The following is a 57,671-nucleotide window of genomic DNA, read 5'->3' as shown; positions in this document are numbered from 1 at the left end:
TCGGCCAGCTGAGCGGCCCGCTTCGCCAGATCGGCGCGCGCCGCATCCACCTGCAAGCTGTCATTGAAGCGGTAATACGCGTCATTGCCATAGTGGGAGATGAAGCGCGTGGTGGCCTGACGCGTGGTCATCTCGGCCAGCAGCACCAGCATCTCGCGGTCGCCCATACACGCGTCCACGAACGCGAACACGTGGTCCATCTGCGCGCTCGCCGCATCCACCGCCGGTTGCACCTTCGCTACCTCTGCCCCGTACGCCTGCTGTATGGTGGAGAACGCTGACTCGCCCTCCGGCGTTTTCCGCAGCACGCACTCCGCCAAGAACGCCTTCAACAGCCCCAAGGCCAGTCGATCGCTGCGCACCTGCGCGGCAGATGCGGTACCGGCCTCTTCGCGGCGCGCCAGATCGGCCTCGAGTTGGGCCGCGCGCTGCCCTACCGCCACCTCGGCCGCGGCGCCCGCCAGAAGCTCGGGCTTCGCCTCGCGCAGCACATCACGCAGGCGCATGCACACCTCTTCGGTCTGGAGCACCTCGGCGCACGCGGTGCCCAGCGCGTCCAGCAGCAGCCCCAGCAGCGCCACGCGCTCGTCGAAGGCCGCATCGCGCGCCCGCTGGCAAATGGCGTCGCTGGCATGTCCCGCCAAAATGGTATCCACCTGATAATCCGAACGATACTTCTGGAACAGCGTGTAATACACGCTGAACTGGTCGCATATCTCGTCGTCGCGCAGAAACTGCCCGAACAGCGCGCGGTCCACCGGCTTGCCCAGCCGCTCGTACAGCGCGATCACCTCCGCCAGATCCTCCCAGCCGCGCGCCGTGACGAACGCCTTGCCACCGCCGGGCTTGCTCTCCACCTTGTAGAAGCAGTCCTTCTTCGCCTCCAAAAACGTGGTGACGGCCGGATGCAGCCCCGCTGCCAGCGCATACGCGCGCCATGCGGCGTAGTCAGGCTGCACGTCTATCTCGCGCAGGCGGTCAAGCGTCACGATGTCGAACTCGTGCACGCTGCGGTTGTACTCGGGCGGATTGCCCGCGCACACCACCACCCAGCCCGCTGGCACCTTGTGCTTGCCGAACGTCTTGAACTGCAAGAACTGCAGCATGCTGGGGTACAGCGTCTCGGACACGCAGTTGATCTCGTCCAGGAACAGGATGCCCTGGCGCAGCCCGGTGCGCTCCATGTAGTCATAGACCGCAGCCACGATCTCGCTCATGGTGTACTCGGACGCATCGAAGGCCACGCCGTCGAATTCGCGATGCTCGATGCGTGGCAGGCCCAGCGCGCTCTGACGCGTGTGATGCGTCATGGAATACGACACCAGCCCAATGTTGAGCTCACGCGCCACCTGTTCCATGATGGCCGTCTTGCCAATGCCGGGCGCCCCCAACAAGAACACCGGGCGCTGATGCACGGGTGCGATGGCGAACACGCCCGCTTCGTCGCGTTGCAGGTACGCCTCCACCGTGTCTTTGACCTGCTGTTTCGCCTGGTTGATGTTCATAGGTCCTCCTCTGCGACCGTCAGTTTGATAGCCCACGGGGGCACCGGGGGCGTCTCGCGCGCCTCGTCTTCCACGAACACGAAAGCGGCGTCGAAATCGGGGGCAGCCTCGGGAAAGGTGCCCATACCATCCGTGAAATAGATGAGCCCGCGCAAGTCGGGCAGCTTGCCGTCCTCCCGCATGCCGCGCACATAGTCGAACACGGGGCGGAAATCGGTGCCGCCGAACCCGCGCACGGTGAATCCGTCCATCAGGGCGTCCACATCCGCCAGATCGCGAATGACCAGGTCGTGCTGCAAGCGCGAGTCGCACTGCACCACGTGGATGTTCACGTCGCGCGCGAAATCCTGCGTGCTCTTCAAGATGTCGAAAGTGCGTTCCACGAAGCGCCGCACCAGCGCCCCGCTGACCGACTCCGAGGTGTCGATGGCGATCACCAGATCGCGCACGCGCTCGGTCTCCTTGTATTCGAGCGGCTCTACCAGCGGCATATTGCCATAGAGCTCCATCCCGTAGGTGTAGTACACGTAGTCGAACTCGTCCAGGTTGACCAGCATCTGCTCGCTGCGCACCATGAACTGCCGCAGGAAATCGCCGTAATCGTAGCGCGGACGGTTGGCCAGCGCTAGGTTCTGCATGAGCGCGGTGGATTCCTCGCCCCATTCGCGGCTGAACGTGCTCAGGTTCATCTCGATCTGCTTGCCAATGTCCTCCCAGTCGCGCTCGTCGGCGGCATGCTGATCATCGGAGGACTCGGTGGCGTGCTCGTCGTTGTCATGGAAGCGGCCCAGCGGGTCGGCGCCGTGCTGCTCATGGTGCGCATCGTCGCCCTGCGCCGTCTGCGCATCGTCTTCGCCGCCACCTTCGGTGCCCGTGCCCTCGTCGGCGTCGTTTTCACGCTCCATCTGCTCGCGCATGCTCTCGGGCAACTGCTGCGCATCGAGCACCTCGTCGCGCGCCGGAGACGCTTGGCCTTCCGCCCCGCCCTCCGCAGATTCTTCCGGCGCGTATCCCTCGGGAAGCCCCTCGTCGCCTTGGTCGCTGCCGTCCACCATGGCAGGCCACGCCGCATGCTCGTCACGCTCGAACAGCGCATGCCACTCGTTCAGCACGCTGCGGCCCATGCCGCGATACTGCTGACCATCCGGCGTTTCCACCAGGCCGTGCAAGAACCCATACACCTTGCCCGGCAGCAGCGTGCCCGCATGCAAGCGTATGGTGTCCAGCGCTTCGCGGCGAGCGGCATCATCGGCGCTGGCGAATCGCCCCGCGCACAGATCCATCGCCACGCTCTCAACGATGACATCGCAGGTCAGGCTCCATGCCTCGCGGTCCCTGCGATCGCGCGCATACGGATGCCGAAAGATGCAGTGCAGCACCAGATGCAGATAATCGCGCACCGCCTCATCCATCGATTCGCGAAAACGCGCCATCACCCGCGGCGGATCCATGGCCACGATGCGCCCGTTGGTGGCCAACGGGTACGCAGCACCCGCGCGCACCGGCTCCAGATCCATGCGCCACAGCGCCAGATCAAGGAAGCGGAACTTGAGCATCAGCTGCACCCGGCATTCCTCGATCACATCAACGGCCAGCGCATCCTCTTCAAGGCGACGCCGCAGCTTTTCATCCATCACCTCGGCCATGGCTTCCTCCTACAACGTGAAATCCAGCGCCGCATGCCCGAAGGCGCGCCGCCGCACTTCCAGCAGATAGCCGGTCATGGCGGCATCCTGCACCGCGCCCACCCGGTCGATCAGGGCGTCGATGTTGTCCGCGCGCACGAAGCCCAGCTCCACGAGCGCATCCACCGCCGCACGGTCATCGCGTTTCGCCACGGCCACGCACACCTCATCCAAGTGCTGGCGCAGCACGCGCTCAAGGATCTGGCGATTGACCTCCGTGAGGAACACCGGGTCGCGCAGCCGCTCCAAAATGCGCACCGCCTGATCGTACAAGTCGAGCGCCACGCCGCCCAACACGGCATCGAAGCTGCTCGCGTTGGCGATGGCGTTATCGTAGTGTTCCAGCAGGTCCTGCACGCTGACCGCGGTCTGCGTGGTGAAGGCCACGAACTGCTGGTGTTGGCCGCGGTCGGTGGCGGGGAAGCGCAGCTCGAACACATCGTGGCCCGCCAACGGCTCTTCCATCTCGATGCGCACCGTTTCCACCAAGCGGTCCACGGCGAGCGCGCGAATGCCAATGTCTGCCAGGCCGCTGCTCAGGCACAAGCTGCGCAACGCCTGCGCACCGCTGAACGCATACGGCGCCATCGAGGCCACGTCTGCCGGAATGCGCACCGCAGGTTCGCGATTCAGATAATGCACCACGCGGCGCTGCCCAGACGCCTCGATCTCCAGCAGCATGCCGCCTTCCACGCAGAACCGCTCGTTGGCGCCCTCTATGCTGATCTCTTTCAGACTGGTGGCAGCCCGACCGGTATGCGCGCCGTGCGTGACCAGCGCCATGGTTCCAATATGCTCAAGCTGGGCAGGCAAAACGAGCGCTTCCAGTTCGGTATCCAGGAATGCCTCCGCGCCAATGCGCCGCACGCCGCGTCCTAGCTGCACGCGGCGCAGGTTGCGGCAACCCTTGAAGGCGGCCTCCCCGATCTCAACAACGCTCTCGGCAAGTTCCACTACTTCGATGCCCTGATGGTTCAACAGCGCCCGCGCGTCAATGTGCGTCACCCCGTCGGGCACGCGCAGCACGCACGCCGCCGGGTCGATCATCCACTCCAGATGCAGCCCGTCCTCGCAGCAGCGCAGCAACGCGCCCTGATCGTCGATGCGTAGGCTGCCGCCTTCCTCGATCACCAGCGTGCGATCGGCCCCCGCATAGCGAAGCGGCGCATCGGCCGCCACGGGATGCCCCACGCGCTCGATCGACGAGGGCAGCGCCAGCTGCTTCACGGCCGTGCGCGTGAACGCATGCTCGCCGATGCTGGTGAGCCCCGCGTTGAGATGCACTTCGCTCAGGACCGCACAATCGAAAAACGCACGCTCTCGAATGGATTCAAGCTGCGTCGGAGCCGTGAAAGAGCGCAGCGACGTGTGCGCGAAGGCGTGCTCTCCAATGGTCGTCACACCCTCAGGAAGCGTGATGCGCTCCAGCTCTTCCATGCCGTTCGCGGCCTTCCGCCCCAAAGCGGTGCACTCCGGGGCCACCTCATACGTCGCCACCCGAACCGCGAGTGCCATCAGGCCCGCGCGGCCCTTCGTGTACACGGCGATGCCATCCGTTTCCAAAAATGGGTTCGCCGGATCAACCTCGATGGTGCACAGATGCCCCCTGCCGAAGGTGCCCGGATAGATATCGCGCATGTTCGCGCCAATGCGCAGACGGTGCAGGTTCGGCGTGTCGAAGACGCTCGGCATCAGCCGCTCAAGCTGCCCGGGTAACTCCAATTCTTCCAGCGCAGTGCAGTTGCGGAACCAATCCGAGTCGTACTCGGTCACATCGCGCGGCAGCACGGCGCGCCGCAGCGACGAGCAGTTGCGGAACACGCAGTATCCAAGAGAGAGCACCGAATCGGGGACCTCCACCGACAGCACCTGCGGCGCATGAGCGCAGGCATCATCCGCCAGCGCCACCACCGGCAAACCATCAAGTTCTGCGGGAATAGTCAGATGCTCACAGGCGGGTTCGCATTCCTCGATGCGAACTTCCATGCCATCAAGCACCACGTAGCGCCAGCGGTTCCCGTGCGCATCTACCACCTCATGCGGCTCAGAGGCGCGCGCGGCCTCAATGGCTGCAGTGCGTTCGAGCACGAGCCGTCGCTGACGCAAACGCTCTTCGGATTCCTGAGCCTTATCAAGCGCCTGCATGATATCGCCCATCAGAGTAGGCGAGAAGCCGCCGAAACAGACATCCAGCCCACTGAGATCAACGCCTAAGCTGACACCCATCTCTTGCCTTCTGTCGGGTTGAGGGATAGTTCTGCGGCATGTGCACGAAGGGCTGCATATGCCGAAGGTCGCACACTGAAGCCACGTACGTCAGAGCCACACGCACCACGCACGGGAGACCACGCACGCCATGGTCACACACGAGAGACCACAAGCACCATGGCCACGCACGCCGCAGTCGCGGTGCACCGCTGTGTGCGCACCAAGACGGCGTGCGTCGTATCCTGGTGCTAGTTGTTGACCGGCGTGCCCCCCCACGGAGCGCCTGCCGGATTCAGCTTGCGGCGCGGCGAGAGTTCGTCCTGATGAATGATGCAGTAGCGAATTCCTTTGAGCGTCACATACAGACAAGCGATCTCGTGCTTCGTACCATGATTGAACACTTCGTAGGTCAGGTATTCGCGATCGATCATGGGCTGATAGACCGGGCTGTCCACTACTTTCTCAAGCAGCATGTTCGTTGACTCGCGGCCCAGCTCGTCCTGCTTCAAAGTGATATTGTACAGAATATCCTCTTGCTCGGGGGTAAGGCGTCCCAGCTCTTCTATCTCAGCGAGGATCTCTGCTTCAGTTGCCATTGCGCACCTCCATATCGGCGTGTTGTTTGCTGCGATTATACCAGCCAGACGCAGGGGTTGGCCCCGCACATGCAAATTGCGTAAACGCCTGGATGCACGGACAAAGATCGCGCAGACGCCTAGATGCGCGATCAAAAGAAAAGCCCGAATGCCGAAGCACCCGGGCTCAGTAGCTTTCAATGCGTGAAAAGCTTACACGCCCTGATAGCCCTTGGACGGATCGCTGTCACCAACGCCGATGCCGGTGTCGCCAGCCTCGTTGCCAGTACGCTTCGTGGAGGTGTAGCCACCCCATGCGCGAGCGATGTACTTGTCCTTCACCCAGAAGATCTGAGCCTTCATCAGGTCAGGAGCGCTCACGCTGCACTCAGCCAGAGCCTCATCCTTGGACTTGCCAGCTGCGATAAGCTCGTTCAGCTTGTCGGCGGCCTCGTTTGCGGGCATCGCCAAAAACTCTTCTTTGGTCATCTTGACCTCCTACGGTCTTCAATGCGGTACCTTCGGCTTCAGATTATATTTCAATATCGGCCGAAGGTACCAGTCAATGCCTAGAGAACTTTAGAGCTGGAACAGGACCATCGGGCGGTCGAACTCCGCCATCTTGGCCTGCATCTCCTCAAGAGTGCCGTAGTACATAGAGGCAGACTCTTCAACCTGAACAGCCAGAGGACGCTGACCGGCCTTGTCGCCGTTGGTTCCCCAGTGCTCAGAGAAGATGGACGTCGGGCAGGGGATGTAGAACCATTCCCAAGCGTCGCCGTCGTTGCCGTCACCCTTCTTGAAGGGGCCGACCTGCACCTCTTTGATACCCCACTGCTCGAGAGGAAGGCCGAGCTCTTCCTTGCAGGCGATCTCAGCCGCATGGTTGCCAGAGAAGTACGTGTAATCAACCAGCAATGCGTATTTCTGTGCCATTTAATTTCACTTCCTTTCGAAGGGTTAGTCCTGGTCGAGGCTGCGAACACGGCGAGCATTGCACATAACGCCCTTGTACGGAGCGCCAAAGCCCAGTTTGCCGATGTTCATATGCGGAACCAGGCTGTTGAAGTTGGACTTCCAAACGCCGAACAGGTTGGGCTCTTCGCCGTCCTGCTCGGGGAACCACCAACCGTGAGCGCAGTTCAGGATGCCAGGCTTGATGATCGGGGTGATCTCCGCCTTGAAGCGGGCCTCGCCGAACATGTTGTAAACCTCGACCCAGTCGCCCTCGGTGATGCCATACTCCTGAGCGGTCTCGGGATGGATCTGGACCCACGGCCACGGATCGATCTGACGCAGAGACGGCACATGACGATGCTCGGAGTGGAACGAGCTGTAGCGACGAGAACCAGACGTGGTGATCAGAGGATACTTCTCCTTCTCCTCGTCCGTGCGCAGCTCGCTGTACGGAGAGTAGTTGGGCTCTTCGTAGTACGGCAGCGGATCTTCGCCCCAGGATTCGTACAGGATGGAGTAAGCCTCGATCTGACCCGTAATGGTGTTGAAGCCAGGCTCGCCGTCGAAGCGCAGCATGCCCTTCTCGTACTTCTCGTACTCGAAGCCATGAGCGCCAGGCTGGTAGATGCCCAGTTCCTGGAAGCTGTTCCAGTCGTAGCCGAGCTCCTTCAGCTGATCGCTGTAGAAGTCCTGAGTGGCCTGCTCCAGCAGATCCCAGTCAACATGATGCTCGTCAGCCGGCTTGTACCACGGATACCACTCGGGGTTCAGGCGCTGGCCGAACAGCAGGCAGATCTGAACGTCAGACACGCACTCGCCAACCTGCAGAGCCTTGTTCATGGGGCCCATGAACACGGTGTTGCGGCCGTAGTGGGTCAAAACGATGCCGGTGTGCTCTGCCCAGGTAGCCATAGGCAGGAAGTAGTCACCAACAGCCATGGCCGTCGGGGTCATGGTGATGTCCTGAATAACCACGAACTCGAGCTTCTGCAGAGCCTTGTGCCAACGCTTCGGCTGAGCGGAGCAGGTCGGGGTCAGGAAGTTGGAGCTGTTGAACCAACCCATCTTCAGAGCATAGGGCTCGTCGGATTCCATGGTGTTCAGCGTCTCGTCAGGCTGCGTGGTAGCCATACCAGTGGACAGGCCCGGCCATGCGGCAGCGCCGATGCGCTTCTCCCACACGGAGTCGTCCATAGCGCCACGCTGGTTCATGCGCCACTTGCCGAGCAGTGCCGACGGGGGACCCAGGGTCAGGCCGCCGGGACGGTCAATGGAGCCAGCCAGAGCGGCCAGGATGATGAACGCCTGAGACAGCTGCACGCCGTTCTTGTTCTGGTCGAATGCCAGACCCCATGCCCAACCGATCGGACGCTCGGTGCCGATGATGTGAGCAGCGCGCTTGATGTCCTCAGCCGGAACGGTGGTGATAGCAGCAACCTTGTCGACCGGGTACTCAGCTGCACGAGCCTTGACCTCGTCCAGACCATAGATCCACTTCTCAGCGAATTCCTTGTCGTACTCGTCGTTCTCGAACATGAGGTTCATGATGCCCAGAGCCAGAGCGGTGTCGGTCTGAGGACGAACCTGCAGGTTGATGTTGCCATCATGAGCGCCGACCCAGGTGATACGGGGGTCGATGGAGATGATCTTGGTGCCGAGCTTCATCATGTCGACCAGGCAGTGGCCGAAGAAACCGTCGCCGTTGGAGGGCAGCGGCTCCTTGCCCCACACTACAACCCACTTGGACAGGGTGTAGGCCGGGTCATGGTAGCTGCCGGGCAGATGACCGGCGTAGTCCAGCTCGGGGTAGCCAGCGCCGAGCACGTAGTCGGCGATGGAGCAACGGGGGCCATAGCAGGACCAACCGGACTGCGTGTAGCAGCAGTTGGGGGACTGCAGGACCGAGAACGTCAGAGCATAGTAGAAGATGCAAGCCTCACGGCCGGTGCCGCCGAAGCAGACGATGGACTCGGGGCCATAGGTGTTCTGGAAGTAGCGGACCTTCTCGCAGATGGTGTCGATAGCCTCATCCCACGTGGTCTGCTCCCACTTGTCCCTGCCGCGGTCTTCCTTGGCACGACGCATAGGATGAATGATGCGCGACGGCGCATAGGTGTACTCACGCAGCGCCAGATTCATAGCGTTCACGCGGCCCGTGGTGATCGGGTTGTCGTCGTCACCCTCGATGCGAATGAGGTTCGCATCCATGCCCTCGCCGTCCGTGATCACCTTGACGCCGTACCCTACCGGGTGAGACCCCGGAGGCGACCAGGTGTTGGAGCGGGTAGCGACGGTGCCGTCAGAACGCTTGACACGCCATTCTTTACCGTATGCCATTCTTTCCTTCTTTCTCACGTCTCCATTACTTAATGGAACCTAACAACAAGCATGCCGCAGGAGCAGTGGTCTTTGCCCTCCAACATTCAACGCGCCCCATCCCTAGCTGAGACGCGCTTGCTTGAAGCCGAAAATAAACGTCGCGTCAACGACGTGGTAATAAGTTAATGTACGACGAAAGGTATGACGTCGTATCTTAGGTTTGTTTTCTTACCGAAAAGCATCAACCCCTCAGGTTGATTTTGAAATTGCGCAAAACTATAATCCCTGTTCAGACGGTTTTTTCCTTGAATCAACCTCATGGGCGAAAGAAACAATGCGAAGGGGATCGGTTTGCCGCATCTCACACTTAGTTTCGGGCGCGAGAACACGGGCGTCAGCACCTTAGGCAATTTGTCTGAGCTCTGTTTGGGCCTCGCCTGTTTCGTGGCGTGGGCGCTCTCAGGGGGCATCGGCATGCCTACGCTTATCGGCAATGCTGCCGCATCAGGAGGCGGCGTTGGCGTGGCGCTCAGTTTCGCGATGCATGTTTCCTTTGGCATGGCGGCCTTCGCCACCATGCTCTTCATCGGCTGCACCGATCAGCGACATCTGAGGTTTTACGTGGGGAAGAACGTCCTGGCGCTTGCGGGAGGATTTGGCGTAGTGGGAACCGCTTGCGCAGCGCTGGGCGTGATGGGCGGCATGCCCGCTTGGGTGCTCGGCTGCGGCGGTGCTGCCCTTTCAGGTGTGAGCGCGGGCATTCTTTTCCCCCTGTGGGGCACCGCCTTCGCGCGCGACGAGTTCACCACAATCACCTTGAACTCGGCGGCTGCGGTAGCGATAGGCATCGTGCTGAGCGTGCTCTTGGTCGAGTGGGCGCCCTTTCCGGCCTCGATCGCCTTCGAGGTACTGCTCGTGTGCCTCTCGGCGCTTCTGCTGCTGCGCACGACGCCTATTCCGTATTATCGGCGACGCGCCATGCCGGTCTTTCACGCGTTGCGCGTGAGCCGCGTGCGCTTCCTCGTGCATCTGGGCATTCCGGTGGTGCTGTTCGGCATGACCTTAGGAGTGCTCGAGGCCATGTGCGTTATGGGGGCGTTTTGCACGGGCATCATCGCCAACGATCTTTTGGTGGGTGCGTCCTGTGCGCTCTGCCTGATCATCTTCATCGTGGATGTTGCGCTCATGAAAGACGAGGCGCACTGGGACACGCTGTTTCGTTACATGTTACCCGCGGTTGGCCTGGGGCTGATCGGCATACCGCTGTTCTGCGGCGCCTACCAGCTGGGGGCGGTGTTCTTGCTGACGGCGGGTCTGGCCATCCTGGTGGTGCTCTTGTGGGTCATGCTCAGCGATATGTGCCAAGAGTTCCGCCTGTCTCCGCTGTTCGTGTTCGGCATTGGCGGGGCGCTGCTGGTGGCCGGTGTGCTTGCCGGGACGCTGCTGGTGCCTCCGACGATAGAGTGGCAGACCATGAGTCCGGTGCGCTGGACCGGGCTTGCCATGGGCGCCACCGTGCTTTTAATGCTGGCTGGGTCGATCAATCCGCGCAAGCGCGATGTGGTGAAGATGCTGGCTGAGAAGCATCCCGTGGTGGAGATGACACAGATCAACCAAATGATGGTGGACGAAGCGGCTAAGCGCGGTGAAACGCTTACCGCTGAACAGCGCGATGCAGCGGTGCCGCGGTCCATGCCGGAAAGCGGCCCCGAGCATGCCGGTGGTATGGGCGCTGGCGGTGTTGGCGCTGGTGGCAGCGGTAGTGCGTGCGCGAATGCGGATGCGAGCACCAAGCGCGCTGCTGCAAACGCCGCAAGGGACGCTGATGCGCCCGTAAGCGCTGACCGCGCGGCTGCTGCGGCGGCCTTCGCGGAAAACGCACGGCTTATCATGGGCACGATGACCCCACAAACGCGCTCGGAAGAGAATCGCACGAGCGCCGAAGTGCTTTCCGAAGATACCCGCATGACAAAGGCGAGTGCGGCACCTCACTGTGATGACGTGCTCGTTGGCGCCGATGTTGGCACTGGCACTGCTGCTGATGTTGCCCGCAACGCCGCTGGCGCTACTCCCGGAGGCGCCCATGCTGGCGCTGATACCGCATCAGGCGCCGGTACGCCCGATGCGTTCGAGCCCAAGCAAAAGGGCAGCTTCTACCGACGCTGCGAAGAGATAGCTGATCAGTATCTACTGAGCCGCCGCGAGACCGAAGTGTTCTTCCTCCTGGCCAAAGGCCATAAAGCTGGCTTCATCGAGGACAAGCTGTGCGTCAGCCGCAGCACGGCAAAGACGCACATCAATCACATTTACAAGAAGATGGACATCCATACGCAGCAAGAACTGCTCAACATGGTGGAGGATCGGCCACACCTCAGCGACGCGCCCGATACCCCGCCGCTCCACCACGGATTCTAAGGCGCGCTTTCGCCACACCGCGATCCCACACGATATGCGGATATGCGATTGCGCTTCGTCGTTACAGGTTCACGCAGTGAACCTTGGTGCCGTCGTTCAGGTAATCCATGACTTCCTGCACAGCCATGACCGCGCAGTTGTCCTCGGCCTCGGCAGTAGAGGCGCCCAGATGCGGCAACACGATGGCACGCTCCATCTGCACGACCGCCGGATTGGCAAAATCGGTCACATATCGGCTGATCTTGCCCGACTCAAGCGCCGTCGCCATAGCGGTATCGTCCACCAGTGAATCGCGAGAGAAATTTAAAAACACCGCGCCATCTTTCATGATCGCAATGGCATCGGCGTCGATCATACCCTTGGTATCAGCGGTAGCTGGCACATGAATGGTAACGAAATCAGATGCGGCCAGTAACTCGTTCAAGTCAGCGGTGAAGCGCATATCTGTCGAGATGGCGGCCGCTTTCTGCGCATCCATGAACGGATCGTAGCCCACCACATGCATGCCGAGTGCCTCGGCTGCCTCCACCACCAGCTTCCCGATGGCGCCCAGACCGATCACGCCCAGCATTTTGCCCGCAATTTCGCCACCAGCGAACGCCTTCTTGGCTTTTTCGGCAGCCTTGCTAACCTCGGGGTCATCCGCGTTCTGGCGCACCCAGCTGATACCGCCAACCAGATCGCGACTGGCCAGCAACATGCCTGCCAACACCAACTCCTTGACCGCGTTCGCGTTGGCGCCCGGCGTATTGAAGACCGGAATGCCAGCCTCGGCCAGCGCTTCGAGTGGAATGTTGTTCACACCGGCACCGGCGCGCGCCACCGCCTTCAACGTGGCGGGCAGTTCCATATCATGCATGTTCGCCGATCGCACAAGGAAAACATCTGCCTGCGACGGATCGTCAACCAGCTCGTATTCGTCAGTCAAAAGGTCCAAGCCCTTCGCAGAGATGTTATTCAAGCAATGCACTTTGTACATGGGGTTCCTTTCGTCGCGATTCTGCGTGTTACCACTACCAATGTACACGGAAACGGCGAAATCGCGCCCTTTGTGGGAAAAATAGCCGCTAATGAGAGCCTGTAAGGTCGAAATTGGGCTTTTATCGGAAGGGCCTTCTGTATTATGCCAGGTCAGGCGTGTGTGCCCGAAAGCAATTTCGGGCTAAGTCGGCCGATGCGCTCGCATTATCGGCTCTTTTTCCCATTTTGAGCCATTTTTTGGAAAAAATTAAGCGAGAAGCGGAGTGCGGGGCGCTGCAGGTAAGGGCGCAGGGTATGGGTATGGGTATGGGTATGGGTATGGGTATGGGTATGGGTATGATGCATATAGTTATGCGAAGCGGCATATGTGAAGCAATACAAGCAAGGGCGCAGAGAGATGATGCGCACAACTAGGAGGAATCGACGTCAGAGGGCGGCACACCCAGCAGCGTCTGGAAGAAATCTTTCACGCGAGCCATGTTCTCGCGGATGCTGTACGCAGCTTGATTGTCGTAGTCGCCCTTGTCGGCCGGAACGCCCCACGCCTGCAAACCCAGCCCGTTTGCAATGGCGAGCGCTCGATACAGATGGTACGCCTGCGTAACCACGATGATGCTCTGCGCGCCATACACGTTGCGGGCGCGCCAGATGGACGCGTATGTGTCGTAGCCATTGCCATCCACTTCCACGGCGGCGGCGGGAACCCCTAGCTTGACGCAGTAGTCCTTCATGGCGTCGGATTCGTTGTAATGCGCGTCGGTGTTGTCACCGGACACGATAATAGTGGAGGCAGCCCCGGAAAGGTACAGATCGGACGCCACCTCAAGCCGATCGGCCAGGATGTCGGAAGGCGTGCCGTCGGCATACACACTGGCGCCCAGCACTACGATGGCATCGGCGTGCTCGCCTGCTTCCTCGATCTGCGCGATGGTGTGCACCTGATCGCGTGTGGAATCTACTACATACGTGCTGATGCCAACCGCCGCCGCTATCGCGACGATGGCCAGCACCAGTACGGTCACTGCTATCTTGCATACGAGCCTTCCCATTCTCCCAGCATAGCAGGAAGCTGTGGAGAAGTGGTTGCGGTCGGCTGGCTTTCAGCGAAGCGTTCACGGCGCTGCAACCGACCGGGCTGCCTTCATTGAGACGCCGCAGCGCTGTTACTCGTGGACCTCCTTTCGGGGAGCATGCAGCGCTACGGTGTCGGCTGCTGGTCGGTTGCCGCTCGGTTGCTGATCGGCTGCTCAGCTGGCTTTCAGCGAAGCGTTCACGGCGCTGCGGCTCGTCAGGTACGTTGCTAGCAGGTAGCCGCCATACACGACAAGCACCAACACAGCCGCCAGAGCGATAGGCCCCGCCACCGGCACACCCATAACCGTAAACAGCTTCTCGGAGATCACGCCTACCGCGCAAGCCGTGTGGCATAGCGCCACCGACAACGGCAACAGGAAGTACACGAGCACCTGCACCAACAGCGACCGATTGAGTGCACGCTGGCTGCATCCGATGCGCGAAAGCATGCGGTAACGCGGCAGAGAGTCTGTGGTCTGCGAAAGCTGCTGAACCGCAAGGATGGCCGCTGTGGCAATCAGAAAAATGAAGCCGATGTAGATGGCCAAATAGGTGATAAGCATCTTCAGGCCGCCGGATTGTGTGGTCATCTCGTGAGCGGTATAGATGGAAGTAACAGGCCAGAGTAGGCTTGCATATGCGGCGTTGCGCCCAGCGAAGCCCCGATCAAAACCCGGCAGGTCGGAAGGCTGGGATGCAGCCACAATTTGGTTGAGAGCCTCGTCGTTTGCCACCTCGGTGTTGCCGTTATCGGCATACATAACATCCAGCCAGCATTGGAGCGGAATAGCGCCAGCTGCGATCAGCTCATCAACTACCGCATCGGGCACGACGGTAACCAGCGCCGTAGCAAGAAGCGCATTATTTTGGAATTGTGTGTCGACTACTTCGTTGCGGTATGTCAGAGGCCTGCCCATCACGTCAATAGAAAGCTGATTAGCAGCAATATCGGCGGCAACCTCTTTAGTTATTTCCATGTTGTTAGCTATAAGACACTCGCCCGCACCCAGATCAAGCGCCGACTGCCCCGTAAGCGCACGCACCGCATTCACCTGTGAAAGTTTGACCACAACGATATTGCTCTCGGCGATGTGATCGGAAAGTTCGCTCATGTGTGCGGCTATAGCGGGATCGATGTGGTCGAACAAACTGCCATAGGTAACGCCCACCGCATCATAGGTATCCAGCTGCGCACTGGCAGCTATCGTCTGCGCCCACAGCTCCGGCGCATTCGCGCGCAGGACCGTGGCCATGTCCCAATCGTAGGCCATGCCCTGCTCGTAACGCTCGGGTGCCTCGGCCTGCATCGCCTTTGCACGCTGGTCGATGGCGGTTGATTGGTCGTACACCGAGCTTACGGCACTGTCAGCATACACCTGACCGATCAGCGTGGCACTGTACGGGTTGGCCGCCTCAATGTTGCCCGTCAACACCTGCACCAACCCCATGCCCACCGAAAAAACCGTCACAGAGAAAAAGAGTAAGATGCACACGATCCACAGCGACAGGAATGCCGTGTTCACGCGGCTAGCGATCTGGCGCACGGTGAAGGGCACAAGCCCACACAGGTATACCCCACGCGCTCGCGTAAGCACCGCGATAACGAATCCAGCAAGCGACCAGAAGAACAGAAACGTTCCCACCAGCATGCAGATGGTGGCGCGAATGAATTGCGGGTCGTCCAGCATGACCATGCCGCTGGCAATAAGCTCCTCATACGCGTAAGCCAAAATGCCAAGCGAAACGACGAACACCACCAAGCACACCCAAGGGTTGCGCACGGTGACCTTTTGGTTCTTCGCATTGGCGTGCAACAGGTCGATCAGCTTCTGACGATTCACCGTGAACGTGTTGAACAGCGCAACCACTACGTAGATGCCCACGAAACACAGCACGGTCATCTGCACTGCGAGCGGCGAAAACACGAACTGATAGTTGCTGATAGTGGCGCCGAACAGCGCTGCCGTGAAAAACGACATGGCCTGCGAGAGCAGAAAGCCCAGCACGAGCCCCACCACGAGCGACAACAACCCCACGAGCACCGTCTCGATGAGCATGACACACGACACCTGACCGGCTGGCATGCCCAGCAGCATGTACGTGCCGAACTCGCGCTTGCGGCGGCGAATCAGGAAGCCGTTCGAATACAGAATGAGAAAGCCCAGCACGCCCGCGATGAGTGCCGAAAACATGCTGAGGAACCCTTGGGTCTGCTTGAACATGTCGGCATCAGCCTGCGACTCGATATCAAAGAGGATCTGCTGGCTGCCCACCGAGTTGAACGCGTAGAACACCGCTACGCCGAACAGCAGCGTCAGGAAATAGATGGTGTAATCGCGCACCGAATGGCGTATGTTGCGGCACGCCAGCTTAACGAGCATGGTTCTCCACCTTCACCAAGCGGGGCGCTTCGTATGCAACGAATGCGCCGACCGCGGCCAGCACGACCAATGAGATGACTGCCTTTCCAATGGTGCCCATGGCTTCCTCCTTCTCGCATGCCGGGTCCGAGTATCCCGGCAACCTGCGAGCAGAACTATGCGCCTTTGGCGCCCGCGATGCCATCGAATCGGCTTACGAGGGGCTTACAAAGATGTCATGTTGGCGAAAACGAAACGCCCGGCACGCCCACAAAAACGCCCCGTGCGCCTCCGAAAAGCACCCGGCACGCCTATGAAAATACTGCCACCAGCGCGCGATCGTGCGGCACGCGCAGCACATACTTCTTGTGCGTGCTGAGCGGCTTGGCAACGCGCGGGTCACGCCCTTCCTCGTACCATCCCTTGAAGCTGGCGCCCAGCCCCTCGTAGGCGTACACCGCCGCCCAGTCGCCCGCGGTCAAGCATTCGGCGCCCACGGCATCAATGCGCTTGGCACCCTCCGCCCGCACGGTAACATGCAAATTGCCCCCGCGCTGCACGCTGGTCGAAGGCGCACCCTCGGCAAGCTGGTTCCAGGGCAGCGTGTGCCCGTTGCCGATCTTGATCGGCCCGAATTCGGTCTGCTCGAGCGCCTCGCCCAAGGCATTCTGCTGCGCGATGGTCACGCCAAACGAATACCCACTGCGGTCGCGCAGTTCGATGACGTAGTCCTCCAAAGCGCAGCCCGCGAACCACACCGTGGACGCGTCGGTCTCGTCATCGAAATACGCCGGTATCTGCGACTTCTCCACCTTCCCCTTCCAAATGCTGGCCACCGTCTGACCCGCCGCATCCTTCACGGTGAGGTCCACATCACCGTACGCGGTGAACGCGGTGGTGCGCACCTTCGCGCTGACCGACAGGTCAAGCCCCGTCTCCACCGCGGCTAGCATGCGCGCCAGATACCCCTCTTCGGCATGCGCGCCTGCGCTGGCGTGGCCGGTCAGGCTGTTCTTCGCGAAATAGCTGAGGAAGCGCCAAAACGGCCCAGCGGCGTACCGGCTTACCTGGGCCGCTTCGCGCGCTCGCTTGCCGCCCTTATCCCCCACCATGGAGGTGAAGCTGTGATAGAAATCCGCGAACGTCTGGCGGCCAAACTTGGTCAGGCGCTCTTTTTCGTACAGGCTCGTGATGGTCGGGCTGATGCTGGCCACATGACGAACCAAGCGCGCCGTAGGACCGATGGTGGCGAACGTTGGACGCTCGATGCCCGCGAACTGCATGAAGAGCCGCTGCGAGGCCTGCTCGAAGCCGTCAGGCGCATCATCACCTGCGCAGGGCGTGGGCAGCGTGTAGGTGGCGCCGAAGCGGCGAAACCCCCAGCTCTCGAGCGGCAGGCGCGGCACGTAATCAACGGGATCAATCACATTGAAGATACCGCCGAACACAGCGGCGTCCGCATCTTTGCGTCGTGTGACGCCCGGTGTGGCGAACGCGTAGGCGAATACATGATCCGGGCTGAACTCGCCCGATTCGCACAGGAACGCCGCCACCAAATTCGCCACCGCAGCACCGCGGCTGTGCCCTACGATCCAGACGCGGGCCTCGCTCATATTGATGCCGTGGTGTACCAGATATTGAGCCACGTGCCCATACGCCTCATCGGCCGCCGCGTCGAAGCCTTCATGGTATTCCACGTTGTAGTTGCCATCCGACACGCTGTCGGCCACGTTCGCATTGGAAACCCATTCGCGCGTGCGCGATGTGCCCCGTATTGCAAGCACCACCAACGGCACCTCTTCGCCGCCTACGTTGATGACCTGATGCCCCATGCCGTATGCCACCAGGTCAACGTCGCGCTCGTAATCGCCTTGATCGACCTCATTGCGATGCTGGTATGAACCCACGCTCACATCGCGAAAGTCCAGCGCCTCCAGCGCGCCGCGCACGTATCGGAAATCGTTGTGCGAGGTGTTGCGACAGGTGGCCGCCGCCACCGCCATGGACGTCGCAGCGAGCCGTACGTTGAAACGATCGTGGGGCGCGGCGAACCAAGCAGGATCCCACGGCACCATGCAGCTTGTCTCGATCTCGTGTCGTGCGCGGCCGATATCGCGCTGAAACGGCGAGAGGAACGCGATCTCTCTAGTGGTCGGGTCGGCCTGGGCTGCTCGGTTGACCTGAGCCGTGTGGCTGGTATGGGGCGTCTGGCTAGCCTGGGCCGTGTGGTCGACCTGAGCCTCTCCGCAGTGATGCGCTGGCATATGGGACTCCTTTTCTTGTTTTTGTAAGCGTACCACGAACGCAGAAGAACCTGTGGGGGCTTGAGCCATCCCACAGGTTCTTCTCTCGTTCGGCCCGTGTCGGGCGGGTCTTCTACAGTGCGGTCACCCTACGGGGTAACCTGGCCTCATCATGGTTGCCACACCAGATGATGCCGCTTCATCCTTCCAATGCGACGGCAAGGGTCGTCTTCCCGCGGCCGCCGCACCGGACAGGTCTCGTTCGCCTCGATCAACGACCGCTGTGATTGAAGGAACTGGTGGAAATGTTCGTATCCTGGGCGCCGATGACGCTCGCGTTGTCCAGATTCTTGATCTCGGCAGCCATATCCTTCAAGAACTTGTCAGCCATGGTCATGGACAGGTCGGCACGCGTCACGATACGCTGGCAGGTGACGTCTTGCATGTTCGCTGGCAGCGGGTAGGCAGGTATCTGCCAACCATGCATGCGCAGACGATCGTCCAGGTCGTACAGCGTCCACTTCTTGCCAGCCTTCGGGTCGAGGCTCCAGCAGAGGATGGGGATCTCGGTGGCTTCCTCGTACATGATGAAGATGCCCATCTTCTTGATGCCGTCTACCAGGTGATGTGCCACATCCATGGTGCGCTGCTGGATTTCCTTGTAGCCCTCGAAGCCGTTGCGCATGAACACGTAGTACTGACCCACGATCTGCGAGGCAGAACGGCTGAAGTTGATAGCCATGGTGGCTTCCTGGCCGCCCAGATAGCTGACCCAGAAGATGAGGTCTTCGGGCAGTGCCTCTTGGCTGCGCCAGGTGATCCAGCCGATGCCCGGGTAGACCAGGCCATACTTATGGCCAGAGGCGCTGATGGACCACACGTTGGGCAGACGGTAATCCCACTCAAGGTCGGGCTCGATAAACGGGGCCACAAACCCGCCGGATGCAGCATCAACATGGATGCGGACCGGCATGTTGGTGGTCTTGTTGTACTCGGTCAGCGCCGCATCAATGCCCTTGATGTCGTCGTAGCGGCCCGTGTAAGTGATGCCCAGCAGGCAGACCACGCAAATAGTGTGATCGTCAACATACTTCATGCATTCTTCGGGCGTCATATACAGATGGTCGGCGTCCATGGGGACCTCGCGCATCTCGATGTCCCAATAGCGGCAGAACTTCTCCCAGCATACCTGGTAGCCCGAGGTGATGACCAGGTTCGGACGATGCGACGAATAGATGTCGATGCCCGCAGCCTTCGCCAGCGCCTTCCAGCGGAACAGCGCCGACAGGCCACCCAGCATGCACGCCTCAGAGGAACCCACGGTGGAGGTGCCCATGGGATGCTCGTTCTGGTCGGCGTTCCACAGGTTCTGGATGATCTTCACGCAGCGGTTCTCCAAGTCGGCCGTCATCGGGTACTCGTCCTTGTCGATGGCGTTCTTGTCGAGCGTTTCGGTCATCAGTTCGGTGGCCTCAGGCTCCATGTAGGTCTGCACGAAGGTGCACAGGTTCTGATGCGCGTTACCCTCGGTGCTCAGGTATTCGCGAATGATCTCGCTGGCGATGCGCGGCTCGATGGGATCGTGGTTCAGCTTATCCTCGGGCATTTCCACATCAGAGGCATAGGAGCCGAATATTGGGCTGAGATACTGCGTCTGCGCATTCATCTCAGCAAGCTCTTCGGTCGAAACCAGCTTTACGTCTTTGTCAGTCATTTTGTTGCTTCCTTTCTCCTTGTGCAGCCCTAGGAAGCGGGGTTGCGCGTATGTGATGATCGCGTGCGCCGAATGCGTTTCATGCTCTCTGCGCCTATGGTGACGGAGGCGGGCCAGGCACAGCCCAAGGCCGCCTCCGCAGTTTCTTCAGCCCTTAGGCTGTGTGATGCGCGGGCCTGCCGCTGTGATGGTGCGTCGTGTGCGACGTTTTGTCGGTCTTCTTCACCGAGCCGTCCCAATGATGGCGCAGCCCGTAGATGACGAACGGGATAGCCACCGAGACGACCCAGCACACCAGCAGCGTTATCACGTAGACCACGTTTGCTTGCGTTGACAGCTCGCTTGACGGGAAGAACGAGATGATCAGCGCGAACAGCGTGACCACAAGGCCAATGCCTGCCATGATGCACTTGCCGACCGTACTATTGCCGAACACGTGGAACACGCGCGGCAACTCCTTCTTCTTGAGGGCCAAGTTAAAGTAGCCTAGGAAGAAGAGCACATAACCCACCAGATAGATGACCACGGTCAGACCAACGGCGGTCAGGTACGCCACTGACGAGCTGGAGCCGCCGGACAGCGCCATGGAGCCGCAGAGCACGGCATCCCAGATGGTCACGATGATGCCCTGGATGACGACGGTCTTCACGCTGACGCCGTGCTTGTTGGTCTTGGCGAAGGTCTTCGGCAGAATGCCCTCGTCAGCGGTTGCCAGCAGCGCGCGTGACGGGCCGACGATCCAGGAGGAAATCTCGGCAAGCACGCCAGCGGCCAGCAGGAAGGCTACGACGTAGACGAGCCATCCGGCATGGAAGTGCGCATCGAAGATGGCCGCGAACGCTGCGATGACGCCGTGGCTCATGTTGCCCTCGAGCTCGCTCAGCGGGATGGTCATGGCAACGGCCATGCCGCCCAAGGTATCGAGCACGATGGTCAGCACGCACAGCACGATCATGACGAGCGGGTAGATCTTGCCAGGGTTCTTCAACTCGTTGACGTGCGATGCCGATGCCTCAACGCCTGCGAACGCCAGGATGAACGAGGCGAAGATGACCAGGGTGCCGGTCTTGGTGAAGTCGGGCACATAGCTTGCCGTGGCCAGGTTGATCTGCGAGATGCCGCCTGTTGCCAGGTACGCGATCAGGCCTACCAAGAGCACGGCTGCCGGGATCAGAACGCCTCCGAAGAAGCCGATCTTGGCGATGCGCGCGGTCAGTTTCGTGCCGCCCAACTGCGTGAGCGTCAGCGCCCACACGATAATGGCAACGCCGATGAACATGACGAGCGGGTTATTATACAGGGCGTCCCACCCCACGATGTAGGATATAGCCGCCAATACGAAGAATGCCATGGTGACGAACCCTACCGTGATCTGGAACCACTGATAGAACAGTGCGGCGAAACCCCAACGCTTGCCAAGCGTCTTGCCAACCCACGCATAGATGCCGCCCGTTTCCCAGCCTTTGACGGTTGCCATCTCTGCTGCACACAGGGCAACCGGCAAGAACCAGAACACACCGCCTAAGATCAGGAAGAAGATCAGATGCATGCCCGATGATGCGAAGTTCGGGTACGCATAGACCGTCATGACCATAGATGCGGTGATGGCGAAGAAGCCGAAGAAACCTAGGGTTCTCGCCGTTGAAGCTGCCGACGACTTGGCAGGAGCGCCGGAAGCTGCATCAGCAGAAGAGATGTCGGTGGGCATCGCTTGTGCGGATGCATTCTGAGCAGTACTCATGATCGCTCCTCTCATTGACAGGTGCCTGAATGCGTGCCCGTCGCACAGCCTCCCGACACGGTTGTTGATGCTTTGAAGATACGCTTTTCGGAGAGGTGGGGGCAGGAGGGGGCCTTCATGTTTTCTTCACAGGGGGCAATCGTAATGATTGCGACATAAATACCTGTGTATGGGCTGTTTTTCGCTGATGAAAAGGGTCATGATTGCCGCCGGAGCAGTGCTGAGGATGACGCATGAGCGCAAAAACGGCCCCAGCTTGATGCCAAGGCCGTTTCAGACGTATGGGCGAACGGGCTTCCTTATGACGGCCCGTCTTCACGAGCCACGCTGCTGCTTCATGGGCGTGCTGTTACTTCATGAGCGCGCTGACCGCCTGCGCGAACGCCAGCGGGTCATCGATGGGCAGGCCCTCCACCAGCATGGCCTGGTCGTACAGAATGCCCGTGTACGAGCTCACCTTGTCGGTATCGCCCGCCTCGTGAGCAGCCTTGAGCACCTCGAAGACCGGATGCTTCGCGTTCACCTCCATGACCACCTGGGCGGTCGGCGCTTCCTCGTTGCCGGGCTGGTGCTTGAGCACCTCGGCCATCTGGAGGCTGACGGCGCCCTCGGTGGTGAGCACCACCGGCGCATCAGTGGTGCGCGTAGACACCACCACCTTCGCCACCTTGTCTCCCAGCGCTTCGCGCATGGCGTCGAACAGGGCAGAATTGCTGGCGGTTGCCTCTTCGGCCTCCTTCTTCTCTTCCTCGGAGGTCAGGCCCAGATCCTCGCTGCCCACGTTCTTGAGCGGCCACATGGTGGGTGCGGACTGCTCGGCATCGTCGGCGGAGGCGTCCTCGGCCAGCGCCACCTTCGGCGCCACTTCGTAGGCACCCAGGGCCATCATGCAGAACTCGTCCACGTTCTCGTCGCACAGCAGCACGTCGTGGCCCTTCGCCAGCACCGTGGTCACGATGGGCATCTGCGCCATGCGCTCACGCGACTCGCCATAGGCGAAGAAGATAGCGTCTTGGCCCTCGGGCGCGGCTTCCACGTATTCGGCCAGGGTGACCATGCGCTGTTCCTTCGCCGACCAGAACAGCAAGAGGTCAGCCAGCACGTCACGGGCCTGCCCGTAGCTGCTGTACAGGCCATATTTCAGCGTGCGGCCGAACTCCTTGAAGAAGCCCTCGTAGGCTTCGCGGTCGTCGTCGCGCATCTTCGCCAGCTCTTGCTTGATCTTCTTCTCCAGGCGACGCCCGATGGCGCGCAGCTGCCCGTTATGCTGCAGCGTTTCGCGACTGATGTTCAGCGTCAGATCGGCGCTGTCAACGACGCCGCGCATGAAGCCGAAGTATTCCGGGACCAACTCTTCGCATTTGTCCATGATCAGCACGCCGCTGCTGTAGAGCGCCAGGCCGCGCTTGAAGTCGCGCGACCACATGTCCCACGGGGCATGTCTGGGCACGAACATGAGCGCGTCGTAGGTGAGCGTGCCTTCGGCGTGCAGGCTCATGGTGCGCAGCGGGTCCTCGAAATCGTGGAAGTCAGCTTTGTAGAACTCGTTGTACTCTTCGTCGGAGACCTCGGAGCGCTTGCGCTTCCAGATGGGGATCATGGAGTTGATGGTGTCCAGTTCCGCGTAGCTTTCGTATTCCGGCCGTGCGTCTTCAGGGGCGTCGTCGGGCAGCGGCAGTGGACGGCGCTTGGTAACTTCCATTTGGATGGGATAGCGCACGTAGTTGCTGTAGCGGCGGATCAGTTCGGTCAGACCGTGTTCGGTGGCGAAGGTACCGTAGCGCTCGTCGGCGGTGTCATCCTTGAGGTACACGATGACGTCAGTGCCGTGGTCGGCGCGCTCGGCGGCGGTGACCGTGTAGCCGTCCACGCCATTGCTCTCCCAGGCCCAGGCCTCGTCGCTGCCGAAGGCGCGGCTGACCACGCGGACCTTCTTGCCCACCATGAACGCACTGTAGAAGCCTACGCCAAACTGGCCGATGATGTCCACGTCCGTCATGTCGTCGAGGCCCTTGCCCGCCGCCGGTTCGCCGTCGGTGGCGGCCTGCTGCGCCTTGAACTCGAAGGAGTCACTGTGCGCGATGGTGCCCAGGTTCTTGTCCAAGTCGTCCTTGGTCATGCCAATGCCGTTGTCGCTGACGGTGACCGTGCGGGCGTCCTCGTCGTAGCTGACGGTGATGGCCAGATCAGAGCGATTGATCGTGCACGATTCGTCGGTCAAGCTGCGGAAGTACAGCTTGTCCACCGCATCTGACGCGTTGGAGATGATCTCGCGCAGAAAGATCTCGCGGTTGGTGTAGATGCTGTTGATCATGAGATCGAGCAGCTTTTTGCTTTCTGTTTTGAATTTCTTCATGGAGGTGCCTTCTTTTCTATGAGATTTTCTTAGTGCGCATTATACATATTTTTTTAGCACTCTACTAGTAAGAGTGCTAAATGCCGCAAAATATTCTAGCGGTTCAATCAGTTGCGGCGCAGACCCTGGGTGAGGCGTCTCAAAACGGTAACCCCCGCTTCACACGATCCGGCCCGCGCCCGCTCGTACAATCCACCCCGCCCTTGCCCACGCGATCCGCTTCACGCTTGCTCATGCGATTCGGTTCACACGATCCGACTCGCGCTTGCCCACCCGCTCCGGTTCACACTCTCAACAAGAACAAATGTTTCACGTGAAACATTTTCCTCGGCGGGTGTATCGAAACGAAAACGAGAAGTGAGTGGCGGAGTGGAAATGGGGGAATAAGGGATAAATAAGGGATAAGGGATAAGGGATAAGGGGTAAAAAGGTAAGGGGGAAGGGGATAAGGGAACGGATGCGCTACAGACAGCAGATGACGGGCGCGTTCATGCATAGCGTGGGGCAGATCATGGCCGAGCAGCAGCACCAGGCTGGGTCGAATCCGAGCGTAGTGAATCCGCGGCCCTCCCCTTGCTGGGTATAGGTTTGCGCGCGGCGCGTGAACGCATTCTCCACGCGCTGATAGTCCATGTTCTGTGGATCGAGCTGGCGCGCGCGACGAATGTTATCGTGGGCAGCCACGGTATTGCCCGCTCCGTCATTGGCAAGCGCGAACAAGTAGTACCAGCGAGCGTTGCGGCCGGTAGAGGGAATCTGCTGGAGGATCTGCACCGCGTGTGCAGGCTGACCAGCATTGATCGCAGCGATGGCCTGGCGCACCTCAGAGCTATCACCTGCTGCCTCTTCGGGATGCACAGGTGCTTGAGTCGCGCCGAAACCACCGCCGAACAAGTCCTCGAAATCAATGTTGATCGTGGTCCATCCGTAGGGACCAGCGTCGGAGCTCTGGCCGCCCGCACCGCCGGAGCCGCCTTCGCGATACCCCGCGCCACCTGCGCCAGCAGAACCTCCGGCCCCACCTGACCATCCTGCGCCACCTCCGTAGCCGCCATAGCCGCCCGCGCCACCGAAGGGGTCGCCTGCGCCTGAGCCGCCATATCCCGCACTTCGTTTGCGTGCATCGCTTGCGCGGTACTTCTCCGGGTTCGTGATTCGATCGTACGCCTCGTTGATCTTGTTCATGCGCTCTTCGGCGGCAGTATCGCCCGGATTCAGATCGGGATGATTCTCGCGCGCCTTCTTGCGATACGCCTTCTTCACCTCGTCCAGCGAAGCGTCGCGCGATACCCCTAATATGTCGTACGGATTCTCCACGTTCCCCGCAATCAATCCCTCGTGCTCAGCCGCTTCCTCAGGCGTCTTCTTCGTGCGCGTTCTCTCGCTTGCGCTCGGCTGCTTTCGTGCCGAACTACTTTCATGCCCGGTCGCTCTCGCGCTCGGTCGCTCTCATGTCCGGTCGTCCTCGGCTGAGCCGCTTTCGCTCGTGCCTTCCGTCTCTCGTGCGCCGATCGTTATCCGCAAGCACCTCGTTTGCAACGTCTCGCCTGTAAGTTCGATATCATCGCACACCAGACGCGCTCTGTGGACAACTCTTTGAGAACATAGCAGATGTTTCACGTGAAACATCTGCGAGGTCGGCACTGGTCATCCGATCGGTACCTCGCGCTCAGGTTTCATGCGAATGACCCTCGCGGGAGCGCTCTTCGGATAGATGTCCCTCGCAGAGGCGCTCTTCCTGTGGGTGCCCCTCGCAGGCGCGCTCTTCGTAAACATGGTTGAACTTCTGCCAGATGCCCGCATAGAGCACGGCGCGCATCAACTGAGCATCCTGCACCAAGGGCAAGCGCTCGAACGCATCCGCCGCATCAGCGGCCACCACGGTGAGCGCCTGACGCATCCGAGGCACATCCATATCAAGCGCAACGAACGGGTTATAAGAGCCTGCGCGCCGGTCAGCCGACAGATCCACCGCCGCATCCATCAGGTAGATCAAACGTCCTAACGCATTGCCGAACGCACCGCATGGTTGCGCCCACTGTGCACCCCACGCTTCCTGGGCGCTCTGCGCGCTCGAAGCTTGCGGTGCATTCTGGACTTCATGCGCATTCCAAGCATCTTTTGCACTCTGGGTCTCTTGCGCACCCCGAACGCCCTGCGAAGCACCAACCTCACGCGCATCCCCAGCTTCTTGCGTGTCAGAAGCTCCTTGCAGCAGCGTGCCCTGTGCAGACGCAACCATCGTGCTGCGGCGTGCGCCTGCCGCGAACAACTCACCCATCACACGACCAAAAACATGCGCGCACGCATCCGGCGGCGTTTCAGGGTTCGCCTCCAACTGCCGTATCTGCGCCATACAAGCCTCAAGCGCTGCGCACTCTTCCGGAATGCGCGCCTGCGCCTTCTCGTAAGACGCGCGCAGAGCAAGCTCGGCCGCATGCGCGCGCACGGTCGCATCGTCGGCAACATCATCGAGCACCTTGTGATACGCCAGGGCCACGCTCAGATCGGCCGCATATGCCGTGTTCACGCTCTGAATGAACGGCATTTTCCGCCGGGGATGCGCGATGCACCGATCAGCACCCTCGCTCTGCGGAGGCTCACTGAGCGAATCCAGAAAAATGACCAAGAACGTTAGATCGTAGCTCAGCACAACTCGGCTCAACTGCCCGTAGCGCTGCTTGAGTTCTCGGCATAATCCACAGTAAAACGCCTGGTAGCGCTGCTTCTCCGCCTCAGAGAGCGGCTCAAGCCGAGCAACCGCTACGCCGAACACAGCGCTTCACCGCCAAGCGAAACGAAGAAGGCCAGCAACGCTTGCGCCATCAGCACCGCAAGCAAAGCATGCTCACAAGATGTTTCACGTGAAACGATGCGCACCGTGCGCTGCGCCGCCGCGCACAACTCCACTCCGCACAGGGCAATTCCGCACTTCACCGCGGTCGAGAAATCAATGAAGGGGGTCAGAGGCTCCCTGCGCAGCGCGGCGCACACGACAGCGCGCTCAGCGCCTGGCGCGCCTCCACCAGAAGCGCGCAGTGGCACCCGAAGCAACCAGAAGGCTCCGCGCTCAGTCAACGTATTCAAGAAGCTGATCGACCGTGATGAACCGATAGCCCTCAGCCACCAGCTGCGGCAGCGCGGTGCGCAGCGCCTCCACGGTCTGGCTGCGATCGCCACCACCATCGTGCATCAAGATGACATTGCCCGGCTTCGCGTTCATGATCTGCGCTAGCACCGACGGCGCGCCCGGCTTCTGCCAATCTTGCGTATCTATGTTCCACCCGATCTCGGAGTCAACGTACGGCTCCAACACGCTGGCGGTCTCTTCGCTGAAATTGCCGCCTGGCACGCGAATCACGCGCTCGGTCTCCTGCCCCGTGACCTCCGCGATCTTCTCCTGCCCGCGCGTGATCTCGGAAATGCGGTCCTCGTCCTTCATGCGGCCCAAGTCAACACCATGCCCGTCGCCCGCCGCATGGTCCCACGAATGGGTGCATATCTGATGGCCCGTCTCGGCCGCCTGGCGAACGGTATCCTCGTGGCCTTCGATGCGCTCACCCACCGTAAAGAAGGTAGCCAGCGCGTTATTGGCCGCCAGGATATCCAGGATCTCCTGCGTGTAGGTATCCCATGGGCCGTCATCGAACGTGAGCGCGATGACCTTATCGTCGCCAGTATCCACATTGAAGCGCTCGATCACTTCCTGCACCGGCTCCTTGGTCACCTCCACTTCCACCGTTTTGCCCGATACGCTGCCCGTGCGAACGATATGCTCGCCCTCTTGGCCCGTATGCGTGTAACGGTGAATGGCGCCCGTGCCCTCGATGCGCGCTGTAGCAGGAATGGGCTGCGTCTCTTCGACGAACGACTCCATGGTGTTATCGCCGTCGGTCACCTCGATGACATCACCGGGGTGCACCATGCGCTCTTCGGTGCCCACGTACTCGCCATTCACGCTGATGTGCATGCTCTCGCCGCCGCCCTCTTGCAGCACCGAACCATCAACGGCCAGCAGATTGCCCGGACGCGTGCGCAGATCCTGCTGCGCCACCAGATCCTGCACGCTGGTCTTCACATTCGATTCCACCGTGACCCCGTTGACCGCAGCCGTGCACGGCCAGGGGAACAGAACCATCATGAGCAATGCTGCCGCTATGAGAAGGGGAATGCCCACCATTGCCACCACCGGGCCGCGGCGCTTCGCCGACACCGATGGCCGCCCGTGCGCGCCATGACCGCCGCCGAAGTTGCTTGCATGCGTGGGAATGAAGGCTCCTTGAGCCGGAGGCGCAACGTTCTTTACGACGTTATGCGACAAGCCATTCTCCCGATAACCGCATTTTTTCAGCAGGTCAGATGGTAACAAATACCCCGTGCTCCGTGAGCGAAAAATGGCGGCTTTTCGCGAATGCTCCACGATGTTCGCCCACTGGAGCCCCACCACAAGAGAAGCACCCGACGCTGGAAGGGTGCGCGCCAGGTGCTTCTCTTTGCATTTCAGACCGTGTTCACTATATGACTATATCTATTATATGTCAATAGCCTATTTTATGACATGACCCGCAGCATCAGCAGCATCCGCCCGAACAGCGCGGTATGCCTGCTGGTATTGCTCGAGCTCAGCGCGATTAGTCGCACGCTCCTTCGCCAGTTCGCTTTGCAGCCGACCGCTCAGCTCGGGCTTGCGCGCCGCCAAGCGCGCGAAGCGGTTCTGCCCCATGAGGAACTCGCGCAGAGCGGCCTCGCTCTCGGGCGCAGAGCTGTCGATGGTCAGCGGATCCTTACCCGCCCCCGCCGCATCAGGGTTGAAGCGCCACAGCGTCCAATACCCGGTGCGCACCGCATCCTTGCAGGCGCCGGTAGCCGTACCCATACCAGCCTTCAAGCCCCAGCTGATGCACGGACACAGCGCCACCACGATGCTCGGGCCGTCGTATGCTTCGGCCTCGCGCAGCGCATTGATGGTCTGCTGCGGGTCGGCACCGAAGCACACCTGCGCCACATACACGTAGTCGTACTGCATCATCATGCGCGCCAAGCGCTTCTTCGGCGTGTCCTTGCCGTTCAAGCTGAACGTGCTGACCGAACCCAGCTGCGTTGCTTTGCTCATCTCGCCACCGGTATTCGAGTAGCCTTCGGTGTCCAGCACCAGCACGTTGATGTTCTCGCCCGAAGCCAACACCTCGTCCAAGCCGCCGTAATCGATGTCGAACGCCCAGCCGTCGCCACCCACGGCCCACACCGACTTCTTCTGGAACATATCGGCGTTCGCCAGAATGCGCTCGAGCAGCGGATCGCCTGCCGCATGCGGCCGCAGCGCATCAACGACCGCCTGCCCCGCCGGAAGCGAAGCGTCCCCGTCGTCGCGCACATCCAACCACGCCCGCATAAGGCTCGCCACCTCACTGGGCACCCGAGCGCTTCCGCTTCCAGTACCACTCGGGGGCGCATCGGAACAAAGCGAGGGCTGCGAAGCTTCTGAGCGTAGTTCTGATGCGCCCCCCTCAGCTAGACACGTTGAGGCGCCCGAAGGCGCATCGGAACGAAGCGAAGGCTGCGTAGCTTCTGAGCGTAGTTCTGATGCGCCTTCTGCGCCTTCCGCGCCCTCCCCGAGCGCAGCGCGCACATCAGCCACCAACGCATCGCGACGCACCTTCACCGCCTTCATGATGCCGTACCCGTATTCCCCGTTGTCCTCGAACAACGAGTTGCCCCACGCCGGACCATGCCCGTGTCGGTTCGTGCAGTACGGCAGCGCTGGCGCGTAGCCGCCCCAAATGGACGAGCAGCCGGTAGCATTCGCCATGATGAGCCGGTCGCCGAACAACTGCGTCAGCAGCTTCACATGCGGGGTCTCGCCGCAGCCGCCACAACACCCGCTGAACTCGAGAAGAGGCTGTTGCAACTGCGTCCCCGGCACGGTGGTTGGCGCCACGCGGTCGTCTTTGATGCTGATGTTGTCCTGCGCGAAACGCAGATTCTCCTTTTGCACGTCAAGCTGCGTATCGAGCGACTTCATATGCAGCGCCTTGCCGGGTGCCGGGCAGTTGAACGCGCAGCTGCCGCACCCCACGCAGTCCTCCGGGTATACCTGAATGCGGAACTGCATGCCTGCCAGCGCCTTGAGCTTGGCGGGCACGGTCTGGTAGGTCGCGGGCGCACCACGCAGCTCGTCAGGCTCGGCCACGTAGGGTCGAATGGCCGCATGCGGGCACACGAGCGAACACTGATAGCATTGGATGCACTTCGTGAAATCCCACTCGGGCACCTGATAGGCCACGCAGCGCTTCTCGTGCGCCGTACCACCCAGCGGCACGAACCCGTCAGGGCTCAGCGCGCTCGTGGGTAATTCGTTACCACGCAAGCGCTCCATGGGCCACATGACGTCGCGCACGTACGCCGTTTGCGGATCATAGGGCGTAGCGGGCAGGTCGGGGGTGGTGTCTTCGTGCGCATCCTGAGCATCCGCCCAGCTCTTCGGCACCTCGATGCGCTCGAGCGAATCGAGCGCCGCATCAACCGCACGCAGGTTCATCTGAATGACCGACTCGCCTTTGCTGGCGTACATGGTGCGGATATCATCTTTCAGGAACGCCACCGCGCGCTCGAAATCGACCCCGCCGAACAGCTTCAAGAACGCCGTCTCCATGATCATGTTGATGCGGCTGCCCAGCCCAACGCGCGCAGCCAGATCGGCTGCGTTGATGTTGTAGAACTGCGCATGCTTGCGCGCCAGCCCGCGCTTGAACGACGCGGGGAAGATGCGCTCCATATCGCGCAAGGTCCACCCGCTGTTCAGCACGAACACGCCGCCGTCACGCAGCGGGTCGGTCATAGGATAGCCGCGCGTCACATAGATGTCTTTGTGGCACGCCACGTAATCGGCGTTGTTGATGAGGTACGGCGCATGGATGGGCGCATCGCCTGCGCGCAAATAGCTGATGGTCAAACCGCCCGATTTCTTGGAATCGAACCAGCTGTATTCCTGCACCCATTTGCCCGCGTGGTCGCCCAAGATGCGCGCCGCTTGCTTGTTGGCGCCCACCGTGCCATCGCTGCCGAAACCATAGAAGACGCTTTGGCTGATGCCCGCAGGAAGCGATGGCGGCTCCGCCCCGACCGGAATGGAGAGCCCGGTCACATCGTCAGTGATGCCCACCGCGAAGCGCATCTTCGGCTCCGCTGCCGCCATGTTGTCGAAGACAGCCACGGCCATGGCTGGCGTGAAGTCCTTCGACGAGAGCCCATAGCGGCCACCCAGCACCCGCACGCCCGCACGCCCGCTGTTCAGCACCGCCAACGCCACATCCTGCATGAGAGGCTCGCCTTGACTGCCTGGCTCCTTCGTGCGATCGAGCGCGCAGATGGCCTTCGCCGTTTTCGGAATGGCAACCATGAGCGCCTCGGCAGAGAACGGCCGGTACAGGCGCACTTTCACCACGCCAACCTTGCGGCCCTGCGCCATCAGCCAACGCACCGCCTCATCCAAAACGTCGCAACTTGAACCCATGGTAACGACCACGTATTCAGCATCGGGCGCGCCCACGTAATCGAACAGGTGGTATTGCCGCCCGGTCAGCTTCGCTACCGCATCCATGTTCGCCTGCACGATGCCCGGCAGCGCGTCGTAGAAGCGGTTGGGCGCTTCGCGGTTCTGGAAATAGATATCGGAGTTCTGCGCAGTGCCGCGCACCGTGGGGTGCAGTGGGTCCATGGCGCGATTGCGGAAACGCTGCACGGCGTCCCAGTCAACCAAGCGGCCCATATCCTCCTGGCTGATCACGTTAATGGTGGCTATCTCGTCAGAAGTGCGGAAACCATCGAAGAAGTGCACGAACGGCAGGCTGCCTTGGATGGCCGAAAGGTGCGCCACGAGGCTCAAGTCCATGCATTCTTGCACGCTGGCCGACCCCAACATGGCAACGCCGGTGGCGCGCGTAGCCATGAGATCTTGGTGATCGCCGAAGATGGAGAGCGCATGTGCCGCCAGCGACCGGCACGTAACATGGAACACGCCCGGCAGCAGCTCGCCGGATATCTTGTACATGTTCGGGATCATCAGCATGAGCCCTTGGCTGGCCGTGAACGTGGAGGCGAGCGCCCCGCCAGAGAGGCAGCCGTGCAACGCGCCAGCCGCGCCCTTTTCCGATTGCATCTCCTTCACCTGCACCGGTGCGCCCATCAGGTTCTTGCGCCCGGCCACCGACCACGCCTCGATCTGCTCGGACATGTGGGAAGCGGGCGTAATGGGAAAGATGGTGGCCGCATCGGAAAGCGCGTAGGCCGCGTAGGCCGCTGCCTGCATGCCAGAGAGCGTGGCGCGGTCGCCGGTCTTTTGCTGCGGGCCGTGAGCGCTCGAAGTGACTCCGGAAACGTCGTTGGGCATGAGTATCTCCTTCGCCGTAGTTCTCGGTTTCGATGGTAGGCGAAGCGGATCGCCCGCGCGCGTGCTCGGCACACCTGTAGCGGAACCGTTCCAAACGCCATTCCGAAGAACGCGGCAGACACCGTTACGAACCATGAAAAAGTTCCGGGCGCCAATAGCGACGCCCGGAACGAATGATGCAGCAGCACCAGAGGCTGAGAGTGCTGTTGCGCGAAGGGGTCTCTCTCAGAAGATGTGCGTGATGACCGGCACCAACCACACCCACAAGATGCAGGTGGCGGCGAACGCCACGGTGGCAACCGCCGTAGTGGACGCACCCTCCTTCACGTAGATGTTGAAACGGCTCGCTATGATGATGCCGCTGAACGCAGGCGGCAGCGCCACCGACATGACCAACATGGACAGCTTGTCGCCATCGCCTGCCATACCGCAGAGCAACCCCACGATCAGGAACACCGCAGGCGTCAGGATCAAGCGATAGAACGTGTTCCAAATGGTCTCGAGCCCCAGGCTGAACTTCACGGTGGAAAGCGCAATGCCTGCAGCCAGCACCGCCACGCCGCTGTTCGCCTTCGCGATCAACTCGAAGGTGGGATCGATCCAATCGGGCACGCGAATGCCGATCAGCACGAAGGCCACCGCCAGAAGCGGCGCCCAGCAGACCGGCTGCTTCAGCGCATTCAGAATGGCTGCCACGTTCGGGTTCATCTTCTTCTTGGCGGTCTTCGCGTCGTCTGCTTGCGCCTTGGCCTTGTCGGGGTTCACCGCGGAAGCGATGTCGATCTCCTTGGCCTCGCCCGTGGCCTCCATATGGGCCTTCGCCTCATGCTCGGGCACCGGCGCCGCCTTCACGTCGGGATGCGTCACGTCGGCCCCTGATGCCAGCGCAGCCGCGGCCTTCGCCTTCGCCTTGGTCTGACCCAGGTTGATCAGGTAGTAACCGATGGGGATGGTGACCGCGTTCACCACGATGGAGATGATGGCGATGACCAGGTTAGTATCGATGGTGTCTCCGTAAATGGGGTCGAGCACGGCGAAACCGAGGAACCCGATGGTGGGCGAACCTGCGATGAGCGCGCACACCGCCGCTTCCTGAATGCTATGCTTGAACAGCAGACGGCACAGCAGGAAACTTAGCATGAACATGATCACGATGCCCACGAACCCGAGCACCGTGAGCAGGATGTCGGCCGCCAGCATCTCCCGCGTCGCTTTCACAATGGAAATGAACAGCGCCGCCGGCAATGCTATGTTCAGCACGACCTTATTCAGACCCTGCCGTTGGTCATCATCGAAGAACTTGAACTTACCGCACAGAAAGCCCAGCGCCATGATCACCAAAATCGGAAGAATATCTTCAACGATGATCTTCTCCATGATGCCTCCTCTCCTTTTCTCTGGATACGTTGATGAAAGCTCCCCGGCCAGGCGCGGCCGGGGAGTTCTGCCTCTTGCTTACATATGGGCGCCCTCGTCGTAGGGATATTTGGTGCACTCGGAGGTGGCCAGCGGCCCCACGACCGGCTTCGGGTTCAAGCTGCCGATGTTGCCTGACTCCTTGCCAGCGTACTCGGCCAGCTGCACATGCACGAAGCTGGGTTTGCCAGACGCTACGGCCTCGCCGACCATCTGCTCCACCTCAGCTGGCGTGGTAGCATAGTAGCCCTTGCCACCGAATGCCTCGATCATCTTCTCGTAGTGCACGTCATAGGACAGCGTGAGCGGGCTCGGGTCGCCATTGTCGCCCAGGTTCTCGAAGTCGCCGCGGTAGATGCCGCCGTTGTTGAGCACCACGAACGTGATGGGCAGCCCGAAGCGGCAGGCCGTCTCCACTTCCATGCCGTCGAAGCCGAATCCGGAGTCGCCGCCGATATAGAGAACCTTCTGCCCCGTGGTGACCGCCGCGCCGATGGCGTAACCCATGGCGCAGCCCATGACGCCCCACGTGCCGCAATCAAGACGATGGCGCGGCTGATACATGTCGATGACGTCGCGGCAATCGTCCAGACTGTTCGCGCCTTCGTTGCACAGGTACATGTCGGGGTACTTGTCGTAGACCTTCTTGATAGCCCCCAGCGCGTTCCAGTGGCCCATGGGCACCTTGTCAGAGGTCAGGCGCGCTGCAAACTTCGCGTTGTTCTTCACGGCGTCGGCATGCAGCTCGTCGAGCCATGCCTGCGGCGCCTTCACCGGCGTGGTGGCCAGCCCGTCGATCATCATGCGCAGGCCCGCTTTCAGATCGCCTACCACCGGGCACGCGATGGAGCGCGCGTTCTCGATCTCGGCAGGGTCGATCTCCATCTGGATGAACCTCACATCCGGGTTCCATTCGCGACCCTGACCGAAGTTCAGCATCCAGTTCAGGCGAGCGCCCACCACCAGCACCACATCTGCGGTGCGCAGGGCCAACCCACGGCAGCTTGCCGTGCAGTGCGGGTCGGTGTCGGGAATGAGGCCCTTGGCCATACTCATGGGTTGGTACGGAATGTCCGTCTTGTCCACGAACTCCTTGACTTCGGCCTCGGCCTGCGCGATGGCAGCGCCCTTGCCCAGCAGGATCAGCGGGTTCTTCGCACTGGCCAAAAGCTTCAACGCCGCGTCGATGCTCTCAGGAGCGGGCACCGGAGCGGGCGCCTTCGTGGCCGTCCACAGCTGAGCGTCGGCGGTCGCCTTGTCAAGCGTTTGCGCCACCGCGTCGTCGGGGAAGTCGATGTAGACGCCGCCCGGGCGCCCCGACGTGCTGATCTGCATGGCGCGTGCCACCGCCAGCGGGATATCCTCGATGCGGTCGATGCGGAAGGACTCCTTCGCGAAGGCCTTCGCGTAGTTCATCTGGTCGAGCCCTTCGTACTCGCCTTCCTTCATGTCCACCACATGGCGAGTGGAGCTGCCGCCGATCATGATGACCGGCCAGCCGTTGTTGGTAGCCTCAAGCAGCGCGGGCAGCCCGTTCAGGAACCCGGGCGCCGATACGGTCAGCGCGATGCCGGGGCGACCCGTGATGAACCCCTCGGCTGCGGCCGCGTTCACCGCATCTTCCTCATGGCGCATGCCGATGAAACGCACGCCCATGCCTTGCGCGATGCGGGCGAAATCGGTCACCGGGATGCCGACCACGCCGTACATGTTCTTGACCCCGCTCTTGATGAGCGTCTCGGCCAGATAATGCGGGGAATCCGTCAATGCAGCAGGTGCAGTGGTTTCAGTCATAATGAGCCTCCTTCATTCAGAATCACTGCTCAAATACTAGGTTTTGGATGAGAAGGCAGCGGCGGGCGGGTGACGCCCGTTACTCCCGCGTCAGCGCGCGTACCGTTTCGTTGCCGCGCGGCAATGGATGCGTGAAGATCGCCCGAGCGGGTTGGCAGACCGATGCGTGGCAGGGTATCAGCCGAACCGCCGCGTCAGCGCCGTCTGCACGCACGGCGGCACGAACTGCTCCACATCGCCGCCCAGCGATGCCAGCTCGCGCACGATGGACGACGAGAGATACATGAACTCCGGCGGGCTCATGATGAAGGTGGTTTCCAGGTCGTAGTCGAGCTGGTGGTTGAGCGCGTTCATCTGGAACTCGTACTCGAAGTCGGTGATAGCGCGCAAACCCTTCACGATGACCTTCGCGTTGCGCTCCCGCGCGAAATCGACCAGCAGGTTGCCGAAAGGTTCCACCGTGACGTTCGGCAGATGCTCGGTGGCTTCGCGCACCAGCTGCGTGCGTTCGGGCAGGCTGAACATAGGATGCTTGCCCGCCGATGCCGCCACCGCCACGATGACCTCGTCCATCAACGAGGATGCGCGCGTGATGATATCCAGATGCCCGCGCGTGATCGGATCGAACGTGCCGGGGGTTATCGCGCGTCGCGTCATCGTGTTCCCTTTCCGAATTGTCGGTGCGGCCCTCCTGCCAGCGCCGCTCTTACCGCTATCATATAGGAAAACAAGGAGGTAGCGTATGTGTTTGGCAATCCCTGCGAAGATAACCGAGGTGCGGCCCGATGGGCTGGCCGAGGTGGACATCCTTGGCGTGACGCGCCAGATCTCAGTGGACCTGACGCCGCAGGCGAGCGCAGGTGACTACGTGCTAGTGCACGCGGGCTTCGCCATCGAAGTGGTGGACGAGCAGTTCGCCCAGGAAACCATCGAGTTGATCCGCGAATTCCCCGAGCTGGCCGCCGACGATCTGGGCCCGACAGGCGCGCCTGCGAATGCGGCGGGCACAGGGCTGGGCGGCGCCGGAGGCGGACTGGCTGCTGAGTTCGCCGCCACCTTCGGCGACGTTCCCACGAAGGCTTAGCATGGATGCCCTGCAAGCCGAACTGGCGGCGTTCAAAGATCCCGAACTGGCGCGCGGCCTCGTGGAGGCCATCGCCGAGCTGGCACCTGACGGCGGCGCTACGCTCATGGAGGTCTGCGGCACCCATACGGTGTCCATCGCGCGCAACGGCATTCGCAGTCTGCTGCCCGACGGCGTGCAGCTCTCGAGCGGACCCGGTTGCCCGGTATGCGTGACCTCGAACCACGATATCGACAAGGTGATCGCGCTGGCCCGGGTGCCTGGCGTCATCATCGCCACCTTCGGCGATATGACGCGCGTGCCCGGATCGACCAGCAGCCTCTTGGCCGAGCAAGCGGCCGGGCGCGATGTGCTCATCGTGTACTCGCCGCTGGATGCGCTGGCGCTGGCGCAGCAAAACCCCGATCGGCAGGTGGTGTTCGTAGGGGTGGGCTTCGAGACCACCACCCCGTTGACCGCCATGGCAGTAAAGCGCGCGCAGGCGCTGGGCTTGCGCAATTTCACCGTGTACGGGGCGCACAAGAACATGCCCGAAGCGCTTGCGGCCATCGTGGCCGATCCGGCGCTGCACATTGATGCGCTGATCCTGCCGGGGCACGTCAGCACCATCATCGGCGCCGAACCGTACCGGTTCTTGGCGCGCGAATACGGCATTCCCGGTGTCATCACCGGCTTCGAGCCGAACGATATCCTGCAAGGCATCGCCATGATCGTGCGGCAGCTGCGCGAAGGGCGCGCCGAGGTGGAGATCGCCTACGCGCGCGGCGTCATGCCCGAGGGCAACCCCGTGGCGCTGGCGGCCATCGACGAGGTGTTCGAGACGTGCACCGTTACGTGGCGCGGGCTGGGCCCCATCGAAGGCAGCGGCTATCGGCTGCGGGACGCCTTCGCCACCTTCGATGCCATGCGGCGCTTCGACCCCGAGGTGGAGCCCACCGTCGAGCATGCGGGTTGTCGCTGTGGGGATGTGCTGCGCGCCCATATGCGGCCCGACGAATGCCCACTGTTCCGCACGGTGTGCACGCCGGAGAACCCGGTCGGCCCGTGCATGGTGTCAAGCGAAGGCAGCTGCGCAGCGTATTTCCGCTACTACTGAGACTGAGGCGCGAACCCACAAGCAGGTCGAAGCGCAGGCTCAAGGCGCACGTTCAAGGCGCGAGCTCCGACACGACTACAGGCGCGAGCTCAGGCGCACACGGACGCAGACGAGCCCTGCACGAAGAAAGGCCAGCGCGATGCTGGCCTTTCTGATCGGTTATGAGCTTTCCGGTTAACTAGAACGCGTGCAGCAGCGCTGCACCCGTCATCAGCTGAACGCGAAGAAGTAGTCCAGCTCGTCTTCCCAGCTGTCCTCGTCAACGACCCACTCGCCGTTCACGCGCTTCATCTCCAGCGTGGCGAAGCCGTCGTTGTCGGGCTTGGTGTTGTCGATGGCGGTCATCAGCAGCTCGCCCATCTTCTTGTACGCCTGGTCCTCCGAGGTGATGGCATCGTAGTCGCTGCTATCCACGAACTCGTCGATCAGCGTCTCGAATTCCGTTGCGATGTCATAGACGCGCAGATAGGTGACATCGAAGTCGGCCTCAGCCTCGTCGCTACCGCTCGTGCTGGTGTAGAACGGCTCGTAATCGAAGTCTTCCACCAGCTTTTCCGCCATAGCCATGGGGTCAACGTCCAGCTTCTCGAGCGTGATGGAGCCGGACAGGTACACGGCGGAATCGTCGAAGCTGGTCTGGATCATATCGGCGATCTGCTGCATGGTCTCCGGATCGCGGTTCTTGATCTTGTCCAGCTGCGCTGCTGCCGCATCCGTGATGTCCTCCTGCTCGCTGCTGGACGGCGCGCTGTAGGACGAGGCCGAAGAGGACGCGCTATAGCTGCTCGAAGCGGCATCGTAGGTGGTGGCGATCATCAGACCGCCGATCACCAGCATGATGTTGATGATCATCATGACGATGGATGCCACGATGCCGATGATGCCGCAGATGCGGCCTGCCTTGCCGGTGCCCTGCGTGCCGCCAGCGCGGAAGTACTTGCCCGCCAGCACGATAGCGACGATGCCCAGCACGATGCCCACGATGGGCACGAAGCAGAACACGATGGCCAAGATGCCGCAGACCAGAGCGCCGGTAGCGCTGGGCTGAGGTGCGCCCGGTACCGGAGCCACCGGAGCCCCCGTAGGCGGCACGGCCGCCGTGGGCGCTGAAACGGGCGTTGTCGGCGGAACGGCGCCGGTCGCGCCAGGTGCCGCCGTGGTCGTGGCAGCAGCAGGGCCAGAGACCGGGGTTGCTGTTGCCGTAGTGGCCGTGGGCTGTGTCTGGTATGCCTGCTGGTACGCATCAGCTGGCTGAGCCTCGGGCGCGATCTGCACCACTTCTTGGGCTGTGGTTATAGGCTGCGTGGCAACCGTTGGCTGGGCGTCCACCGTGGACTGCGGCGCGATCAGCGGCGATGACGTCTCCTGCGATCCGGGCACCGCGACCGGTTGCGCCTCGGTCGGCTGAGCGCCTGGCTGCTGCGCACCCGGATCTTGGTTGTTGGCTTCCTCTGTCATGTCTTCCCCTCTCTGTCCGGCCTTCCGACCTTCACTATCTGGAGAACCCGCGCTGCGAGTTCTTGCCGTTGCACGGTCGTCCTTCATTCTGATGGATTCAGACACTTTGCGAAAGGGGGTATCAGCAAAACGCGCGGCTACGAGAATGAGAAGAAGGACTTCAATTCGCCTTGCCAGCTGTCCTCGTCGACCGTCCACGTGCCATCTTTCTGCGTGAGCGTCAGGTCGAACGTGCCATGCCGCGCAGGCTCGGTGTTCTCGGCGGCTGTGGTGAGCATCTCGCCCATGGCCTGGTAGAACTCTTCGGCGGCGGTGAAGCTCTCCATGTCGAAATCGTTGAAGAGCTGCGCATATTCCGCCTGCACGTCCATCAGGCTGCGGCAGGTGATCTTGAACTCCGCCTGCGCCGATGTTGGATCGCTCGGGTCGATCGTGCACTGGGAGAGCTCGTAGTCGAAGCCCTGCACGATCGTTTGAGCCAGTGCTACGGGATCAACGTCGATGTTCTCAAGCGTGAACAGCTCACCGGTAGTGCGGGCAGCTTGGCGGGCGATCTCGTCGAAGCTGGTTTGCATCTGATCAGCGATCTGCTGCATGGTTTGGGGGTCCTGCTCCTTGATCAGGCTGAGCTTCGCGGCGGCGGCATCGGCTGCGGGCTGCGCTTCCTCACTGACGGACGCCGACCCGATCAGGCCTGCCGTGTTGTCGCGATAGCTTCCCGTAGCATCGTAGTCGTCCAGAATCGCCATGGTGGCACACGCCATCACGAGGGTGGCGATCAGGGAGAGAATGGATGCCACGATGCCGATGATGCCGCAGATGCGGGCTGCCTTGCCGGTGCCCTGCGTACCGCCCGCGCGGAAGTACTTGCCCGCCAGCACGATGGCGATGGCGCCCAATACGATGGGCACCACGGGTATGAAGCAGAGCACGATGGCTAAGATGCCGCAGATGAGCGCTGGCGTGGCGCTTGGTTGCGCTGCGGCAGGAACCGGCTGCGCGGCAGCGGCTTGCTGTGATGCAGCGCTTGACTGCACTGCGGGCGCGGGCGCTGCGGGCGCGGGCGCTGGCACCACCTCTGGGATCGATTGCGCTGCACCCGAAACGGGCTGTGCCGCGTTGGGACTCGGCTGTGCTCCAGGCACCGACTGGGCACTGGAGGTCGGTTGGGCACCGGATGCTGATCGCACGCTCGATGCCGATGGCGCACCGGACGCCGACTGCGCTTCCGAAGCCGTGTGCGTCCCGGGCACCGGCTGCGGCGCATACGCCGCATCTGCTGCGCTTTGGTTCTGTTCGTTCCATTCGTTCGTCATAGCTTTCCCTCTCTGTCATACCACTACTTCAAAGGTCTGCTTTTACGAACTTTCCCGTGCTTACACCCGCCACCTATTCTGACGCATGAGAGCGCTTTAGGGAAGAAGGTTGCGATCAGAGAGCTGATGCGATGACGGCCTGACCGAACGAGATGCATCCATCGTTGGGAGGCAGATCGCGATTGATGGCTACCGTGAAGCCCTCGCGCTGCAAGCGGGCGAGCGTCTGTTCGGTGAGATAGCGGTTCATGAACACGCCTCCCGACAGCACCACGGTGCGAATGTCGTAGGTGGCCGCCACCAACTGGGCCGCCATCACGATGGCCTGCACGATCGCATCATGGAAGCGCTGCGCGATGCAGGACACGGGCACCCCAGCTGCCAGGTCATCCAACAGCGCGCGAAAGGCAGGTTCGGCATCGAAGAGCACTACCGAGGTGTCCTGCGCGGTGCTCTGCGCGGTGGCCGTGTTCTTCACGACCGCGATCTCGTAGGCGCTCGCGTCTGCCGTTGCCTTCGCCTGCGCTCCCTCTGTTCGCGCTGCCTCTTCGTGCGCGGCCGCTACGCGCGGTTCCGCTACGCGCGCCACCGTTGCCTGAGAAGCGAGCGCATCCCCGGCATAATCCACCATGGCAGCCTCGAGCATGATGGCGGGTTCGCCTTCGTAGGTGGGCTGCGTGCAGATGCCCAGCAGCGCGCTGGCAGCATCGAACAGACGCCCTACCGAAGAGGTATACGGCGTATTCAGGCCGTTTTCGATCATGGCCTCGCACACCTGCTGCTGCTCGGCGCCCAACTCAGCAAGAGCAGTTGCCGCAGCGGGATGCTCCAGCAGGTCGTATTCCCACAGCACGCCGTAGGCCATGCGCAGCGGATGCTTCACGCACGCGGCCCCGCCCGGCATGGGCACGTAGGCGAAGTTGGCGAAGCGCTCGAAGGCGCTGCGATTGGCGAGCAGCACCTCGCCGCCCCAAATGGCGCCGTCAGGACCGTAGCCGGTGCCGTCGAACGCAATGCCGCACACCGCATCGTCAAGCCCGTGCTCAGCCATAGCCGAAACGATGTGCGCATGGTGATGCTGCACGTGCGCGAGCGGCAACCCGAGGGCCGCTGCCTGGTCGTTCGCCCATTTCGACGTGAGGTATTCCGGATGCAGATCGCACGCCAGCTGGGTGGGCGCGAAGGCGAACAGCTTCTCGTAGCGCGCTTTTGCATGCAGCCAGGCATCGAAGGTCTCCGCGTTCTCAACGTCGCCGATGTGCTGCGAGACGAACGCCTCGCCTGCGCGCAAGAATGCGAACGTGTTCTTCTGCTCGGGACCGGCGGCAAAACAGCAGCCTTCCTGAGACGCGCCAGCAACCACCAGCGGCAAGGGCGCATACCCGCGGGCGCGTCGGATGAATTGGATCGCCTCGCCAGCGGGCGTGTTCAGCACGCGGACCACGCTGTCGTCATAGCGCGATAGAATCTGCCGATCATTGCCCACAAATGCATCGGCAATGCCCGCAAGGCGCGCGTACGCCTCTGCGTCGTCGATCACGATGGGTTCGTCGTGCAGGTTGCCGCTGGTCATGACCAGTAGCGGAACGGCCGCGCGCGCAGCGGATGCCGCCGCAAAATCGTGGAGCAGCAGATGCTGCACCGGCGTATACGGCAGCATAGCCCCCAGATCGGGCAGTCCGTCGGCAATGCCGAGCGGCGTGGGCACCCCTGGCAACTTGCGCAGCAGCACGATAGGGCGCTGGCTTCCCTCCAAAAGGCGACGTTCTGCTTCGCTCACCTGACAGAAGGCGCGTATGTCGTCCACCTTCTCGCCCATAACGGCGAAAGCCTTACCGAAGCGGTGCTTGCGACGGCGCAGCTCGGCCACTGCCTCCGCGTTGTTCGCGTCGCACACCAGGTGGTAACCGCCTAGCCCTTTGACGGCCAGTATCCTTCCCGCCAGCAGCAATGCCACCGCGGCAGCGAACACGGCATCCGTTTCCTCGCGCGTCCGCGCACGAACGATCTTGAGATCGGACGGTGCAGAATCGGAGCGAGCAGAAGCAGCGGAAGCAGAGCCAGATGGAGCAGAGTCGGCCAGATCCAGATCGAACGGATGGGAAGCGAGCAGATCAGGATCGATCAGCGAGGACGCTTCCGCTTGCCGATACGCGAACGTCAGAGAAGGCCCGCACGAAAAGCAGGCATCAGGTTGCGCATGAAAGCGACGATCGGCCGGGTCGGCGTATTCGGCGGCGCAAGCATCGCACATAACGAAATCGCGCATGCTGGTGGCGGCGCGGTCGTAGGGCAGATCGTCGATGATGGTGAAGCGCGGGCCGCAATTCGTGCAGTTGATGAACGGATAGCGGAAACGACGGTCCGCCGGATCGAAGAGCTCACGCTGACAATCAGCGCAGGTTGCCAGGTCGGGCGAAACGAGCGTGCGCTCCTGCGCGTCCGCCTCATCAGAGGTCCGTATCTCGAAGCGATCGAACCCCTCGAGCGGCACCTCATGCATCTCTATCTCGGTAACCTGGGCCGCCGCTGGCGCCTCTTCCGAGATGGCCAAAACGAACTCGTCGACCAGCCGCTCGTCGCCTTCCGCATGAACATGCACGCCGTCAGCGCCGTTCAACACCCACCCCTGTATCAGATGGCGTTTGGCAAGGCGGTATACGAAGGGGCGAAAGCCCACCCCCTGCACGATGCCCTTGACCCAGATGTTCAGCGCGGTGCGCACAGTGCCTCGCTGTGCGCCTATGCCTGTGCGCGCGCAGCGTCGTCGGCCGCTTCGCCAGTCGCGTCGCTGATCTCTTCGGCAAGCTCCAACTCACGGTCGATCATGACCTCGCCAATGACGTCTGCGATGACCGAGGACAGCATGCGCAGCGTGACCGCCGAATTGTCCGGCAGGTGCAGATGCACCATGCGCCGCCCGCGGTCGGCCAGTGTCAGCGCGTCGCCCACCGCCTGCGCCTTCGCAAGACTGCCGAGCGATGGCGCCTGCGACCCCTCGGGCAGCTGAATGTCCTTCAATTCGTCGGCCGACAGCAGCAAGAACACGCCACAGGCCGGACCGCCTTTCTGGAGCTGACCGGTGGAGTGCAGGTAGCGAGGTCCCACTTCCAAACACGACACCACGCCAAACGCCTCGGCCACATCGTGCCGGATGCTCTCCAACGCTTCGCGGCGGCCCTCGCCCGTGAACGGCAAGAACGCATTCAGCGCGAAATAGTCCCCTGGCTGAATGCCATCCAGCAGGCCATACAGCGTGCTGCGCAAATGCGTGCGCGCCTTCAGATTGTGCGATTGGCGCACCTCAACAAGACCCATGTCCACATCGGCCGTGAACGTTTCCACGTAATCGGGGTCGGGAATGCCCTGACTCAAGATGCGCACCACCTCAGCTTTGGTGGAGGCCACATCAGGCTGATCGAACGGGCACACGCGCATGAGGTACCCGCACATGGCAATGGCGTATTCCCACATGACGAAGTGCTCAGCCAGCTCGTTCACATTCCTAATGCGGTAGTTCTGGCGCGGGATGTTGGGGTTGATGTAGGCCAAGCTCATCTCGAAGTTGCGGCTCTCGTCCCACAGGTCGGTGGCCGTTTGATACATGATGACGGAGCGATCCCCCGGGTCTTCGGTGAGCAGCAGCGTATCCACCTCGATGTTGGGCAGGATGCCCTGGCCCGCCTTGCCCAGGCTCTCAGCCACCAGCTGCTCGATCCACAGACCCAGCACGCGCCCACGCTTGGGCGTGAGGAAGCTGAACTTGTTGCGCCCCTGGCAGTAATTGTCGAAGAGGAACGCCGCTAGATTGATGGCCGGGTTGTCGATGGCATCTTCGCTACAGCGCTTTTCCGCTTCACGGGCATGCGCCAAAAAATCGTCCAGGTGAATGCCTGCGAGCGCCGCTGGCAGCAGCCCGAATACGGAAAGCGCGCTGAAACGGCCGCCTACCGTGGGCTCGCCACGGAAGATGGCGCGCCAGCCCTCTTCGGTAGCTAGGCGCTCAAGCTCGGTGTCGGGGTCGGTGATAGCCACGAGGTGCTTCGGGAAATCGTCGCCCAACTCGGGCTCGAAATGCTGACGAATGGCCCGTAGCTGCATGCGCGGCTCGATGGTGCCGCCGCTCTTGCTGCTGACGATGAACAGCGTGGTGCGCGCCTTGCATGAGGCGAACAGCGCGCGCATGCGCACCGGCGAATCGCTGTCGAGCGTGCGGAAGGTGACTCGGTTGCGGTCTTCCTTGTTGTACTTGGTGATGGTCATGGGCGCCTGTGTGCTGCCACCTTGACCGAGCAATACCACATGCGTGATACCGTCAGCCACCACTGCGTCAGCGAACTCCATGAGCTCACGCACATCGCATTGCGGGTGGCTACCCAGCTGCGCCCAGCCCATGAAGCTGTTCGCGCAGGCCACGGCATCGTCCGAAAAGTCGAAGGCGCTACCATCTTGATGGTAGATGCGACTCGCGATGTGCTCTTTCACCAGCGTTTTAGCCGACGGATATAGCTTTTCCATATCGCCAGATATCATGGGTGCTTCTTTCTATCGGTTTCAGTGGGAAGATTCTACCGCAATCAGCCAGAAGGCGGTCGGCATCACGCAGGGTCAGCAGCCACCAGCGCAGCGAAGGTCTGACCACCATTACCATTGCTGATGCGCACGCGCGGCAAAGCCATAGGGTTGTCCCCTGGCTTGATGCGGCGATTCTCAATAGTGAAAGCGCACTGTGTGTTGGCATCCTCCAACGCAGCCCAGGCATCTTCGTTGTTATCGCCAAAAGGATAAGCCACCGCTTCTGTGGTGCCGAGGATCTCTTGGGCGGTCACGATATCGTCGACGATCTCCTGCTGCGTCATAGCGTGAATGAGGCCGCCACGCCCGATGCCAGATCCGCCGTTGTGCATCTTGTAGGTATGCGACTGGAACGTGATATAAGGGTTCGCCTGGCTGACGATGAGCTCGGGAATGTCGGCATTCTCGCAGATGAGGAACATGGTGGCCGGTACCTGGTACTGACGAAATAGGTCGCCGCCGCGCGTGTAGACGTTCCATTCGCCATCGTCGAAGGTGAGGGTGGCGCATTTGGCTGGCAGCGAATGGGTACCCTCGGCGAAAGCGCGGATCTCCTGATAGGACGGGTAATAGTAGTCATTCTCCGTCAGATACTTCAGATGCTCTTCCAGATCGAGCACCGAAAGATAGTTTGCATCGATATTAGCGGGCGGGTCGTCGGGGTGGTACAGATAGTGATACATGAACACGGGGATGCTGGCCGCCTTGCCGCCTTCGAACGAATCGACCACATGCACCGTGCGTTGGGCCGTGGCAACTTCGCCATTCTCAGTGGTAGCGGTATAGGTGATCTGGTAATCGCCGGGCACGGCCGTATCCACCGTGCCGCCCACCTGCACGCTGTCGGTTATGTTCGATCCATTCTGCGCATCAGGGTCTATGGCGTGACAACCGGCTTCCAAGTACTCTTCGCCGGTCAGCACGTAGGTATCAGCGCTACCGCCGAGCGTCATGATGACGCCTTCGTCCGTGGAAGGACCATTCGCTGCCTGCGAGATAGGAAGCTGGGAGGCATTGTTGGCAGCATCTTCGGGAGAGCGCGGGTTGCCCGTCTGCTCGGATGCAGAAAGACTGCATGCCACCAGCGCCACGGCGCATATCGCCAAAATCGCAACCGCACCGACAAGCGCTTTCATCGCCTTCGTCACCATTCATCCTCTCGTCTGACCCGCGTAAAGGCATAGTATACACACCGTCAGTCGACCTTACGCACTTCTTCGGCCTTTTCCGCAGCCAAATCCATTCTCTTTGTTTACATGCAATCGACCGGATTCACAGGATCGCCCATGCAAAGTCCAATGCGAAAGCGCCCGCATGCAACTGCGGACGCCTCCCTCATGCGATCTCTCATGCGCTCTTGTGCTGGTGCGCTGTATGCTCCGCTGCACTCGTGCGCGCTCTTATGCGCTCGTGCTCTCTCGCACGTCATCATGCGCTCTCGTGCGCTCTTGCGGCCGTGCTCGCACGCTGTCTATTCCTCACGTGCTTCCCGCTCGCGCCGACGCAGGCGCCCATTGCTCAGCAGCGCCACGCCAACCGCCGCACATGCCACGCACATGAGCAGCAATGCACCAGGCATATTCAGATCCCCTGTGCTCGCCAAACTCCGCAGCTGTTGCAGCGCACGTAGAGCCGGGTTTGAAGGACCAGGCGTCACGGTAAGAGCGAAGTTGGCCGTAACCACCGTGTCGCCTTCCACCGTGAACGAGTAGCCGCTCTGCACCGGGCTCACCGTAGTCGATGTCCCGTCGCACTCGATCACGATGCTCGATGCGTGATAACCGCTCTCCGGTGTCAGACCGATCTGCACCTGGCTCCCCTTGGCCACCTGGCCAGCGCTCGCGCTGATCGTGCCATGGCCATTGCTCTTGGTGGTGACCGTGCAGTATGGGACGTTCGGATCGGGCGCAATCTGCTTGCCATCGAAGGCTACCCGTAAGGTACCCGGCCCAGCCACGCGCAACCCGAATGCGCCATCACCACTGTTCGCGCGTTCAACCGGATCGGCCGCCATTGAGACGAACTCCACCTCTTGCGCACGAGCAACATCAGCTTGTGGCTGCGTGTTGCCCACTACTCTTTCCTGGCCGCCTTCCTGGGCCTGCATGAACACCAAGCCACTCGTGGAAATATCGGTTACCTGGTAGTTATCGTGCGGCGTCACCACCACCGGCAGCGTACGCCCGCGCAGCACGCGCACCTGATCGGCATTGGCGACCGCCTTGCCGTCTGCCTGCACCGTGCCGCCCTCGGTAAGCGAAATATCAACCGTATAGAACACGGATACGAAGTTCGCTCGTACCTGAGTATCAGCGCTAATGTTGGTCACGCTAAACGCGCCAGCCAGCACATCAGCGCGACTCACCGTCCATGCGTCCTTACCCGCTTCTTGCACCACCACTGAATCAACGTCATACCCACTAGCAGGCTCGATCACGAACTGCTGAGTGTTACTACCAACGATCTTGCTCATGCTGCCAGCCGGGCTGATGCGACCGCCCTGCGCACCCGCATCTCCGGAAACACTGGCATGCACCACCTCATAGTCGTCATAGGCGACGAAGGTGATCTGCAGGCTGCCCTGCGTCACACCAGCGGGCAAGGTAGCTGGCAGCGTGACGGTGCCCCCTGACGAGTCACCATTAAAGGCACCTGCCTGCGTCGTAGGATGCGTGTTGGTATCCAGCTGCTCAACGGGTGCGAAATACGCATGCAGCGTATGGTCAGCCGTCACACGGCCAAACACGTATTGACCGTGCGTGTAGGTTGGCTGCACGCTCTCGGTGGTCTCGAAATACACTGAGATGCTCTTCTGGTCGCCAAGCGCTTTCAGCTGCTCGAACGTGAAACTGACCCACTTGTTTGCCGTATCGGGCACCACTTCCACGCCCGTGGTGGCCGTCCCCGGCGTCACCGTCGCCTTGCTGCCTGCGGCTGGTTCCACCAGCAGGCTCGCGCCACTTGGCTCCACCACGCTCAGCACATGGCCGCTGGCGATCTCGGCGCCTCCACTCTCCAACCGCACCGTGCCCGTGCCCGTACCATCAGTGGCAACGAGCACCGACACCTCGAAGCGTTCCGGCTCTTTCGTAGCCTCTTTGAAGCTCACGGAAAGCTCCGTGCATCCGATGAAGGCAGCGGTTGGAATGCGATACGTGTAGGTGGTTTTGCCTTCGGCCTCGCTTGTGGTGGGCACGGTATCGTTGCTGTGACTCACGCGCACGCTGCCAGCGCTGTTCGAGCGAATGGTTTTCCCTATGCCGATTGAACTATTAGAGCGCGTGGACGAAGGGGGTCCTATCAGGAACGCGGACGAGAACGGCGGGACCGTCAGGGATTGCGGGTGCCACTTGCTCGACAGGTGCGTTTGCGCGCGCCCCTACAAGAGCCGCATCGCCCGCACGCGTTTCGTCGTAAGCGGCTAGGTCAGCAAGGGAGACGCATAGCTTGCCGCTCATGAAGATGCCGCCTTCCACGCGCCCTTCGATGGAGGACGCATCATTGAACGCCGCGCGCACCACGTCGCTGGCGGGGCGCAGCAGCAGATCGGCTGGCGTGCCCTCCTGTACCACGCGCCCGTCGCTCATATAGATGATGCGGTCGCTCATGGTCAGCGCTTCGTCGGCATCGTGGGTCACCATGAGCGACGTCATGCCGAACTCCGCGTGCAGCCGCGATACCAGCTGGCGCATCTCGGCGCGCAGTTGCTCGTCCAACCCGCTGAACGGCTCGTCCAGCAGCAGCGCATCAGGTTTCGCGGCCAAGGCGCGCGCCACGGCCACCCGTTGCTGCTGCCCGCCCGACAGCTCGTAGGTGCGCCGGTTGCCGAAGCCTTCCAGCTGCACCGCCGCCAGCATGCGGTCGGCAGTTGCCAGGCGTTCCGCGCGCGGCACTTTCCGCATTTTCAGCGGAAAGGCCACGTTTTGGCGCACGTCCATGTTCGGGAACAGGCGGATATCCTGGAACACGATGGCGGTGTTGCGCTTGTGCGTGGGCACGTCGTCAACGCAGGTGCCGTCGAACAGCACGCGGCCCGAATCCTGCGGCAGCAGCCCGGCGATCACTTTCAGCGTGGTGGATTTGCCCGCGCCGCTCTCGCCCAGCACGCTGACGAACCGGCCGTCGTCCACCGCGAAGCTGACATCGCGCAGGATATCTTTGCCGCCCAGCCGCAGGTCTATGTTCTCAAGCGCTAGCTGCATCGCTCGTCCTTTCCGTGCGCTTCCGCTCACACGCCTTCCATTTTACCCGTACAAGCTGCCTTCTTCGCGCGCGCCGAACCGACGCAGCAGCAATTCGAAGATCAGGAACACCGCGAACGTGACCACCAGGAACACCAGGCTATAGGCGCAGGCGATAGTGCGGTCGCCGCCGGAGAGGTACGGGAACAGTACCAGCACGAACGTCTGCACGCGACCGCCGCCCACCAGAAGCGTCAAGAAATACTGCGAGAACGACATGATGTAGCACATGGACAGCGACGACACGATGCCCGGCAGCAGCTGCGGGATGGTGACGTGACGCAGCATTTGCCACGGCCCTGCGCCCAGGCTGCGCGCCGCCTCCTCGCGATGCGTACCGGCCGCGCGCGTGATATCGGTCATGAGGATGATGGCGTAGGGCAGCGCCACGATGGAGTGCGCCAGGATGACGCCCGGCACCGTGCGCGCCAGGCCAATTTGCAGGAACACGACCTGTATGCCCATGGCGAACACGGTGGACGGGATGATGAACGGCAAGATGGTGGCGAATTGGAAGACGTCGCGGCCGCGCCATTGGAAGTGGCAGAGCGCGCGACACGCCAGCGCCGCTACCGCCGTGGTCAGCACTGCGCACGCCGCCGCGATGCCGATGGAGAGCGCGAGCGTATCCCAACCCATGTTCTGCCGCCCCGACAACGCCTGCTCAATGCCGCGCGCGCTGAACGCCTGCGGCCAGAGGTCGGGCCAGGGCCACGCATCGGTGAACGCCCACACGACAATCACGAGCAGCGGCAGCGCGACTAGGGCGAGCTCGACGCCCACCAGCGTCCGCGCGATGGCTGTTGCGCGACGCATCTGGCGTTTGCGCTTCTCGAGCAGCGTCTGCCGGTTGCGCTTCTCGAGCGGGGCATTCATCATCGCCTTCCCCGCTTTCTCTTCCCATCGCGCTGGAGCACCACGTAATACACCACGCACAGCACCGTGCAAATGCCCGCCATGATGCCGTTCAGCGCCATGGCGTAACAGCGATTGATGATGTCGGGGTCTTGGAACTCGATGTATGCGAGCACCGGCAGCGCCTTCGGCACCGTGGGTTCCAGCAGGAACGGTATTTCGTAGCTGCCGAACGCGAATGCGAACACCACCAGAAACGCCCGCAAGATGGCGCCGCGGCACAGCGGCAGCGTCACGCTGAAGAACGCTCGCGCACTGCCTGCGCCCAGCGTGCGCGCAGCTTCGCCCAGCGTAGATGAGATGTTCATCATGATGGTGATGGTCATGAACGCGATGAACGGGATCTCTTTCCACAGGTACACCGCGATGATGCCCCAACCGCTGGGCGCGCCGACGACCGACGGGAACGACGTAGCATCGGGCGCCGCGCCCAGCACGTGCAGCACGCGCGGGAACAGCCCGGCGCCGCTAAACAGACAGATGACCGCAAGCGCCACCACCGCGTGCATGGTGGTGATGGGCACTTGGATGCCGAACAGGCGCGTGAGGCGACCGGTGCGGGCGCGCGTCATGAGCGCAGAGAGCGCCACGCCGCCCACCGTGGCGAGGATGGCGCTCGTAAAGCTGAAGTAAAGGCTGAACATGATGGACCCGAGCAGGTCCGCCCTGGTCAGCGCTTGCTCGTAGTATTCCAGCGTGAACTCGGTGCGGTCGAGGAATGGCATGATGCCAAAGCCCTGGATGATGCCCGAGCCCACGCCGTAGACGAACACGCCTAACAGCAGCAGGGCAGGCAGCACCATGAGATATGGCGCTGCCTTCCTTCGTGTTTTGCGCGATATGATCGCCATGCGGGCAGTTACTTGCCCACGACCTCATCAAGCCACAGCTGCTCGATGATGGGGATGACCGGCCCGGCCGCTTCGGTCACGCGGTGGCTCAGCAGTTCCTCGCTCGGCAGTTGGCTGGCGCCCAACTGCACGTCAGCGAACGCCTGCTGGTCGGCTTCGGGCAGCTTCGCCGTGTCCAGCACGGTCAGGTTGCCCAGCACTTCGTACTGCTCAAGCTGCATCTCGGGACTCATGATCTCGTTGATGGCCACGAGCGCGGCAGCCTTGTGCGGCGCGTTGTAGGCGATGGCCATGAAGTTGGAGTTGCCCACGGTGCCCGTGTTGAAGATGAACGGCTTGGTGGTCGCTGGCAGCGTGCCCGCATCCACCAGCGCCTGCGGGTCGCCGTACCCCATGTTCATGATGACCTCGCCGTCGGCGTACATGGTACCCATGGTGGTGCTGTCAGCCGGGAAGGTCTGGCCCTGATTCCACAGGCTGGGGTTCAGGCTGCGCAGGTACTCCAGACCCGGCTCGATGATCTCCTTGACCTCTTCGGTGGTGGGGTCGTCCATCATGGAGAGTTTCTCGAACTCATCCGCGCCGATCACGCCCGAGATCAGGCAGCTGATGAACGCGGTGCCCGTGAAGTCGCCGGGCTGCGGGTAGGTCACTTTGCCGGGGTTCGCCTCGCAGAACGCCTTGAACTCTTCCACGGTGGTCGGCGGCGTGGGTACGACCTCGCTGTTCACCCACATCTCCATCTGGGTCTTGCCGTAGGGCGCCTCGTAGCCCTCGGTGGGGCTGCCGAAGTCGTACTCCACCTCGGGCGAGGCAGCGTCAACATAGTCGTTGAAGTTCGGCAGGTAGTCCGTGAACGGACCCCACAGGTAGCCGTTCTCCTTGGCGGTGTAGAAGTTCTCGCCGTTGATCCAAATGAAGTCGATGGTGCCCTCTTCGGTGTTGGCCTGCTTGTCGCCGGACAGCTGGGTCAGAATGTCGTTGATATCCATGCCCACCAGCTCGAGCGTGATGTCGTACTTCTCTTTCATGGCCGGGACCAGGCTCTCTTCGATCCACGTGTTGCGCGGCTCGCTGCCACCCCAGCCGTAGAACGTGACCGTTTGGCCCTTCGCAGCCTCAAGCACCGCGTTCCAGTCGGAATAATCCAGCTCGGCAGCCGTTCCTGCAGCTGAGCTGGCGCTGCTTGACGCGCCCGAGCTGCACCCGAACATAGTGCAGGCCAGCGCCGCGGAAACCGCGACCGCACCCGCCTTCTTCAGGAAACCGCGGCGGCTGAGCGCGGCCGACGCCTTCTCCCCCTTGAACAGTTTCATTCATCCTCCTTTGTCTGGATGGCTGCGGTTGTTGCCCGCAATCCATCGCCTGCTGCCCGCTTGGCAGCCTTTTTTGTGTCGAAGGACGGCCATCTAGGGCTGGCTCTGTCCGATATTCGACAACGTCTAATAGCGGATTATAGCCATTTGATTCCTGAGCGGATGCTACAATCTGCGAAGAGGCCGATGGAAGGACAGAGCGCAGATATGACCGATGTGGTACCAAGAGGCGCTTCCGCTACGGACGAGCGGGCCGCGGAGCAGGGCGTCGAGCAGAGCGCACCCATGAGGCAGGGCGATCTTAGGGGGCAAGATGGGCGCACCGATCCCAAGCGCGTCATCGTTGATTTCGACAACACGATGGGGCTGCCCGGGTGCGACGTGGACGATGGCCTGGCGTTGCTGTACCTGCTCGGCTGCGACAACATTCAGATTGAAGCGGTGTGCACGACCTACGGCAACAACACGCTGGCGGCCGTGCATGAGAACACGCAGCGCATGATGGAGCTGTTCGGCTTGGACGTGCCGCTGCTACGCGGTGTCGAAGCGCCGCTCGCATTGACCGACGCGCAGCGCGGTGCGCGACCTGGTTCCCCATCCGACGCGCAGCCCGACGAAGCGCCGCTCATCGTGGCGGACCGGCCGCGGCACGCCATTGACCCAGCAAGCGCGCAGGGCGCCGCGCCACGCTTCATCGCCGATGCGCTGACCTCGCAGCCCGACAGTCTGCATATCCTTGCCACGGGCAGCACCACCAACCTGGGCGCAGCCGCGGTGCTGCGGCCGGAAGCGCTCGGCCAGGCGGCTTCCATCACGTTGATGGGCGGCGTGACCGAAAGCCTCGCCATCAATGGGCGCATCATGGACGAGCTCAACTTGTCCTGCGACCCGGTAGCCACCTGCGCGGTGCTCGCCTCGGGCGCGCGCCTGGCCATTGCCACCTCGCAAAACTGCCTGCCAGCGTTCTTCACGCGCGCGGATCTGATCGACGCATTCGGTGAAGGATCGTGGCTCTACCGCACGTGCGACCACTGGTTCCGCACCATGGATGCCGCCTACGATTGGCACGGATGGACCTGCTGGGATGTGGTTGCCGCCGCCTTCCTCGCGCATCCGGAGCTGTTCTGCGACCATCTGGAGCAGGTGACGCTCTACGAGCGCTTCATCGGCGTGGGGTATCTGGAATGCGGCAACATCGGCGCGCCGCATGCGCCCGTGAACCTGCCCACCATTCGCGACGCCGCCGCGTTCAAGGCGCACGTGGTGGAAACATGGCACCGCGGGCTCGTGCGCGTGAACACGCAAACACCGTAAGATGCGCACGCATACGCAGACGGAGCAGATGCGCGCTCACAAATAGATCAGGCACATACCGACCAGCATGCCCACCACGACCAGAATCGCGGGCACGCGCGAGCGATACATCAAAATGGCCTGCGGGATGATCTCGCCGAACACCACGTACAGCATGGCGCCGGACGCGAACCCCAGCGAGCAACACAGCCCCAGCGGGCCGATATCGCCCAGCCACAACCCTAGCCAAGCGCCCAGCACCATCGGCAGCCCCGAGCACGCGGTCAGCAGCACGGCCTTCGCGCGCCCCATGCCGCCCGCCACCAGCGGCACCGTGACCGCCATGCCCTCGGGGATGTTGTGCAACCCGATCAGCACCGCCAGCATCAGCGCCGCCATGGCCGCATCGGATGAATCAATGGCGAAACTGGCGCCGATGGACATGCCCTCGGGGATATTGTGCAGCGCAATGGCGAACGCGATGACCACGCCCGCCGTCCACAGTTCCTTCTTCGCCGCGCCCTGCCGCGCATGCTCGTTGTAGTGGTCAACATGGTGCAGTTCGTCGATATCGTCGTGCACCAGGGGATGCTCGGCGCTGGCCGTATGCGCGACTTGAGCGGCGGTTTTCTTGTCGATGATGCGATTCAGCAGCAACACCACGAACACGCCCGCGAACACAGACGCCGCGGTCAGCAGCACGCCCATCGGATCGAAGAGCTGCTTGCCTGCCGCCACGCTCTCTTCCAGTAGCTCGAAGCAGACGATGGCGATCATCACGCCGCTGGTAGCCGCTAACAGCAGGCTGATGACGCGGTTGCTGCTGCGCCGGAACAACGACCCGATGACGCCGCCAGCCCCTGTGCCGCCAACACCCGCGATGAACGTGATGAGAGTGATATGCCAGATGAAATCCATGCCCTCAACTATAGAGCAATCGGCCGCAGGTCAGCGCGAGAAGTTCGCCTTCGTTAACAGATTGAGCCACGATGCTTGGCGGCTTTCATTTTGCCTTCGCCTGTTCCCCAGTTTGCGCACAACGTGCCCCGGCCCTTGCCATGTTCGCCGTCAGGCCGTACGATCGACGCAGCTTCTGTTCTGTCCGACTTCGATAGCACGTTCGTAGCATGAACGCAGCACGTTCGTAGTGCGCTCGTCCCGGCTTCGCCGATCAGTTCTGCCCATATCTTCGTCGAAAGGAACCGCCATGCTCAACCATTTCTGCAAGAAACCGCTTTGGGAATGCACGCGCACGCTGGCCGCCGTTGCGCAGGGGCAGCAGCCCGCCGACACGGTCATCAAGGGCGCGCATCTGGTGAATGTGTGCACCGCCGAGATCCAGCCGGACGTTGACGTGGCCATCGCGGAGGGTCGCATCGCCTACATCGGGCACGCCGACCACTGCATCGGCGAAGGCACGCGCGTGATCGAGGCGGGCGGGAATTACATCGCGCCGGGCTTTCTGGACGGGCACATCCACGTGGAGTCGTCCATGATGGGCGCGGGCGAATACGCGCGGGCGGTCGTGCCGCACGGAACGGCGGGCATTTACTGGGATCCGCACGAGATCTGCAACGTGCTGGGGCTGGACGGCGTGAAGGTGATGATGGAAGACGCCGAGCGCACGCCGCTCAAAGCCATGGTGACCACGCCGTCGTGCGTGCCAGCCGTGCCTGGCTTCGAGGACACCGGCTCGTTCGTGGGGCCGGAAGAAATCGCCGAGAGCATGACCTGGCCCGGCGTGGTAGGCTTGGGCGAGATGATGAACTTCGTGGGCGTGCTGGGCGGCACCGATCACGCGCACGGCGAGCTGGCCGAGACGCTGAAAGCCGACAAGGTGATCACCGGCCACTACTCGGTGCCCGAGACCGACCAGGGCCTGAACGCGTACGTGGCATCCGGCGTGCGCTGCTGCCATGAGTCCACGCGCGCCGAGGACGCGCTGGCGAAGATGCGGCTTGGTCAGTACGCGCAGCTGCGGTATGGCTCGGCCTGGCACGACCTGCCGGAGCTGGCACATGCCATCACCGATCACGACATCGACACGCGCTTCGCCAACCTGATCTCCGACGATACGCACCCGCACACGCTGGTGGAGGACGGGCATCTTGACCACGTGCTGCGCGTGGCGGTGAAGTGCGGCATCCCGGTGATCGAGGCCATCCAGATGATGACCATCAACGTGGCCACCTGCTTCCGCATGGACAACGAGCTGGGGTCCATCACGCCGGGCAAGTGCGCCGACATCGTGTTCTTGGACGGGCTGGATACGCTGAACGTCACGCGCATGATGATCGACGGGGACGTGGTGGCCGAAAACGGCAAGCCGCTGTTCGACTACCCACCGTTCCAGTTCCCCGAATGGGTGACGCATTCCATGCATCTGGGGCGCCCGATCACCGCGGAGTCGTTCGTAGTGGAGGCGCCTGCCGGGGCGGCCGATGGCAGCCTGGTGGAGGTGCGCGCTATTGAGATCATCCCCGGGAAGGTGGGCGCGTTCGAGGCGCATGTGGAGCTGCCGGTGATCGATGGCAAGCTTGAGAGCGACCTTTCGCAGGATGTGCTGAAAACGTTCGTGTTCGAGCGGCACCATGAGACGGGCACTTTCGGCGTGGGATTCACGAAGGGGTTCGGCATCACACGGGGCGCCATGGCGTCCACGGTGGCGCACGACGCGCATAATCTGCTGGTGGTGGGCACCAACGACGCGGACATGGCGCTGGCCGCGAACACACTTGAGGCGTGCGGCGGCGGCATGGTGGTGGTGGCCGACGGCGAGGTGCTCGGGCTGGTGGAGCTGCCCATTGCCGGGCTGATGAACGATCTGGGCGCCGAAGAGATGAGCCGGAAGGTGCATGCGCTTGAGGACGCGTGGGCGCAGATCGGTTGCACGATGCCGTCGCCGTTCATGACCATGGCGCTGATCCCGCTGGCGTGCTTGCCCGAGCTGCGCCTGACGAATCGTGGGCTGGTCGATTGCACCACGTTCCAATTCGCTGATCTGTTCGTGTAGGAATGAATGACGTGTGGCGCGGCGCGTAGGGCGAGCGCTTGACGTGCGCTGTGCGGCGCGCGGCTGTGTTGGGTACGCTGATGCCGATATTAACTTGCGCGCACGCTCGAATGTGTGTAAAATGAATGTTCGCCGTAAGGCGCTACATGATGCGGGGTGGAGCAGTCTGGTAGCTCGCCGGGCTCATAACCCGGAGGTCGTTGGTTCAAATCCAGCCCCCGCGACCAACGCGACTGGCAGGTCGGATAATCTGAAATGGTTATCCGACCTGCTTTTCTATTTCTCCGCTCTTGGGTCGCCCGCACGCTCGCTTCGTCACATGAGGGTTAAGGCTCAAAAAGTGTGCCCCTGGCAATTATTCACTGCTTGTATTCAGTAGGCATATGAAACTCGTTCCAGACGATCCCCGATCCGTATTCCTCGGGTGCTCCGTCATCTCGCTTGTGCTCGTTTGAAGCTGATGCGAACAGCCCATCCACCTGATCATCTGTCGGCATGACGTGCAGGATCTCAGCTGCAGGAAGCGGTGATTCGGTGTGCATGTAGCACCACCAGAAGATCGCCTTGATGCGCCTGATCGTCGTAAGGCCTCGATGCATCCGGAGCATCTCGCGAAGACGCGCGTTGACACCTCCTTCGATCATGTTGTTGGTCGAATCCCATGCGCCATCGCGCTCCTCTGCCATCTCCACGAACGTGAAGAGCTCCCCTGACTGGACGAGCTTGTTCAAGGCGCGCCTCGCCTTCCGAAGCCTCTCATGGACGTATTGCTTCCTGCCAT

The 57,671-nt window shown here is 61.8% G+C and carries 38 protein-coding genes, 1 tRNA gene and 1 pseudogene (1 of these 40 running past the window's edge); 6 read left to right on the top strand and 34 right to left on the bottom strand.

The features are described 5' to 3' along the window. The 7 genes from NFR19_RS06030 to NFR19_RS06000 form a co-directional block, all read right to left on the bottom strand. Positions 1 to 1,505, bottom strand: partial view of a methyltransferase domain-containing protein gene (locus NFR19_RS06030; RefSeq protein WP_251212892.1) — the 5' portion only. The gene continues 814 nt to the left of window position 1, outside the view; only the first 1,505 of its 2,319 coding nucleotides appear in the window; the start codon lies at positions 1,503 to 1,505; the stop codon falls past the left edge of the window. Beyond that, the gene (locus tag NFR19_RS06025) at positions 1,502 to 3,151 is read right to left on the bottom strand and encodes a vWA domain-containing protein (protein ID WP_251212891.1); all 1,650 of its coding nucleotides are present in this window, start codon (positions 3,149 to 3,151) and stop codon (positions 1,502 to 1,504) included. Before NFR19_RS06025 ends, NFR19_RS06030 begins: the two co-directional genes overlap by 4 nt. 9 nt (positions 3,152 to 3,160) lie before the next feature. After that, complete coding sequence (locus tag NFR19_RS06020) at positions 3,161 to 5,416, bottom strand: leucine-rich repeat domain-containing protein (protein WP_251212890.1); 2,256 nt, start codon at positions 5,414 to 5,416, stop codon at positions 3,161 to 3,163. Between the two features lie 230 nt (positions 5,417 to 5,646). After that, a complete protein-coding gene (locus NFR19_RS06015) occupies positions 5,647 to 5,994 on the bottom strand; it encodes a hypothetical protein (protein WP_251212889.1) in 348 nt (115 codons plus the stop codon). 192 nt (positions 5,995 to 6,186) lie between these two features. Next, positions 6,187 to 6,462: a hypothetical protein gene (locus NFR19_RS06010; protein ID WP_251212888.1), complete on the bottom strand. Its 276-nt coding sequence runs from the start codon at positions 6,460 to 6,462 to the stop codon at positions 6,187 to 6,189. Positions 6,463 to 6,552: 90 nt separating this feature from the next. After that, on the bottom strand, positions 6,553 to 6,909 hold the full coding sequence (locus NFR19_RS06005) for an oxidoreductase (protein WP_251212887.1): 357 nt from the start codon (positions 6,907 to 6,909) through the stop codon (positions 6,553 to 6,555). Positions 6,910 to 6,933: 24 nt separating this feature from the next. Continuing rightward, complete coding sequence (locus tag NFR19_RS06000; RefSeq protein WP_251212886.1) at positions 6,934 to 9,267, bottom strand: molybdopterin-dependent oxidoreductase; 2,334 nt, start codon at positions 9,265 to 9,267, stop codon at positions 6,934 to 6,936. Positions 9,268 to 9,600: 333 nt separating this feature from the next. Between NFR19_RS06000 and NFR19_RS05995 the strand changes: the two genes are divergently transcribed. Then, positions 9,601 to 11,664 (top strand): response regulator transcription factor, encoded by a 2,064-nt coding sequence (locus NFR19_RS05995; protein ID WP_251212885.1) that lies wholly within the window; start codon positions 9,601 to 9,603, stop codon positions 11,662 to 11,664. A 61-nt stretch (positions 11,665 to 11,725) separates the two neighbouring features. On the opposite strand, the gene NFR19_RS05990 is transcribed toward NFR19_RS05995, so the two are convergent. The 15 genes from NFR19_RS05990 to coaD all read right to left on the bottom strand — a co-directional run bounded on the left by NFR19_RS05990 (position 11,726) and on the right by coaD (position 36,389). Beyond that, positions 11,726 to 12,643, bottom strand: a complete 918-nt coding sequence (locus NFR19_RS05990) for a 3-phosphoglycerate dehydrogenase (RefSeq protein WP_251212884.1) — start codon at positions 12,641 to 12,643, stop codon at positions 11,726 to 11,728. Between the two features lie 412 nt (positions 12,644 to 13,055). Further along, positions 13,056 to 13,694 (bottom strand): SanA/YdcF family protein, encoded by a 639-nt coding sequence (locus NFR19_RS05985; protein ID WP_251212883.1) that lies wholly within the window; start codon positions 13,692 to 13,694, stop codon positions 13,056 to 13,058. Between the two features lie 198 nt (positions 13,695 to 13,892). Beyond that, the gene (locus NFR19_RS05980; protein WP_251212882.1) at positions 13,893 to 16,100 is read right to left on the bottom strand and encodes an FtsX-like permease family protein; all 2,208 of its coding nucleotides are present in this window, start codon (positions 16,098 to 16,100) and stop codon (positions 13,893 to 13,895) included. A gap of 290 nt (positions 16,101 to 16,390) precedes the next feature. Continuing rightward, the gene (locus NFR19_RS05975) at positions 16,391 to 18,343 is read right to left on the bottom strand and encodes a lipase family protein (protein WP_251212881.1); all 1,953 of its coding nucleotides are present in this window, start codon (positions 18,341 to 18,343) and stop codon (positions 16,391 to 16,393) included. A gap of 250 nt (positions 18,344 to 18,593) precedes the next feature. Beyond that, positions 18,594 to 20,036, bottom strand: a complete 1,443-nt coding sequence (gene gad, locus NFR19_RS05970; protein ID WP_251212880.1) for a glutamate decarboxylase — start codon at positions 20,034 to 20,036, stop codon at positions 18,594 to 18,596. A gap of 154 nt (positions 20,037 to 20,190) precedes the next feature. Then, positions 20,191 to 21,777, bottom strand: a complete 1,587-nt coding sequence (locus NFR19_RS05965) for an amino acid permease (protein ID WP_251212879.1) — start codon at positions 21,775 to 21,777, stop codon at positions 20,191 to 20,193. 349 nt (positions 21,778 to 22,126) lie between these two features. Beyond that, on the bottom strand, positions 22,127 to 24,133 hold the full coding sequence (gene htpG, locus NFR19_RS05960; RefSeq protein WP_251212878.1) for a molecular chaperone HtpG: 2,007 nt from the start codon (positions 24,131 to 24,133) through the stop codon (positions 22,127 to 22,129). A gap of 462 nt (positions 24,134 to 24,595) precedes the next feature. Next, complete coding sequence (locus tag NFR19_RS05955) at positions 24,596 to 25,450, bottom strand: J domain-containing protein (RefSeq protein WP_251212877.1); 855 nt, start codon at positions 25,448 to 25,450, stop codon at positions 24,596 to 24,598. 352 nt (positions 25,451 to 25,802) lie between these two features. Next, a complete protein-coding gene (locus tag NFR19_RS05950; protein WP_251212876.1) occupies positions 25,803 to 26,909 on the bottom strand; it encodes a DUF5685 family protein in 1,107 nt (368 codons plus the stop codon). Next, positions 26,897 to 27,220: a hypothetical protein gene (locus NFR19_RS05945; RefSeq protein ID WP_251212875.1), complete on the bottom strand. Its 324-nt coding sequence runs from the start codon at positions 27,218 to 27,220 to the stop codon at positions 26,897 to 26,899. The genes NFR19_RS05950 and NFR19_RS05945 overlap by 13 nt, the downstream gene beginning before the upstream one ends. After that, positions 27,204 to 28,454, bottom strand: coding sequence for a polysaccharide deacetylase family protein (locus NFR19_RS05940; RefSeq protein ID WP_251212874.1), 1,251 nt, complete (start codon positions 28,452 to 28,454; stop codon positions 27,204 to 27,206). The genes NFR19_RS05945 and NFR19_RS05940 overlap by 17 nt, the downstream gene beginning before the upstream one ends. Positions 28,455 to 28,679: 225 nt before the next feature. Then, the gene (nifJ, locus tag NFR19_RS05935; RefSeq protein WP_251212873.1) at positions 28,680 to 32,522 is read right to left on the bottom strand and encodes a pyruvate:ferredoxin (flavodoxin) oxidoreductase; all 3,843 of its coding nucleotides are present in this window, start codon (positions 32,520 to 32,522) and stop codon (positions 28,680 to 28,682) included. A 225-nt stretch (positions 32,523 to 32,747) separates the two neighbouring features. Next, positions 32,748 to 33,899, bottom strand: coding sequence for an AEC family transporter (locus tag NFR19_RS05930; RefSeq protein ID WP_251212872.1), 1,152 nt, complete (start codon positions 33,897 to 33,899; stop codon positions 32,748 to 32,750). Between the two features lie 78 nt (positions 33,900 to 33,977). Further along, positions 33,978 to 35,732: an oxalyl-CoA decarboxylase gene (oxc, locus tag NFR19_RS05925; RefSeq protein WP_251212871.1), complete on the bottom strand. Its 1,755-nt coding sequence runs from the start codon at positions 35,730 to 35,732 to the stop codon at positions 33,978 to 33,980. A gap of 177 nt (positions 35,733 to 35,909) precedes the next feature. Further along, the gene (gene coaD / locus NFR19_RS05920) at positions 35,910 to 36,389 is read right to left on the bottom strand and encodes a pantetheine-phosphate adenylyltransferase (RefSeq protein ID WP_251212870.1); all 480 of its coding nucleotides are present in this window, start codon (positions 36,387 to 36,389) and stop codon (positions 35,910 to 35,912) included. A gap of 85 nt (positions 36,390 to 36,474) precedes the next feature. Here coaD and NFR19_RS05915 point away from each other — a divergent pair. Together NFR19_RS05915 and hypD are read left to right on the top strand one after the other, a co-directional pair. Further along, positions 36,475 to 36,705: pseudogene (locus tag NFR19_RS05915) on the top strand (HypC/HybG/HupF family hydrogenase formation chaperone); the annotation flags it as partial. A gap of 112 nt (positions 36,706 to 36,817) precedes the next feature. Then, complete coding sequence (gene hypD / locus NFR19_RS05910) at positions 36,818 to 37,912, top strand: hydrogenase formation protein HypD (protein WP_251212869.1); 1,095 nt, start codon at positions 36,818 to 36,820, stop codon at positions 37,910 to 37,912. Between the two features lie 210 nt (positions 37,913 to 38,122). On the opposite strand, the gene NFR19_RS05905 is transcribed toward hypD, so the two are convergent. From NFR19_RS05905 to NFR19_RS05860, 10 genes are all read right to left on the bottom strand, one after another. After that, complete coding sequence (locus NFR19_RS05905) at positions 38,123 to 39,370, bottom strand: hypothetical protein (RefSeq protein WP_251212868.1); 1,248 nt, start codon at positions 39,368 to 39,370, stop codon at positions 38,123 to 38,125. A 137-nt stretch (positions 39,371 to 39,507) separates the two neighbouring features. Continuing rightward, entirely contained in the window at positions 39,508 to 40,686 is a 1,179-nt protein-coding gene (locus NFR19_RS05900; protein ID WP_251212867.1) for a DUF4190 domain-containing protein, read from the bottom strand. 115 nt (positions 40,687 to 40,801) lie between these two features. After that, positions 40,802 to 43,411 (bottom strand): carbamoyltransferase HypF, encoded by a 2,610-nt coding sequence (hypF, locus tag NFR19_RS05895; protein WP_251212866.1) that lies wholly within the window; start codon positions 43,409 to 43,411, stop codon positions 40,802 to 40,804. Between the two features lie 17 nt (positions 43,412 to 43,428). Then, positions 43,429 to 45,219 carry a phosphoglucose isomerase-related protein gene (locus NFR19_RS05890; protein WP_251212865.1) on the bottom strand — a complete coding sequence of 597 codons (1,791 nt, stop codon included), beginning with the start codon at positions 45,217 to 45,219 and terminating at the stop codon, positions 43,429 to 43,431. A gap of 65 nt (positions 45,220 to 45,284) precedes the next feature. Next, positions 45,285 to 46,412 (bottom strand): immunoglobulin-like domain-containing protein, encoded by a 1,128-nt coding sequence (locus tag NFR19_RS05885; protein ID WP_251212864.1) that lies wholly within the window; start codon positions 46,410 to 46,412, stop codon positions 45,285 to 45,287. Positions 46,413 to 46,732: 320 nt separating this feature from the next. Beyond that, entirely contained in the window at positions 46,733 to 48,478 is a 1,746-nt protein-coding gene (locus NFR19_RS05880) for an InlB B-repeat-containing protein (protein ID WP_251212863.1), read from the bottom strand. Between the two features lie 55 nt (positions 48,479 to 48,533). Next, positions 48,534 to 49,463 (bottom strand): ABC transporter ATP-binding protein, encoded by a 930-nt coding sequence (locus tag NFR19_RS05875; RefSeq protein WP_251212862.1) that lies wholly within the window; start codon positions 49,461 to 49,463, stop codon positions 48,534 to 48,536. Positions 49,464 to 49,505: 42 nt separating this feature from the next. Further along, positions 49,506 to 50,381, bottom strand: coding sequence for an ABC transporter permease (locus NFR19_RS05870; RefSeq protein ID WP_251212861.1), 876 nt, complete (start codon positions 50,379 to 50,381; stop codon positions 49,506 to 49,508). Further along, on the bottom strand, positions 50,378 to 51,268 hold the full coding sequence (locus tag NFR19_RS05865) for an ABC transporter permease (protein ID WP_251212860.1): 891 nt from the start codon (positions 51,266 to 51,268) through the stop codon (positions 50,378 to 50,380). Before NFR19_RS05865 ends, NFR19_RS05870 begins: the two co-directional genes overlap by 4 nt. A gap of 8 nt (positions 51,269 to 51,276) precedes the next feature. Continuing rightward, entirely contained in the window at positions 51,277 to 52,584 is a 1,308-nt protein-coding gene (locus tag NFR19_RS05860; protein WP_251212859.1) for an ABC transporter substrate-binding protein, read from the bottom strand. Positions 52,585 to 52,770: 186 nt separating this feature from the next. Here NFR19_RS05860 and NFR19_RS05855 point away from each other — a divergent pair, with 186 nt between their 5' ends. After that, a complete protein-coding gene (locus NFR19_RS05855) occupies positions 52,771 to 53,898 on the top strand; it encodes a nucleoside hydrolase (RefSeq protein WP_251212858.1) in 1,128 nt (375 codons plus the stop codon). A 36-nt stretch (positions 53,899 to 53,934) separates the two neighbouring features. Here the strand turns inward: NFR19_RS05855 and NFR19_RS05850 are convergent, their stop codons facing one another. Beyond that, positions 53,935 to 54,795 (bottom strand): ZIP family metal transporter, encoded by an 861-nt coding sequence (locus tag NFR19_RS05850; protein WP_251212857.1) that lies wholly within the window; start codon positions 54,793 to 54,795, stop codon positions 53,935 to 53,937. 289 nt (positions 54,796 to 55,084) lie between these two features. On the opposite strand from NFR19_RS05850, the gene ade reads away from it, so the two are divergent. Then, complete coding sequence (gene ade, locus NFR19_RS05845; RefSeq protein ID WP_251212856.1) at positions 55,085 to 56,890, top strand: adenine deaminase; 1,806 nt, start codon at positions 55,085 to 55,087, stop codon at positions 56,888 to 56,890. Between the two features lie 150 nt (positions 56,891 to 57,040). Beyond that, positions 57,041 to 57,117, top strand: a tRNA-Met gene (locus NFR19_RS05840). A 132-nt stretch (positions 57,118 to 57,249) separates the two neighbouring features. Here NFR19_RS05840 and NFR19_RS05835 read toward each other — a convergent pair. Continuing rightward, positions 57,250 to 57,621, bottom strand: a complete 372-nt coding sequence (locus tag NFR19_RS05835; RefSeq protein WP_251212855.1) for a hypothetical protein — start codon at positions 57,619 to 57,621, stop codon at positions 57,250 to 57,252. Positions 57,622 to 57,671 lie beyond the last annotated feature (50 nt).

This window comes from Adlercreutzia murintestinalis (assembly GCF_943192905.1).
Lineage (GTDB): Bacteria > Actinomycetota > Coriobacteriia > Coriobacteriales > Eggerthellaceae > Adlercreutzia_A > Adlercreutzia_A murintestinalis.
This window is presented reverse-complemented; position numbering and strand designations above follow the sequence as displayed.

Excerpts from the sequence above, each read along its gene's own strand:
- NFR19_RS05890 (WP_251212865.1), bottom strand. The coding sequence starts at position 45,219 with ATGATATCTGGCGATATGGAAAAGCTATATCCGTCGGCTAAAACGCTG.
- NFR19_RS05900 (WP_251212867.1), bottom strand. The coding sequence starts at position 40,686 with ATGACGAACGAATGGAACGAACAGAACCAAAGCGCAGCAGATGCGGCG.
- NFR19_RS05865 (WP_251212860.1), bottom strand. The coding sequence starts at position 51,268 with ATGGCGATCATATCGCGCAAAACACGAAGGAAGGCAGCGCCATATCTC.
- NFR19_RS06000 (WP_251212886.1), bottom strand. The coding sequence starts at position 9,267 with ATGGCATACGGTAAAGAATGGCGTGTCAAGCGTTCTGACGGCACCGTC.
- NFR19_RS05850 (WP_251212857.1), bottom strand. The coding sequence starts at position 54,795 with ATGGATTTCATCTGGCATATCACTCTCATCACGTTCATCGCGGGTGTT.
- NFR19_RS05990 (WP_251212884.1), bottom strand. The coding sequence starts at position 12,643 with ATGTACAAAGTGCATTGCTTGAATAACATCTCTGCGAAGGGCTTGGAC.
- oxc (WP_251212871.1), bottom strand. The coding sequence starts at position 35,732 with ATGACTGAAACCACTGCACCTGCTGCATTGACGGATTCCCCGCATTAT.
- NFR19_RS05980 (WP_251212882.1), bottom strand. The coding sequence starts at position 16,100 with ATGCTCGTTAAGCTGGCGTGCCGCAACATACGCCATTCGGTGCGCGAT.
- NFR19_RS05870 (WP_251212861.1), bottom strand. The coding sequence starts at position 50,381 with ATGATGAATGCCCCGCTCGAGAAGCGCAACCGGCAGACGCTGCTCGAG.
- NFR19_RS06020 (WP_251212890.1), bottom strand. The coding sequence starts at position 5,416 with ATGGGTGTCAGCTTAGGCGTTGATCTCAGTGGGCTGGATGTCTGTTTC.
- hypD (WP_251212869.1), top strand. The coding sequence starts at position 36,818 with ATGGATGCCCTGCAAGCCGAACTGGCGGCGTTCAAAGATCCCGAACTG.
- NFR19_RS05860 (WP_251212859.1), bottom strand. The coding sequence starts at position 52,584 with ATGAAACTGTTCAAGGGGGAGAAGGCGTCGGCCGCGCTCAGCCGCCGC.
- NFR19_RS06015 (WP_251212889.1), bottom strand. The coding sequence starts at position 5,994 with ATGGCAACTGAAGCAGAGATCCTCGCTGAGATAGAAGAGCTGGGACGC.
- ade (WP_251212856.1), top strand. The coding sequence starts at position 55,085 with ATGCTCAACCATTTCTGCAAGAAACCGCTTTGGGAATGCACGCGCACG.
- htpG (WP_251212878.1), bottom strand. The coding sequence starts at position 24,133 with ATGAAGAAATTCAAAACAGAAAGCAAAAAGCTGCTCGATCTCATGATC.
- gad (WP_251212880.1), bottom strand. The coding sequence starts at position 20,036 with ATGACTGACAAAGACGTAAAGCTGGTTTCGACCGAAGAGCTTGCTGAG.
- NFR19_RS05885 (WP_251212864.1), bottom strand. The coding sequence starts at position 46,412 with ATGGTGACGAAGGCGATGAAAGCGCTTGTCGGTGCGGTTGCGATTTTG.
- NFR19_RS05975 (WP_251212881.1), bottom strand. The coding sequence starts at position 18,343 with ATGCCAGCGCATCACTGCGGAGAGGCTCAGGTCGACCACACGGCCCAG.
- coaD (WP_251212870.1), bottom strand. The coding sequence starts at position 36,389 with ATGACGCGACGCGCGATAACCCCCGGCACGTTCGATCCGATCACGCGC.
- NFR19_RS05965 (WP_251212879.1), bottom strand. The coding sequence starts at position 21,777 with ATGAGTACTGCTCAGAATGCATCCGCACAAGCGATGCCCACCGACATC.
- NFR19_RS05905 (WP_251212868.1), bottom strand. The coding sequence starts at position 39,370 with ATGACAGAGGAAGCCAACAACCAAGATCCGGGTGCGCAGCAGCCAGGC.
- NFR19_RS06025 (WP_251212891.1), bottom strand. The coding sequence starts at position 3,151 with ATGGCCGAGGTGATGGATGAAAAGCTGCGGCGTCGCCTTGAAGAGGAT.
- NFR19_RS05985 (WP_251212883.1), bottom strand. The coding sequence starts at position 13,694 with ATGGGAAGGCTCGTATGCAAGATAGCAGTGACCGTACTGGTGCTGGCC.
- NFR19_RS05855 (WP_251212858.1), top strand. The coding sequence starts at position 52,771 with ATGGAAGGACAGAGCGCAGATATGACCGATGTGGTACCAAGAGGCGCT.
- NFR19_RS06005 (WP_251212887.1), bottom strand. The coding sequence starts at position 6,909 with ATGGCACAGAAATACGCATTGCTGGTTGATTACACGTACTTCTCTGGC.
- NFR19_RS06010 (WP_251212888.1), bottom strand. The coding sequence starts at position 6,462 with ATGACCAAAGAAGAGTTTTTGGCGATGCCCGCAAACGAGGCCGCCGAC.
- nifJ (WP_251212873.1), bottom strand. The coding sequence starts at position 32,522 with ATGCCCAACGACGTTTCCGGAGTCACTTCGAGCGCTCACGGCCCGCAG.
- NFR19_RS05875 (WP_251212862.1), bottom strand. The coding sequence starts at position 49,463 with ATGCAGCTAGCGCTTGAGAACATAGACCTGCGGCTGGGCGGCAAAGAT.
- NFR19_RS05930 (WP_251212872.1), bottom strand. The coding sequence starts at position 33,899 with ATGGAGAAGATCATCGTTGAAGATATTCTTCCGATTTTGGTGATCATG.